This is a genomic window from Shewanella jiangmenensis, from assembly GCF_018596335.1.
GTDB classification, from domain to species: Bacteria; Pseudomonadota; Gammaproteobacteria; order Enterobacterales; family Shewanellaceae; genus Shewanella; species Shewanella jiangmenensis.
In genome coordinates this window covers 1-53,763 of the sequence record NZ_JAHEPS010000013.1, presented here as the reverse complement: position 1 = coordinate 53,763, position 53,763 = coordinate 1, and the positions used below count along the sequence as shown (strand labels likewise).

The window sequence follows — 53,763 nt, the reverse complement described above, 5'->3', positions numbered from 1 at the left end:
CTTGTGCTGCCGCTCGACTTGCATGTGTTAGGCCTGCCGCCAGCGTTCAATCTGAGCCATGATCAAACTCTTCAATTAAAGTTTTGGTCTCAATGAATTTCTGCTGTCATGCTCTGCATGAAAACTCCTTCATTGATAAAATCGTTTTGTCGACTTCATCAACCTGCGAGCATCCACACAGATTGCTTGATAAATTTTTAAAGAGCGGACCGTGTTTGGCGTTTGCCGTCGGTCGATGGAGGCGCATTATAGGGACTGGATCCGGAAGTGCAAGCACTTTTATTATCGCAACACGCCGAGTGGATAGATTTTAGCCATGACCGCGTTTTTTGCCAGTTTTATAGCCAAAGTTCATCAAAATACCGGCTCGTCGCTATAAAAAGAGCTAGTCAGCAGCTGACTTACCCCTTAAGAAAGCCGGGCACATCGGCGATGCTGTTCAGTACCACGGTCGCAAGCGCTTCGCCTTCACTGTCGACGACCTTACCGCTTCTGACCAGAATTTTTGTCGGAATGCCCGCAGCCTCGGCGGCGCGCATATCATCGGCCTTGTCACCCACCATCACGGATTTGGACAAATCGATTTTGAGGAACTTGGCGGCGGAGAGCATCATGCCCGGCTTGGGCTTACGGCATTCGCAGTCAGTTTTATATTCACCAATGCCTTTGTCCGGGTGGTGCGGGCAATAGTAGATGCCATCAAAATCCACGCCCTTGTCGGCGAAGTTCCAATCCATCCACTCGGTGAGTGTATGAAACTCATCCTCGGTGTACATGCCGCGGGCAATGCCGGATTGATTGGTGACCACCACCAGCTTGTAGCCCATGTTTTTCAGCGCAGCGCAGGCTTCAAACACACCTTCAATGTATTCAAAGTCGTCCACCTGATGTACGTATCCATGGTCTTTGTTGATCACGCCGTCTCTGTCGAGAAATACCGCTCGGTTCACTTAAATCACTCCGGAGTTGCAAGTGGCGCTATTATTCCACTCCTGCAACCGAAATGCACCGCCAACTTCCGCGCCTGAGATAAGTTTTCCGCTTGTTTTGGATATTGCATACAACTAACATGCAAGCCATCAATCTATATCGTATCTTGAAGCCGATACCACCCGAGGATGTTATGGTAAGCCCTGTTAATGATGTCGCTGCACTCTACTTCGCCCGCCGCAAAGCACTGCTCGACGCCCTGCCCGACGGCAGTTTGGTGGTCATGGCAGCCTACAGCCAAAAAGTGCGCAGTAAAAACATCAAATACCACTTCCGTCAGGACAACGACTTTTTGTACCTCACCGGCTTTGGCGAGCCAGATGCCTTTGCGCTGGTGTACCGAGAACACACTGATGACAGGCTCGTGCTGTTTTGCCGCCCTCGGGATAAAGATGCCGAAGTGAGCTTTGGCCGCCGCTCGGGCCCCGAAGGCGCTGTGGCTGACTATGGCGCAGATGCGGCCTTTACTATCGACGAGTTCGAACCAACGCTGCTTACGCTTTTAAAAGGCAAAACCCGGATTTATGTCAGTGACGAGCTAAATCGATTGCCCAACCTTTGGCAGCTCATTAACCGCGAACGCTTTCAAACGCCCTTTGATGTGCCCAAGGCCTATCGGCAACTTGCGACTCTGGCGTCCGTACTGCACCCGATGCGGGTGATAAAATCCGAAACTGAAATCAGCTTAATTCGCCATGCGGCGAATGCATCGGTCGCAGGCCACAAAGCGCTGATGCAGGCGGCCGCGCCCGGCATAAATGAAGCCGTGCTTGCCGCCACCTTTATGCTGGAGATTGCCAAGCACGGCTGCGTGGATGTGGGCTACCCCAATATAGTTGCTGCCGGCAACAATGCCTGCTGCCTGCATTACGAAGAAAACTGCTGTACGGTAAATGACGGCGAACTGGTACTCGTTGATGCGGGCGCCGAGTATTGTCATTACAGCGCCGACATTACCCGCACCTTTCCCGCTAATGGCAAATTCAGCCAGGCGCAGCGCCGCCTTCATGATCTGGTGCTGAGCGCGCTCGATGCCGCCATTGCCAAGGTAAAGCCCGGTACCCGCTGGAATGTGCTCTATGAAACCTGCATGGAAGTGATGGCCAAGGGGCTGATTGAACTAGGCCTGCTTCAAGGCTCGCTGGACGAGGTAATGAAGAGTGAAAGCTACAGACGCTTTACGGTGCACAAAACCGGCCATTGGCTTGGGATGGATGTGCACGATGTAGGGCCTTATCAGGATGACAGCGGCGATTGGCGCGCGCTTGAGCCCGGCATGGTGTTTACCATAGAGCCCGGCATTTATATTCCCGCCGATGCGATGGATGTAGCGGCGGAATATCGCGGCATCGGCATTCGAATTGAGGACGATATTCTGGTCACAACCAACGGCTGTGAAAACCTCTCAGCCGCCTGCCCCCGCAGCAGCGATGAAATTGAAGCCTTTATGACCCGAGGCACTAAGGCGGAATGAACTTCTGCCCGGAATTAAAAAGGCGACCTGTTGGTCGCCTTTAGCTGTTAGCTTTTAGCTTTTACCTGCCTCAATCAAAACGCTTCACACTGTAAGGGCGCATTTCAATAGCAGGGGTTTCTCCTGTCATCAGTTGCCCCATCAGCTCGGCAGTGGTTGCCGCCCAGGTAAGCCCGAGATGTTGATGCCCAAAACAGAGATACACTCCCTGGCTTTGGCTTTCACCCAGCACCGGCAGACTGTCGGGCATGGATGGCCTGAATCCCATCCAGCGCTCGCCATCGTCAACGGTTGCAGCGGCAAACACCTCAGGCAGCAACGCCTTGGCGTGGGGCAGCAAACAATCGGCGCGCGCCGGTGACATCGGCGCATCAAGGCCACCAAATTCCACTGTACCAGCCAAACGTGTGCCGCCGTCCATGGGAGTAATGATGAACTTGCGCTCGAACGATGCCACCGGCCGCTTAAGGCCACTTTGCTGCAGCATCATCAGATGATAACCGCGCTCGGTATCGAGCGGCACCTTGTGGCCCGCGCTTTGTGCCAAGGGCTTTGACCAGGCGCCGGCGCAAAGGAGAAGCTTATCAGCTTTAAGCTTTCTGCCATCGTCCAGCAACGCTGATGGCGCGCCGCCGCCCTGCAACTCTTTAACGCAGCCAAGCTCAATACTGCCACCCAGCCTGATGAGTGTGTCTGCCAGCGCATCACAAATGGCTTTGGGGCTCGGGGTATGGCCTACCTCGGTAAACCAGAGCGCAGCGGTAACCGCAGCCGTTAAGCTTGGCTCCAGCGCAAGGGCCTCATCGCCATTAAGCAGCTTTACCGCCACACCTGCATCGCGATAGGTGCGAAACTCAGCGTCAATCACCTGCTTGTCGCGGGTTTCAAATACCAGCAACGAGCCGTTTTCAACCAGCAGCTCCGGCCTGCCGCAAAAGGCAAGCAGCTCCCGTGTGGCAGCCATTGCGTTAAGATTCAGCGCCTTAATGGCAACGCCGTTACGCTCGCGGTTTTTACGACTCATATTGACCACAAAACGCAGAAACCAGGGCAGCGCCCTATGAAAATACGCCGGGCGAATACGAAATGGCCCCAAAGGGTCGAGCAGCATACCGGGCAGTTTTGGCAGTAAGGCAGGATCGGCAAGCGGAAACACCTGCTCGGTGGCAAAATGGCCCGCATTGCCAAAGGATGCACCTGCGGCCACGCCTTCCTTATCAATAACCGTGACCTTAATGCCGCGGCGGGCAAGCGCCACCGCACTGGCAAGCCCCACTACACCGGCGCCGACCACTATGACGCGCTGCCGAGCGGCTGCACCTGGCTGGAGTTGCAAAGCGTTATCTGTACTCATCCCACACCTCAGCGCAGCAAGAAGCCGGTTTGAAAAATATCGTCCGGATGGAGCAAAAATCGATGCTCACCGGTAATAAAGGCCCGGCCCGATACCCTTGGGATGACGGCGCTTTTACCGTAAAAATCGCTGCTGTCGATGGCTTCAACCATCATCTGTCCGCCCACGATGCTTTCAATCAACAAAGGCTGATTGAGTGATACGCCACCTTTTGCATAAAGCAGCGCAATCCTCCCCGCGACGCCGGTGCCGGTGGGCGAGCGGTCAACCTCGCCATCGGCAAAAATGCACACATGCCGTGAATGGGCGCCGGGCACCGACACCTTAGCGGACGTAAAAATGGTGCCATATAAAAAGCTTAAATCGGCTTCGAGCGGATGCCGGATAGCGAACTTAGCCATCACCGCCTGCTTTATCCACCTGCCCCAATCTATCAGCTGGCTGACATTTTCCGGCGAGCAGTCCAGCCCCAAAATATCCGCATCCACATAGGCGTAATAGGCGCCGCCAAAACCGATATCAAAGCTGACGGCACCTATGCCCGGCACCTCCACGGTTAAATCCAGCGCCTCAGCAAAGGACGGCACATTGATAAAACTGGCGCGGATTTTACCCTCGGCGTCACGCTCGGCGCGGGCGCGAATAAACCCCGCCGGCGCGTCTATACCAATTTCAGCCACACCTCCCGGCATGGGAATGGCACCGGTCTCACAGTACACGGTGGCAAGGGCCAGCACCGCATGGCCACACATGCTGGAATAGCCTTCGTTATGTAAAAACAGCACGCCAAAATCGGCGCCGGATGTCACAGGCTCGGTGATAAGCGCGCCATACATATCGGCATGGCCGCGGGGCTCAAACATCAAAAGCTTACGGTAATCATCCAGATGCGCCTGCAGATACTGGCGTTTTGCCAGCATGGAGTCACCGGGCACCGACGGATAACCCGAGGTGATAATCCGAAGTGGCTCCCCTTCGGTGTGAGCATCCAGGGTAGTGATTTGTCGGTAGGCCGCGCGCTGCTCATCGCCAAGCTTGGGCAGCGTTAAAGGGTGTCGCTGTTGTAGGGTTGCCATGGAGCGGTCATTCTCTTTTAATAATGTATGCAATATATAGTGACACTTATCTCTTATCCAAATAATCTGAGATCTGTGTTTTTTCGCCATTGCTTTATTGTATACAATATACTATAACTTATCTCAACCTTGACTGCAGGTTTTTGTGCACGGCGGCGCAGGTCCCGTGTCACAGCTCTGAGTCACAGCTGATCCAACATAAAGAAAACAAGACATATCTGAGGTTTGAACATGAAAGTTAACTGGCAAGGCGTGTATCCGGCAATTTCCACCCAATTCAACGACGATGGCTGCATCAATTTTGACTCCAACACCCGCATGCTGGAGCAGCTGATAGCAGACGGCATCGACGGCATCATTGCCCTTGGCACCATCGGCGAAAACGCTTCGTTGAGTGCCGATGAAAAGCGCGCCTTTCTCAAGCATACCGTCAGCGTGGTAAAAGGCCGGATCCCTGTGATTGCCGGCTGCACCGAAAACACCGCCCCGCTTGCGATGCAATATGTGAAAGACGTTGAAGCCATAGGCGTGGATGGCGTAATGCTGCTGCCAGCCGTGGTGTACCGTGGCACCAAACGTGAAGTGATCACCCATTACCAGATGGTGGCGCGCGCAACCCAGCTGCCAATCATGATTTACAACAACCCGGTCAGCTACGGCGTGGATATCGACCTTGAAATGACCGCCGTACTCGCGAAAGAGCCAAACATTGTCGCCATCAAAGAGTCCACCACCGACACCCGCCGCCTGACTGAGCTGCAAAGCCGCTTTGGCGACCGCTTTACCCTGTTCTGCGGTGTGGACGATATCGCCCTTGAATCCATTCTGCTTGGTGCCACCGGCTGGATCTCCGGCCTGACCAACGTGTTCCCCCGCGAGTCTGTGACCCTGTATAGGCTCGCACGCGCCGGTCGCATTGAAGAAGCCCGCGAAATCTACCGCTGGTTTATGCCGCTGCTGCGCCTCGATACTATTCCAACCCTGGTGCAGTGCATCAAGTTTGCCGAGCAGCTGGCTGGCCGTGGCAGCGAAAACGTGCGTATGCCGCGGATGACGCTTATCGATGACGAGCGCGCCTATGTTGAAAAAGTGGTCGGCGAAGCCATGGCGAAACGCCTGGATCTCAGCAAGTACAACTAACTCGCCCACACCTTAAGAACAAGAGCCAGAATAACAATATCAGTGGAGCTCAAAGGACATGATTAAAGGCACATTTTTCTGCGTTGATGCCCATACCTGCGGTAATCCTGTGCGGCTGGTCACCAGTGGCCACCCGCATCTTGCCGGCCGCACCATGAGTGAAAAACGCCAGGATTTTCTCGCCAACCACGACTGGATCCGCAAGGCATTGATGTTTGAGCCCCGCGGCCACGACATGATGTCGGGCTCTTTTCTCTACCCGCCCTGCTCTGACAATGCCGACGCCGCTATTTTGTTTATCGAGACCAGCGGCTGCCTGCCCATGTGCGGCCACGGCACCATAGGCACCATTACGGCAGCGATTGAAACCGGCCTTTTGAAGCCCAGAACCCCTGGCAAACTGGTGCTGGACGTACCGGCCGGTCAAATCGAGATTGATTATCAGCAAACCGGCGCCAAGGTCGATTGGGTACGCATTTATAACGTGCCTGCCTACCTTGCCCACAAAGACGCGATTCTTGATATCCCGGGCCTTGGCACCCTCAAGGTGGATGTGTCCTACGGCGGCAATTACTACGTGATTGTCGATCCGCAGGAAAACTTCCCCGGCCTTCGCCACTGGAGCGCCGCCGACATTCTGCGCTGGAGCCCGATTGTGCGTCAGGTCGCCCACGAAACCTTAAACTGCGTTCATCCCAACGATTCGACAGTGCGCGGCATAAGCCATGTGCTATGGACCGGCGATACCATCAGCGAAGGCTCCGATGGCGCCAATGCGGTGTTTTATGGTGATAAGGCAATCGATCGTTCACCCTGCGGCACCGGCACCAGTGCACGGCTTGCGCAGCTTTATGCCCGCGGCAAACTCAAGGTCGGCGACAGCTACACCCACGAAAGCATTATCGGCAGCCAGTTTATCGGCCGCATCGAGTCGGCCACCAAGGTCGGCGACTATGATGCTATCCGCCCGAGCATTCAGGGCTGGGCACGGGTGTTTGGCCAAAATGCCATTACAGTAGATGATGCCGACCCCTATGCGTATGGCTTTCAGGTGGTGTAAACGCCTTCAAAAACAAGGATAAACAATGACAACCAACCTTTGTGGCCTACACTTTTTCGGCCATCAATGGCAGGGTAAAGAAGCGGGCTTTGCCCGCGTTAACCCGCAAACCAACGAGCAGCTTCCCGAGCGCTTTGCCGAGGCAGACGCCGACGATGTCGATGCCGCCGCCCGTGCCGCGAGCGAGGCTTTCTGGGCCTATCAGCAAAAATCTGACGCCGAGCGCGCCGCGTTTCTTGATGCCATCGCATCCGAGCTTGAAAAGGATGCCGGGCAAATCGTGCCCATGGCCATGCTCGAATCCGGCTTGCCGGAAGCCCGCATTCGCGGCGAGCTTGGCCGAACCGCAGGCCAGTTAAGACTGTTTGCTACCGTCCTGAACGCGCCATACGATCCGCTTTTGATGGATGACGCCAATCCCGAGCGCACGCCACTGCCAAAGCCTGAGCTCAGGCTTGGCCAGTTGCCGCTCGGGGTTGTGGCGGTATTTGGCGCGTCCAACTTCCCGCTTGCCTTTTCAACCGGCGGCGGCGATACCGCCTCTGCCCTTGCCGCAGGCTGCACTGTTATCGTCAAAGGGCATCCTGCGCACCCGGGCACCAGCGAGCTGGTGAGCCGCGCGATTGCGCGCGCCATCGACCAGTGCGCTATGCCAAAGGGGCTGTTTTCGCTGTTGCAGGGCAAGGCGCCAGCCCTGTCTGTCGCACTGGTAGAGCATCCACTGGTTAAGGCGGTGGGCTTTACCGGCTCACTTAAAGTTGGCCGCATTCTGGCAGACCGCTGCGCCCTTCGCCCCGAGCCCATTCCATTTTATGGCGAGCTTGGCTCGGTGAATCCGCAGCTTATTTTGCCGGGCAAACTTGCACGGGACTTTGGCGAGCTTGCAAGTTTGCAGGTCAATTCGATGATGATGGGCCATGGCCAGTTTTGCACAAGTCCTGGGCTCATCATCACCCAAAAAGGCCCGGGGCTTGACGCCTACATTGCAGCCCTTGCCGAAAACGTAAGCGCCCAGCGCGCCGCGCCTATGCTGAGCGGCGGCATTTGCGCCGCCTTCAATCATGCAGTAGAAGCCATGCTGCCCGAGATGGAAATTATTGCCCAGGGTCAGGCCGCATCGGCCGCGCACCAAAGCAGGCCGCTCCTTGCCAAAATCAGCGCCGCCAACATCATGCAAAAGCCCGCGCTGCTTGAGGAAATCTTTGGCCCCTTCGCGCTGGTCGTGGTGTGCGACTCACAGGAGGAGCTTGTCGAGCTCATCAATGCCCTGCCGGGGCAACTCACGGCAAGTATTCATGGGCTGTTGGAGGAAGTAGAGGCCTATGCCGCGCTTATAAGCCGCCTCAGTTTTAAGGTGGGACGCATCATGTTTAATCAAATGCCCACCGGTGTTGAAGTGGCCCGCGCCATGAATCACGGCGGCCCCTATCCTGCCAGCACCGACAGCCGCTCGACCTCGGTTGGCACTGAAGCGATGAAACGCTTTGTGCGCCCCATCTGTTACCAAAATATGCCCGAGGTGCTGCTGCCTTCGGCACTCAGGTCTGACTCAAGCCGACTAAAGCGGTTTTAAACACCCGCGCTTTAGCAAGACTCTTGAGTAAAATGATAAAGGGAAACCCATGGTTTCCCTTTATTTATGCATTCTTTGGCGGTAATCTTAGCCGATAAAAATATATCGGTATCCAGTATAAAAATGAGTCGACACACGCCAATCGTTCATAAAACCCGTACTCAGGTTGTGGTAGAGGTTCTCAGGGAAAAGATCCTCTCCGGTGAAATTGCCGCCGGTGAGCCACTGCGCCAAAGCGCCCTGGCCGAGGAGCTGAACGTCAGCCGTATTCCGGTACGCGAAGCCCTGCTGCAACTCGAAGCCGAAGGTCTGGTGAAATTCGAGGCCCACAAGGGCGCCACTGCCACCGAGCTGTCGGCGGCGCAGGTGACCGAATTGTTCGAACTCAGAGCCCTGATTGAGACAGATCTGCTTGCAAAAGCCATCCCGAATCTGCAAGATGAGGACCTTATCCAGGCGGAAAAGGTACTGGAGCAACTGGAATCAGCCTTTAAACAGGAAGATGCCATTGGCAGCTGGGCCGAACTGAATACCAAGTTCCACACCACCTTGTACCAGGCCGCCAACCGTCCCCACACTCTGGAAGTGGTGCACGGCTTGAATACCAACTGTGACCGTTATATCCGCCTGCAGTTGCTGCTGACCGGAGGCATTCCCCGGGCTGAGCAGGATCACCGCGATTTGCTGAGTTACTGTAAGCAAAAGCAAACCGACAAGGCCGTAGCCCTGCTGCGCGAGCATATTCTGCACGCCGCCGGCGCCATTCGTGACCTGGTCGCCGAGCAGGTGAAATAATCAAGGACGACACGCTTTAGCCATAAGCTTTGTTGTCGAAATACAAGGCAGGCCTCGGGCTCTGCCTTTTTTGTTTGAGAGATTTATATGCAGTACGCCACCATTACCGGTTGGGGAAAATGCGTTCCTCCTGCCGTGCTGACCAACCACGATCTGGCCACCTTTATCGATACTTCCGATGAATGGATCAAACCCAGAACCGGCATCAGTCAGCGCCATGTCAGCCATGTTAATACCTCTGAGCTTGCCAGCGTCGCGGCCAAGCGTGCCCTCGCCGCTGCCGGGATCGACGGCAGTGAGCTGGACATGATCATTCTGGCCACCGCGAGCCCGGACACCCTGATCCCCAACATCGCCTCCACAGTGCAGGCCAATGTGGGTGCCCAGTGCGCCGCGTTTGATATCAACGCCGCCTGCTCAGGTTTCCTCTACGGTCTTGGCCTTGCCAGCTCGCAAATCAAAAGCGGTCAGTGCAAAAAAGTCCTGGTGGTGGGCGCCGAGCGCCTGACCTTCTATTTGGACTGGTCTCGCCGCGAAACTGCCGTCCTCTTTGGTGACGGCGCCGGCGCCGTAGTCGTAGAAGCAAGTGATATTCCAGGCGGCGTGCTCGGCTATGAGCTCAACAACGACCCGGACGGCCGGGATATCCTCAAAGCCGGTTTTGGTACCGCCATGGACAGATTCAGTGCCGAGTCTCTGGACTTTTACATCCAGTTTGATGGCCAGGAAATCTTCAAGCGCGCCATTAACGGCATGGGCAGACTGAGTGCCCAGGTGCTGGAAAAATGCGGTGTCGATAAAGACGATGTGGACTTGGTTATTCCCCATCAGGCCAACGAGCGCATTATTGATACCCTGGTGAGCAAAATGCGTATTCCAAAGGAAAAAGCCTTTGTGAACATTGCCAATTACGGCAACACCTCGGCGGCAACCATTCCTATCGCCATCTGCGATGCGCTGGAAAAAGGTCTGATTAAGCCTAACGATACCATTTTGTCCTGCGCCTTTGGTGCCGGCCTGACCTCGGCGGCGCTGCTGCTCAAATGGGGCGAGCGGGTAACGCCGGTAACAGTATCGGACGCTGAGCTGCCGCCATGCGACCAAACCGGTGTGGAGCTGGTGCGCCGCGCAGTCAATTACTTTTGCAAATAAACGGCCTTTGCAAATAAACGACTTCTGCAAATAAGCGATTGTAAAATTTAGCTTATTGAGAATTCTGCGAGGTTTAACCCGCTTCATGAAGCCACCTTAGGGTGGCTTTTTATTTAGCCAAAATTTGTTTAGCCGCGTTTTACCTTCCGTTTGGTTCAACGCGGCTTTCGGTTCAAATTAGCTTCCGATTCAAAGTGGCTTTCGGTTCAAATTAGCTTCCGATTCAAAGTGGCTTTTGGTTCAAAGCAGCTTGCGGTTTAAAGCGGCTTTCGGTGCAAAGTGCATCCGCTGCGAGCACTATGCATCCGGTGCAAAGCAGCGGCGCTCCCAGCGTGCTTCGTCCCAATAAAGGGCTTTGCCATAAAAGCGCGCCACCAGCTCGTTAAGCTCGCTGAAACCGCCCACTTCCCTGTCTTCGCCGGAAATACAGTACCAGACAAAGCGGTGACAATTGTTACCGAGCAAATCATAGTCCCGGTACTGAAACAGCGCATCTGCGCCGCGTTTTGCGGCATCCTCAACGGCAAGGCACTGGTGCCTTGCGTCAGCGGCCACAAAAATCTGGCTGCCGGTGCGGCCATGCAAAAAGCGGTTTGCCGACACGGCGCGAATAAGCCCTGAGCCATGCAGCTCGGCGATTTGGCCATCACCCAGATAAATGCCGGTGTGTTCAATCACCCCATACACATAGCAGCACATCAGCGCGCCGGGCTTGGGCACAGAGGTGCTGCCACCTGTCTGCCAGGTGCTTGGATGCAGCACGGCGGCGCGGCCTTTGTGCTCAAGCTCGGTGCGGCCAAGCAAACGCTCGCGCTGCAAATTACGCCGCGACTCCCGCGCATCGGCAAGGGCCAGAGCGCCCACGGCAACACCTCCAATCCACAACAAAGGTAACGGCATACAAAGCTCCCACACGATATGGCTTATTGGCAGATTAGACGCTGACTGTCTGAAAGCAGAATGAAAATCTGTAAAGGAGTGTGTGAAAGCGCCGCTTGTGGGCACTAAGCTGAGTTATCCTTCGGTAAATCGCGCTAAATCGCGCAAAATCGCGTTAAATCGCGGCTTTGATGCCCACATGGCGCAAAAACGTTAAGCAGCAATTCAAAAATCAGTCGCTCAGCATCGCCAGACTTGAAAGCGGCTGCTGCCAGGCGCCCATGGCAGCAAGCTGGGCCAGCAGCAGCTCAGCGCAGGCAAGCGCATCGGTGAGGGCATTGTGGGCGTGGTACACCGGCAGGCCATAACGCTCGCGGCAGGCGCCGAGGCGTAAACTGCCCTCTTTAATCACGTCCTGACAGCGAAGCAGCCGCGCCCGCTCAAGCTGCAGCGTATCGAGCGCCAGCAGCGGCGCGCTCTCCTTAAATACCTGCGCCATCCCTTGCCCGACAAACCGTAAATCCAGCGGCGCGTGGTGCGCCACCGCAATGTGGCCATGAAGCCGACTGATAAGCCAGCGCATCGCCTCATCAAGACTCATGGCATCCTTAAGCTCGCGGTCAGTAATGCCGTGAATGGCCGCGCTCTGGCCAACGCTGCCGGCAATCGCGACCCGCACCTCCTGCGCCTCAGAAAGCTTAATCATACCGCCCTGAAGCGGCGCAACGGCGATGGCAAGAATTTGATCTTCAAGCGGATTAAGGCCGGTCATTTCCATATCAATCGCGAGCAGCGGCACCTCAATCAAGGGCAGCGACAACAGCTTACGTTGGCTCACGAGCAGCTCGGCAAGGAGCGGCTCGTTAAGACGGCGGCTTTTCCACCAAAGCCGAGGACGGATAAGCGTTGAGGACACCATCAAAAGCTTCGCAAAAACTTAAGCCGCAAGCCGGACTGGGCGTCGTGCACCACTTTAAAGGCATCCCTCAGCTGATGGCGCACCAGGGACGATAACTGCTGTGGCTTTAAGTAATTGCTGACGCTTATTCCCTGCTCATGCTGCCGCCCCTGATTGGCCAAGCGCATATGGGCGATAAACTCCTGCGCATCAGCAAGATTAAGCGCATCTTTACGGCCAATGACCCCAAGCTCCATCAGCGCGCGAATGCGCTTGGCGGTATTGACCTCCTTGATCCCGGCGCTCAGCGCGTACACCCTGGCGATGTCATTAATCAGCGCATTGCCCTTGTGCTTAAGGTCGATACCCTTGACTTCGCTGCCATCGCGCTCCAATACAAACTTTCGGAAAAACCCGAGTGGCGGCGCTTCTTTGAGGCTGTTACCGGCCATACCGGCAAGGAAAATATCATTGTCTTTGGTGCCGGCGAGCACCTTATCCTGCAGCGCATCAAATAAGGTTTGCGGGCCGAACACCGGGCGCATATCAAAGAAGATGGACGCGTGCATCAAGGCTTTTGGCTCGGGGGATTTTACCCATTTATCAAACACCTGCTGCCACTTATCCAGACTCATGCGCCAGCTTGGGTTTTGCGCCATGATGTCGCCCGGGCAAAAGCGGTAGCCGCACTCATCAAGCCCACGGCACACGGCGTGACTGAGAGCATCAAAATAGCCGGCGGCGTGGTCATCGGGCTCATGGGCAAGCAGCAAGCCATTATCCTGATCTGAGCAGGCCGCCTGATCCTGCCGCCCCTGAGAGCCAAAGGCGAGCCAGCAAAAGGCCATCGGCGCTTCACCGAGGATTTGCTGATTGAGCACTATGAGCCTGCGGGTCAGTGCGTCTGTTACCGAAGTGAGCACCCGGCCGATTTCCTCGGCGCGGGCATCGGCGCTGATAAGGCTTTGCAAAAGCTCAGGAATTTTTTTGCTGACCCCAATCAAACTTGGGACATCGCGCTGGCGCTCAATTTCGCCAATCAGCATCAGAGGCTGCGAGCCCTGACTGCGCAAAATGTCTGTGCTGGAAATCACCCCCACAGGCTCATCGCCATCGAGCACCGGCAGGTGGTGAATATTGCGCTCGCTCATGGCGAGCATGGCTTCAAACACCAGCGCCGCGGCATGAATGGTCACCGGCTGACGGGTCATCGCCTGATGCACAGGCAAACGGCCATCAAGCCCCTCGGCAAGTACCCGATTGCGAAGATCTCTGTCGGTTAAAATGCCGCACAGCTTGCCGTTATCAGTCACCAGCAGCGACGATACCCGTGCGTCACGCATCATCCGTGCCGCCGTCTGAATACTGTCGTTACAGTCAATTTTTAGCGGCGAGCTTGCCATCACCGAGCTCACCCGACTGGTGGTGGTAAGCTCTTTGGCTTTGAAGCGCGCCTGATGCCGCAGCCGTTTGGCAAAAGCGCGGTTGAAAAAGCGGTCAAATTCGCGGCTCTGGCGACGAAGATAATTGAAGGTGTCGGGGTCCAGGTGATACACCAGGCCATCTTCAAGAATTGCGACCTTGTTGGTGGTGGCTTCGCCGCTTAAGAGCGATGGAAAACCAAAAAAGTCACCCTCGCCCAGACGGTCAAGCAGCTCGCCTTCGCCGTCCCGCACCTCAAAGGCGCCGCTGCGAACGATATAGAGCTGCGGATTGGCCGGGTCCAGCGGCACATGGCCCATGGCTTTGCTGTAGTAGCCAACGGATAATTTGCGGATACTCTCGCCAAGCTCGCTGCCGGACAGAGAATCAAAGGGCACCAGTTGGCTGAGAAACTGGTTTAGCGGCTCAATTTCACTGGCATCCATAAAAGCTCCATTTCCCCAAGGGGTTAACCATAAGCCCCCACTATAAAACGGTGGCGCTGAAAATCACTATACGACCATAGTAAAATCCAACAGCCGATGGCGTGGGCATAAAAACAAAAACGGCGCCGAAGCGCCGTTTTTACCTGATTGATGTTAGGTCAATCGTTCGAGCGATTATCAGTGATCCGAAGCTTCGCCGGCACCTTTAGGGAAGCGGATAGAGTCAACCATCGCTTCTACATGGGCAGGCACAGCGGCAGTCAGCTTGGCAACCAGCGCAGCAACTACGAAGTTCACAATCATACCAATCATACCGATACCTTCCGGAGAGATCCCGAACAGCCAGTTGGCTGGGATGTTGCCGGTTGGGTTAACAAACTTGAAGTACACGATGTAGCAAGTGGTGAAGGCAAGACCTGCCACCATACCGGCAATCGCGCCTTCTTTGTTCATCTTCTTGGAGAAGATCCCCATAACGATGGCAGGGAACAGTGACGATGCCGCCAGACCGAAGGCAAAGGCCACTACCGCCGCCACAAAGCCGGGTGGGTTAACGCCGAAGTAACCGGCAATTACGATACCCACGGCCGCCGCGATACGGGCATACAGCAGCTCCTGCTTGTCAGAAATGTTCGGCGCAAAGCCTTTCTTCATCAGGTCGTGAGAAACCGAGGTCGAGATAACCAGCAGCAGACCGGCAGAGGTTGACAGCGCGGCAGCCAGACCACCCGCAGCCACCAGCGCGATTACCCAGGCTGGCAGGTTGGCGATTTCAGGGGTAGCCAGTACGATGATGTCGTTGTCGATTTTCATCTCGTTAGGCGCAGCAGCGTCTTCAATCTTGCCTTTGCCGTAGTACATCAGGCCATCGGCGTTTTTGTCTTCCCACTTGATAAGACCGGTTTTTTCCCAGTTCTGAACCCAACCTGGTGCCTGCTCATGGGCAACACCCTTGCCGTCGGTGCCATTGATGGTTTCAATCATGTTTACGCGGGAGAAGGCTGCCAGTGCAGGTACAGTGGTGTACATGATGGCGATAAATACCAGCGCCCAGCCAGCGCTAGAGCGAGCATCTTTTACCCTTGGAACGGTAAAGAAGCGCACAATCACGTGTGGCAGACCGGCAGTACCGACCATCAGCGCAGCAGTAATGGCGAACACGTCAATCATGCTCTTGGAGCCGTCGGTGTAGGGCGCAAGACCAAGCTCAGTCGACAGACCATCGAGCTTATCCAGCAGATACACACCGGTACCGTTGCCAGCCGCATCAATCAGCTCAGCACCAAAACCAATCTGTGGTAGCACATGACCTGTCATCATCACCGACAGGAAAATCGCAGGCACCATGAAGGCGAAAATCAGCACGCAGTACTGGGCAACCTGAGTGTAGGTAATACCCTTCATACCGCCGAGTACGGCGTAGAAGAACACCACAGCCATACCTATGTATACGCCGGTGTCCACTTCCACTTCGAGGAAGCGGGAGAACACCACGCCCACGCCGCGCATCTGGCCGGCAATGTAGGTAAAGCAGATGAAGATGGCACAAACTACAGCCACAGTGCGGGCGGCCTGGGAGTAATAGCGCTCACCGATAAAGTCAGGCACGGTAAACTTGCCAAACTTACGCAGGTAGGGTGCCATACACAGCGCCAGCAGCACGTAGCCACCGGTCCAACCCATCAGGTACACAGAGCCGTCGTAACCGGCAAAGGAGATGATCCCCGCCAGTGAAATAAACGATGCAGCCGACATCCAGTCAGCGGCAGTCGCCATACCATTCATTACAGGGGGCACGCCGCCACCGGCGACGTAAAATTCTTTGGTTGAACCAGCTTTGGTCCAAATAGCGATACCGATATACAGGGCGAAAGAAAGCCCCACAATCAGGTATGTCAGAGTTTGAACATCCATCGCAGTGCTCCTCAGTCTTCGTGAACGTTATATTTTTTATCGAGTGCGTTCGCTTTCGCTGCGTAGATAAAAATCAGCGCCACGAATACGTACATGGAACCCTGCTGAGCAAACCAGAATCCCAGTTTGAAGCCCATAAAGGTGATTTGGTTAAGCACATCCACCAGCAGAATGCCAAAGCCGTAAGATACGACAAACCAGACTGCCAACAGGGTGATCACCAGGCGAAGATTTTCGCGCCAGTAACCCTGTGCCTTTTCGTTGCTTTCGAATGCCATTGTTGTGACTCCCCTGTGTTTTAATAATTAAGTTAAGTCAGGGTTAATCTAGCAAGGCGAAGTGTGACCTCAATCACGACCTTAGTCTAAGTTGCAATTGCGACCTACACCAATATAGCTTTAACTGTTTGTTTTTAATTCAATTAAGCCAAATACACAGCAAGTTGCTAAACCGTTTTTTTACCCGCTGTGCGACCTAGGTCTAACAAACAAAAACGCCCGGCAAGGCCGGGCGCGTTTAACTGCATAGATAATCAGAGCTTGGCGACAAACTTCACCAGCGCCGCCAGCTCCTCACTGCTGCGGCCCTGAATATTGAGCATGTATTTGCCGTTAACCAGAAGGCTTGGTACGCCGCTTATTCCTGATAACGCCGTTTGATTGTCATACCCCATCAGGGTAAAGCTGCGATCGGCGGAGGCCAGCGCCTTGTCAATGTCGGCTGCGGCTATGCCCTGCCCTTCAAAAAAGCGCTTTACGTCGGCTTCAGTTGCAAAGGGCGCAAGCTCCTGCACCTGTTTAAAAATCGCGCCATGGCTTTGCTCGGTCACTTTAAAGGTTTGCGCCAGATAATAAGCAAGCTGGCTTAATTGCCAGGCCGGACGCCCCGCGCCCACCGGCGTGCGCTCAAAACTGACGTCGCTGCCAAGCTGTTTAACCACGGGTGACAGCGTGTGCTCCATCCGGTAACAATGGGGACAGTTATAGGAGAAAAACTCCCGCACCACCGGTGTTTTGGCCTCAGGGAAACCCTCGACCTTGACGTAATCTTTCCCTTCGACAAAATCGGCCGCAAACAGGGCCGCAGACATCAGCAGCCCTGCGAGTAATGCTGAGCCCTTCAATATCAAGCGCATAGAAATGTCCTTCTCTCGGTTATTATTGTGTAAACCCACTGTCACTGTGGCCGCTGATGGCGATGATGCGGCCACTTTTTAGCTAAGCTAGTTATACCACCGGTTTGCCAGACCGGAGCCTCGCTTAAAAAAGCTTTCACGCCATGTACTATTCACTTAAAACGCCATTTACTTAAAAGCCATTCACTTAAAAGCATGCGCGTCCTGAAGCAGCGCCATCGGATCGCAATAGCGATACTCAAAACCATGAACACGGCAAATCAGGCTGCCATCGATGGTTTTGCCGCCTTTATTATCCTGAGCATCCGCTGCACTATCCGCTAAATCGTCCGCTACAAAATCGGGTAGCGGCAAACCGGCCAACCGTGCAGCCTCGGTATAAAATGTCTTTTTATCCGGATGGATGGGCGCGCAAAGGTTGTACACGGCTTCCACATCTGGGGCTGATATCAATAACTGCACCGCCGCTATGCAATCCGCCAGATGCACCAGGTTAACGGGCATATTTGCACCGCCAACGCAGGTTTTACCGGCAAAGAAGCGGCCGGGATGACGCCCGGGGCCAACAAGCCCGGCAAAACGCACCACTGTGGTATTGAGTCCGGCAAACAGCGTCTCGGCGCCAAGCAGCACAGCCGCCACAGGCGAGTGCACACAGGCGTCGCTTTCTGTCATGGTTTGCACCAGATCAGGATAAACGCCCGTGGTACTGATAAAGATAAGCCGCTTCGGGGCGGTTTTCATCGCAACAATCAAGCGTGACAGGCGCTCAAGGTAGCCGCTGTCACCGCGCCGAAGCCCCGGCGGCAGGTTTATCACCAGCACATCGGCATCAAGCAGCGCGGGCGACGCAGCGTCATCGGTGTCAAGGTCCAGCAAATAGGCCTCAATCCCGAGGGTGCTTAACATGGCCACCCCCTCAGGACTGCGCTTACAGCCCTTAACGGCATAACCCTGCCTTCGCAATTGCTGCGCCAGCGGCAAACCAAACCAACCACAACCAATTACACTGACCGACGGCAGCGTGTTAGTTAAAACAGCAGCACTGGATACTGAAGACATAAACCTTTGCAAAACCAGCCAATAGAAGTGGCATTCAGGATACGCAGGCTGGATGAAAACTCAAGTATCGCCTGAGCAAATCAGCGCGTAGGTACGAACAGACGGGAATGAAATAACGGGAGTGATGTGACGAGAGTGATATGACGAGAGTGATCTGACGGTGTCAAGTGCACTGCCGGCTTTCCCCTCGCCTTTCACCGGACGCTACACCGTCTAAGATGACAAACACGCTAAAAGGAGTGGCACATGCCAACTTCAGCAAACCAAAAGGAAGACACGCGCGACAAGGAGGCTGTGGTCGACAAAGAAGCCCCCGCACCAAGAAGAAACAGCAGAAGAAGCAGGGATCACCAGAACGAAGACACGCGGCAAACAGCCGTTATGCCTCAAGGGCAGCAAAGTAAAAATTGATTGGCGCCTCGGCCTGCAAGGTTCGCATCGCCGCCTCGGAAAGCTCTTCGACCTTAAGCACCCTGTCGATACTCACATCTTCATTGATAAGTAACCTAAGCCCGGCATCGCCGCCGGCACTGTTACAGGACCACACCTTGGGCTGCTTTACTTCACGGGTGGTCATCATCACCTTGCCCACAGAGCCATCGGACAATTGCACCAGGGTGCCTGGGGGATAAATGCCAAGCACCTTCACCAGGGTCGAAATCAGCATCTCGTCATGCTTACCGGCGCGATTTTTGAAGAGGTAACCCAGCGCCACCTGCGGTGAGGCGATGCTAAGGGCAGTCAGCTGAAACTCAAAGTCATTGGCAAGGGCAACAATTTGGGTGGTCAGCGGCATCTTTTTTGCGGTCAAACCATCAGGGAAACCCGTGCCATCAATAAACTCATGATGATGGCGCACTATGTGCAATACCGCCTCAGGAAAAAGCCCGCTGCGGGACAACATCTCATGGCCATAGTTGGGGTGCTGGTTGATAAAGTTCTGCTCCTGCGGTGTCAGCGCGCCGCGTTTACGGCGGATGTTATCAGGCACCTTGAGTTTGCCTATGTCGTGCAGCAGGGCGCCAAGGGCAATGTCGCGCATCTCTTTTTTCGGCAAATCCAGCACTTTGGCAATCATCAGCGACAGCACAGCAACGCTGATGCCATGTTGGGTAATGGATGGCCCCGCATCGCCACTGCTCACCAGCGCCAGATAGGCTTCTTCAAACTCAAACAGATGCTCCAGCATCTGCTCAACCAGGGTGGCTGACACGCGGTAGGCGCCCTCAGGATCGCTGCCAAGCTTGCTTACCAGAGTTCGTGCCTCATTGACACAGGTTAAAAAACGGCGCTGGCTGTTGCGGATAGCAACTCTTGCCTCAAAACGATGATCGCGCTCGTGCAGTTCTTCGCCGCCGTCGTCATCATCCTCGAGGGTAACTTCTTCTTTTGGTACATCGGCATCCAGCAGCTCAGCACCGGCCAGCACCAGCACGTGGCTCACCTTGAGGGCACGGATCATGTCGATTTGAGCCTGCTCTTTAAGCTCAATGCGATTGATGAGAAACGGGTGCTCAGTCCAGGACAGGGGTAACTTGACTGTCAGCCCCAACCTAAGCTCGGTCACCGGAATGGAGATGGGCTTATTCTTCGACAAACCGGGCCTCCGCGGCAGATATTGTTCTTTACATTGCTGACAACTGAAAATTACATACGCCAATGCCATGAAATAAAAGCGTAATTCTTCAATTGTCACAACGCAAATAATCTACTCAAACTTTTGTCTGGCCGATCGCAATTCCGCCAATTATTTTACAACACAGCCACAATGGATATTGCATACATTATTCAATGATGTGATAATGCCGCCGCTGTCACAGTTCTCTCACCCCGAGCTCTGTGGTGGTTTTTGTGTTGCTGTCAATTGTCCAAGGTTGCGGTAAGTTACTCAGCCAATGGAATATATTACGTTTGTTGGTCAGCAAAGCCTGGAAATTCCAACGCTTTGCCGATATTGGCGCTGCTTCGGCAGCGCTTTTTTTTGAGGATTTACTGCTGGATGATGGGTTTAGCCCAGTCTTTGAAATACAGCGAGAGGTGTTGTGACTTGGCAAGATAAAGGGCGAACCAGAATACCAGCACCGCATCCATGGCCGCAGTCCAGCTGAACAGATAATCGGTCGAGATAAGCCGGCTTATCAATAAGCCCGCCTCAACCAGAAGCAAAGGCCAAAGCAGCCACTTCATCCGGCTGAAACTGCCCCTTGCCCACTCGGGGCGCCTCTTACGCTCAAGCAGCACCAGAACGTAACACAGCACAGCTCCCACACCCGAAGCGAGCGCCAGCAAAAACGCTTCTTTTTGTGGATAAAACAGCCTCACCAGACCGGCTCGGTCGTTAAACTGGGTAAGTGATGCAATAAACACCAGCCAGCCCCGCCCCAAAAAGGCCAGCAGCAAGTATAAAAACAGCGGCGGACGGATATGGCCTTTATCATCGACCCAGCGAATATGTTCAAAGGTAAGCAATGTTTATCCCTGCGCGCAGCCCGATGCCGCGCCTGTGCATCCTGTTATCTTGTAAATGTGGGCGCAATGTCGCAGATTCAAGCGTGTGAGCAGAGATCCCCGCCTAAAGGCACAGTTTTAAGCATGAAGGCGCAGAGTGAAGCCGGAAGGCAAAGCGTGCAGCACAGGCGCAATCGCTGCGCAACATACTCAATCGGCGCGCAACATGCTCAAACGCTGGGCAAACAAAAGCCCGCTGGGGCGGGCTTTGCTGGTGCAGACTTTGTTGATGCAGGCTGTGCCGGGTTAAGGTGCTGATTAAAAAGCCTTAAAGACCTGTGAAAGTGCAGCATCAGCGCCAAACATCAGAGCCAAACATCAGAACCCAACATCTTCGCCAGGCATCAAGCCTACAGATTATGGCAAGGGCCGGTTTCTTTCCATCAGTCTGTCGACAATCGCAGCGACCGACATAGACGCGCCGTGGGCAAACTTATCGGCCAGCTTTTTCTTTTGCTGATAACGCACTTTTATGAGAGTACGCTCTGAGGCCGCCTTCAAAATCAAGTCGTCACTGGTGCTGATGTCATCAATCAGCCCAAGTGCCAGCGCCTGCTGCCCATACCAGTGCTCACCGGTGGCCACCTTGGATAAATCAAGCGCCGGGCGGTATTTGGCTACAAAAGCTTTAAACAGCTCATGGGTTTCCTCAAGCTCTTCACGAAACTTCTGCCGGCCTTCTTCGGTATTTTCACCAAAGAGTGTCAGGGTGCGTTTGAAATCACCGGCGGTGTGCTGCTCGTAATCGATATCATGTTTTTTAAGCAGGCGGTTGAAGTTTGGCAGCTGCGCCACTACCCCAATCGAGCCCACAATCGCGAACGGCGCGGCGTAGATGCGGTTGGCGACGCAGGCCATCATATAGCCGCCGCTGGCTGCGACTTTGTCGATACACACGGTCAGCGGAATATTGGCCTGACGCAGGCGGTCAAGCTGGCTTGATGCCAATCCGTAGCCGTGCACCATACCGCCGCCGCTTTCCACATTCACCAGCACATCATCACCGGGCTCGGCGACTGTCAGTACGGCGGTGATTTCTTCCCTGAGTGATGCCACTTCATGGGCATCGATGCTGCCTTTAAAATCAAGCACAAAGGTGCGCGGCTTGACACTGTCGTCATTCTCCTGCGCCTTTTCTTCGGCTTTTTTTGCCTTTTCGTAGGCTTTGAGCGCTTTTTTATCGAGCAGCTCATGCTTGAGGTGATCTTTAAGCTCGGCCAAATCGTCGGAGACATTGGTCAGCACCAGCTCGCCCTTCTCCCCTTTGGCCTTGGCCGCAAAGGTCACAATCAGCAGCAGCGCACCAACAGCCACCACCAGAGTCAGGGCCTTAGCCAGAAACAATCCGTACTCGTATAAAAATTCCAAAAGACGCTCCATCGGTAACACAGGCCCCATCGACAAGGCGAGGAGCAATCCAGACGCGAGGCACCGAGCTTCGCGTAAAATTGGCGCTATTCTAACAAGTTGTTCAATAAAACCAACAAAAAACCGGCCATAAAGGCCGGTTTCATCAGTCGTTTAGCGATTTATTCGCACGCTTTGAGCACGCTGGCATCGTTCACCAGAATGGTGGCTGAACCCGCGGCAGCCGACTTGGCAAATCCCGCTACCTGCCACTGCATTTCGGCGGTTGCTGCCGCCGCCATGCCGTCGGTGGCTTCGTTCTCGTCGGGGCTCACGATAGAGCTGTGATGGCCCTTGATAAAGCGAACCGCACCAGAGCCAGCCTGAGTCGCATCGCGGCACTCGAGGCCAAGGGTGGCAATCAAAGGCTCTGTACCCGACAGCGGGAAGCCATCGACACTGTTGGGCAGCACCTGATCCGGCAGGTTACCGTTACCATCACCAACCACTTCTATCAGATGCACCGGCAAACCGGTCGCCTTCAACATCGAAGCGTGGTTCACAGGGTCAATGGAATCAACACCGGTCTGAATGGCAAAGGCAAAGCTTGGAATAAAGGCGGCATAAACCTGCTGCACCAGCGCGGCATATTCAGGGCTGCCCGGGGCAAACCCGCCCACATTCGCCTTGTCGACCTGCGCCTTGAACTCAGGCGTGGCGGTAATGGTTTGGAACAGTACCGGGCCAAAGGTGGCTGAGCCTGCAAACGAACCGGCCAAACCGCCCGATGGCGCTACCAGCGAGGCTGCGGTAATGCCGTAGGCGTTAGGCAGACTTGCACCGCTCGCCGGATCGCGAAGACCGGTCGACGCGTAAGTAGCAAAGTTAGTGTTGACGATACCGCCAAGGCTCAGGCCCTGAGACGACACTTTACTGACATCAAACACCTGTGGCTGCTTGGCCGCCGCCATTGCCTCGTAAAAACCGGTCAGCGCGAGGCGCAGCGCCAGATGATCCACCACCGCCTGACGGAAGTTATCCCGCACCGACAGTGAGCTTGCGATATTCACAAACGCCAGTGGGTTGCCGTTTTTGAATGCATCCGGCTTGCCGATGGCATCGCCAAAGGATGGGTCGCTGGCGGACACTTCATAAATGCCGTCTTTGTTAGCGTCAAAACCGCGTGCGCCGTGCAGTGGCATATCGATGGCGATGGTGGCCACTCCGACACCGGCGTAGCTGCCAGCGTAGGCGAGCGCCATTTCTTTACCGCCGCCAAGGCCGTGCATGGCAATGTTCACCGGCCAGCCGTTGGTTGGGGGCACAAAGGTTTGGCCCTGAGCCTCGGTAAAGGCTTTGAGCTTTGCCACATCCGGAATGGTGATAAGCACAGGCACGGTTTCATAGGTCTTGGGTGCCGGAATAGGGTTGAACTTGGTGACGTGGCGGGTTTTGTCCGCGGCTGTGCCGTCATCGAGTTTAAACTGTTTACCCGCCAGCAGCGCCGGATTGGCAAGTGCCGCAGCCGGATCGGTAATGCCCTGGGCAACCGCCTGTGCGCCATAGTTTTGCTGGCTCAGGGTACCGGCCTGCAGCGCAAGCAGCACAGACACAGGGCTGTCGCCAAGGGCAGTCCAGCGGCCGTTAATCTTGGGCTTCATGTCGGCGGTCAAACAGCCATTGGAAGAGCAATCACCGTAAATGGGCAGTTTGAGGGTGGTGGTGTAGACATCAGCAAGATTACCGAGCACATAGGCAATACCCATGTCAGGGGTCAGTCCTGCCATCTGCGATACTGTCATGCCGGTTGGCGTTGGCGCTGCGAAACCTGGCTTGAAGGCAGGGTTACTGGCCATCAGCAGTTTTAAGGTTTCGTAGGCAGGATTTACCGACTGAGTGGTAAAAATGGCAGAGTAGCTGATGCTTGCTTTATCAACGCCCTTTGAATCGAGCGCATTTTCATAGCTGTTGACCAGCGCCTGCAAGCCGCGCTGGGCCTCGGTGCCAAGCGGATGAGTCGTGATATCCATCTTAACCGATGCATAGGTTGAAGAAGCTGCCACCGGGCGGCCTTCAGAGTCTTCAATCCGATTGGTGGTGGCATACAGGTAAGAAGTACCGGCTTTGAGCGGTTTCAGCGGCACTATGACTATCTTGTTGCCGACAGCCTTGCTGACAAAATCGACCCCAAACTGAAGTTCATCGCCAATCTTACAGGCCGAAACCGAGGGTTTGGCTTTACATTCCGCATCGGACGACAGCGCGCCGCCAACAGTGGCTTCAAACACGCGCACGGCACCAGGCTGCATCACAGAAGCTTCATTGAGGGTAAGCTTATTGCCACTGTGGTCGGACGACGGCGCAAAATCAATGGAGATAGGCTGGGTAGTTGACCAACCGTCGAGGGCGCCCAAGGCGTATTGCGGATTGGTGTAGTCGCCGCCCTGCTCGCCCGGAATGTTCAGGGTGCCATCGAGGGTGCCACTGAACAGCAGATCGTTTGGAAGCGGAACCAGGCCTTTAGCCGGGTCAAACACCAAATGAGATTCAGGGATCAACGGCTCAATATTTTCCTTGAGCTCATTAACACTGTCCTCACCGCCGCAGCCAGAGAGTCCCAAGGCAGACGCGATTGCCATACCCAGAATGAGTCTTTTCATCTTTTTTCCCCAAATCTTGTTGTAATAATTTTGTTTTCACCAAGAAATTGGTCACAATAGCCGATATTGCGAAGCCAACCGGACCTATGGTTGTCCGTAACTCGTTTCAACTTAACGCAAAAATATTGAGTTCGCTACATTTTTGTCACACATAATCATGGCGCGTAACCACAATATACAGTCAATTGTTTGAAACAGTTGTTTGACTCAAGAAATCCCCCAATATTGACGGGACGTTGCGCCAAGAGGAAGTTCAAATCCATGTTGGAATATCAAGTTGCACCCGATGCCCTGAAAGGCAAAACAATTCTGGTTACCGGTGCCGGTGACGGTATCGGCCGCGTTGCGGCGCTCGCTTACGCTGCCCATGGCGCCACTGTCATTTTGCTTGGCAGAACGGTTAAAAAGCTGGAAGCCGTTTATGATGAAATCGAAGCCGCCGGTTACCCAACTCCGGCCATAGTGCCACTCGATATGAAAGGTGCCAGCGAGCAAAACTACCGCGACATGGCCGAAACCATCGAAGAGCAATTTGGCCAGCTTGATGGCGTACTGCACAACGCCAGCGTGCTCGGGGTGCTTGGCCCGTTTGAACATATCGATTTGGCCTCACTCGAAGAAGTGATGAAGGTCAACGTGACCGCCCAGGCCATCATGACCAAGCATCTGCTCAAGGTGCTGCGTAAAGCGCCGCTGGCGTCAGTGGTGTTTACCTCTAGTGGCGTTGGCCGCACCGGCCGTGCCTACTGGGGCCCCTACTCCTTCTCCAAGTTTGCCACCGAAGGCATGATGCAGGTGCTCGCCCACGAGTGCGACGGTACCAATGTGCGCGCCAACAGTATCAACCCCGGTGCCACACGCACCAAGATGCGCGCCAATGCGTATCCGGGTGAAGATCCGCAAACCCTGAAAACCGCCGAAGAGCTGATGCCGCTCTATGTTTATCTGATGGCCGATGCCAGTAAAGATAGTAACGGCCAGGCGTTCAGCGCCCAATAAGCCGCTTTATCAAGGCCCGCCGATGCGGGCCTTGTTCTCACCACTTAACACCATAAAAAGACTCAAGACCATGACCACTCCCTACCCTATCGGCACGCCGGGTACGCCCTGGACTGACAGCGAAAAAACCGCCTGGTTCCAGGCCCAAACCGTGAAACGCAGCTACCGTGAAGAAGTGTTAAGCCGCATTCTGCCCCTTGGCGAGCGCTTTACTCTTGAGCGCTATGGCGCGCTGTCGATTGCTCCGGATGAGTTTCCGCTCTATGCGGTAAAAAACCAGTGGCAAGACGGGCTGCCACTCGCGCTGGTGACCGGCGGCGTGCACGGCTACGAAACCAGTGGCGTGCAGGGTGCGCTCGATTTTTTGCATCATCACGCCGATGACTACGCTGGCAAGGTCAATCTGCTGATAGCCCCCTGTATCAGCCCCTGGGCGTATGAAATCATTAACCGCTGGAACCCAAAAGCGGTAGACCCTAACCGCTCCTTCGTGCCTGACAGCCCATCGGAAGAATCGGCCGCGCTGCTTGCGCTGGTTGCACCTGTTAAAGACAAGGTGCTGATGCACATCGACCTGCACGAAACCACCGACAGCGACGAAAGTGAATTCCGCCCGGCGCTGGCTGCCCGCGACGGCAAAGCCTACGAGCCAGACATCATCCCCGATGGTTTTTATTTGGTAGGCGACAGCGAAAACCCGCAGGAAGGCTTTCAAAAAGCCATTATTGACGCGGTTGAAAAAGTGACCCATATAGCGCCGCCGGATGACAAGGGCAATATCATAGGCTCGCTTGTGGTGCAGCACGGGGTGATTAACTATCCGGTGAAGGCGCTGGGCCTGTGCGCAGGGATCACCAATGCCCGCTTTACCACCACCACCGAGGTGTATCCCGACAGCCCCAAGGCAACCGCCGAAGAATGTAATGCCGCGCAGGTGGCCGCCATTCGCGCTGCGCTGGACTATATGCTGGCGCATCAATAAGCAGCACATGGTTAACGGTAAAAAAGCAAAACGGCAGCCCAGGCTGCCGTTTTTGTTACTCAGTCATTTCACAGATAGCGACAGGCGCTCACTTATACTGACACCCTATTCAAGCTTTAGCCTTGCGAAATAAATTGCGGTTTTGCCCTCGTGGCTAGAGTAGTAACTTATCTTAAGCTCCTCTGAAGGACCATCCATCACCACTCCGGCGTAACTGGTATCACCGCCGGAAGGCAGCGCCAGATGCTCGGCCACATGGCCTGTGGTTTCACAAATTTCCACCAGCGAGGTACGCACCCGCTCGTTGTAGAGGCGCACAATGGCAAGCAGGCGCCCGCGCCAACGAAACGCCACCGGGCCGCCGATGCGGCAATCAAGCTCAAGCCAGGACCAGTCAGTATAAGGCGCAGAAGACTTGCCAAGGAGTGCGTTTTTACGCTCATCCCACACAGGATCGCGCCGAAGCAGGCAGGTAAATTCGCCGTTTTCAATGCACAGGCCTGACTCGTTAACGTAACCTTCACTGCTTAAGGGCGCCACCAGCGCCTTAAAATCCGTGCCGTACAGCATGTCGGAGGAAGGCGCGGCGTGATACAGACGCACATCGCCATCGGCGCCGGGGCGATAAGCCACGCCATAAACCCCGCCATCGATTTCAATCACCCGCCACAGCCAGTAGCCGATATCGGCGCACTCCTCTGCTTCCGACCATGCCATCGCATCAAGCGAGCGCCACATAAGTGAGCGAAGCGGCTTGCCTTTTACCGCAAGGGCGCCAAAGAGATAAAGCCTGCCCTTAAAGACCAGCAGCCGTGCATCCCTAAGGTCGCCATCCGGATGGGTGATAAGTGAAATCGATTGCCAGCTATCGCCGCTATCTACCGACCTCAGCACCCTGAGCGCGCCATCCGGCGACACATGCTCGCTCGCTTCCCGAAAGGCGCAGTAAAGAGCGCCATTAAACTCAATCAGATCGGTAAAGGCATTATGGTCGGCCCTATCCCAAATCTTAACCGCAGCAAGGAGTTCCATCGGTTACCCTTGTCTCTTGTCCATGATTGCCTTTGGTATAACACAGATAAACGGCAAACACAGGCGCATAAAACACAAAAGGCCGCAAATGCGGCCTTTTGACAAGGGTACGGCAGCTATCAGCTGCGGGTACGGGTCGGCTTTGGACGCTTGGACGCAGGCTTGGCGGTTGCAGAAGCTGACGCCACGGCGCCCTTGCTCTTACGCACGGCACGGCGGATTTTGGCGCTGCGCACCTGAGTAGCGCGGGCCAAGCTGTGCTTGTCGGCACCGATCATGGAGCGGGTTTCAGGATCGAGCCCGGCCAGATGACGCAGGTAGTTCACCTGTTCAATCGGCAGCTCCATCCAGCCACCACGGGGCAAGGTCTTGGGCAGTTCAATCATGCCGTAACGCACGCGGATAAGGCGGCTTACCTGCACTTCCTGGGATTCCCAAAGACGGCGCACCTCACGGTTACGACCTTCACGCAGGCCCACATGCCACCACTGGTTCTGGCCTTCGCCGCCGGCGGCCTTGATGTAATCGAACTGAGCCGGACCATCTTCGAGCATCACGCCGGTGCGCAGCTTCTGGATGGTGAACTCAGAAATTTCACCAAAGGTACGCACCGCGTACTCACGCTCCACTTCGTTTGAAGGGTGCATCAGGCGGTTGGCAAGCTCACCGTCTGAGGTAAACAGCAGCAAACCCGAGGTGTTGATGTCCAGACGGCCCACGGCAACCCAGCGCGCATCACGCAGCTTGGGCAGACGGTCGAACACGGTTGGGCGGCCTTCGGGATCTTTGCGCGAGCAAATTTCGCCCTCGGGCTTATGATAAGCCAGCACCCGACAGATAATGTCTTCGGCAGACTTGATGGACACCTGACGGCCATCGATACGCACTTTGGCATCGGCGTCGACCCGGTCTCCGAGGTTGGCGATTTCGCCGTTGATACTCACTCGTCCTGCAGCAATCCATGCCTCCATCTCACGACGGGAGCCATGGCCTGCACGGGCCAAGACTTTCTGCAATTTTTCACTCATGAGTTAATTCTTCCTGCGGCTGTGGCAATTCAGTTTGCTTGCCAAACAGCGCATCCAATGACTCAAGATCAGCCAGCTCCGGTAAAGATGACAGACTGTCCAAGCCAAAATAGGCCAAAAATTCTGTAGTAGTGGCGTAAAGCGCCGGTCGTCCCGGTACCTCTTTGTGCCCTACCACTCTGATCCAGCGACGATCAGATAACGTTTTGAGGATATGGCTGCCAAGCGCCACGCCCCGTACCTGCTCTATGTCCCCCCGGGTGACCGGTTGGCGGTAAGCTATCACCGCCAGGGTTTCCAGCGTTGCCCGTGAATACTTGGGCGCCTTTTCCTGCCACAGGGTTTGCAGGTAAGGGTTCAGGGATTCCTGGGTTTGAAAGCGGTAACCGCCCGCCACCTTAACCAGATTGACACCCCGTTCCTGATAATCGACTATCAGCTCGGCAACGGCGCTGCTTATCCGCTCCCGTGACACGGCAAAAGGAGCAAGCACTCCTTCCCGTAAGGCTTTAATCGTTAAAGGCTTTTGCTGAACAAACAGGCAAGCCTCTATCAATTGTTTGAGCTGTATATTATTAATCTGTGCCATCAGGCTGCCTTGACATAAATGCCGCTGAGAGGCTCGGCCTGGTACAGCTCCACCAGACTTTCTTTCACCAGTTCCATCAGCGCAAGAAAACTCACCACCACCCCGGCGCGGCCTTCATCGATGTGAAACAGCCTGCCAAAGGGCGTAAATTGTTCATGGTTCAGCAGAGCCAAAATCTGGCTCATCCGCTCCCGGGTCGAGAGCGCTTCTTTTTTCACCTGATGATGTTCAAAGGCAGACGCCCGCTTAAGCACCTCGGCAAAGGCCAGCGCGAGCTCTTTAAGCGACACATCCGGCGGAATAATTTCAGGCCTAAGCCCCGGCGATGGTGCTGCACGGGCCTGATGCACATCACGCTCAAGCCGCGGCAAATCATCGAGTTTAAAGGCCGCCTCGCGAATGGCCTCGTAGGCCTTAAGCTGGCGAATAAGCCGGACTCTGGGGTCTTCCTCTTCTTCATCTTCCACCGCCATTTTCGGCAGCAGCAAACGGGATTTGATTTCCGCCAACGTTGCCGCCATCACCAGATAGTCGGCGGCAAGCTCGATGCGCGCATCGGTCAAAAGCTTAATGTATTCAAGGTACTGCGCCGCGATTGTCGTCAGCGGCAGCTCCACCACATCCAATTTTTGCTTACGGATAAGGTACAATAGCAAATCGAGCGGGCCTTCAAAGGCCTCCAGAAACACCTCAAGCGCCTCGGGCGGAATAAAGAGATCTGCCGGCAGCTCACTGACCGGCTCACCGCGAACCACGGCAAGCGGCAAACTTTGCTGTATGCCCTGCATTTATCCCCCCAACGCCGCTGCGCTGCCGGTTTGCGGCCAGTCGAACACAACCCGTCACAAACTCGAAAGCGCGCGATTATACCCGAATTCGGTCGCCCTTGAAAGGCAAGCACTTAACCAATCGACAGCACAAAAAGCACTTATCAGACAAACGGACTGATATCGCCCGCGCCCTCACGCACCACTTCAATGCTGTCTTCCGACATATCCACCACAGTGGTCGGACTCTCGGCAAGGTAGCCGCCGTGCAAAATGGCGTCCACCTGATGCTCAAGCGCATCGCGGATGGCCTCAGGATCTGACTCGGCAAACTCGGCGCCCGGCATCACCAGACTGGTCGACATCAAAGGCTCACCGAGGGCTTCGAGCAGCGCGAGCGCTATCACGTTGTCCGGCACGCGTATGCCGATGGTTTTCTTTTTATCGTTCTGCAAGCGGCGCGGCACTTCCTTGGTGGCCTTGAAAATAAAGGTATAAGGCCCGGGCGTGCAGTGCTTAACCAGCCTGAACGCCTGATTCTCGACCCGCGCATAGGTGGCGATTTCCGACAGATCGCGGCACATCAGCGAGAAGTGATGGTCCTGCTCCATCTGGCGAATGCGCACGATACGCTCCATGGCATTTTTATCGCCAATCAGACAGCCAAGGGCATAGCCGGAATCGGTGGGATACACAATCACGCCACCGGATTTAAGGATATTGACCGCCTGATCTATCAGGCGTTTTTGAGGATTAACCTCATGCACATAAAAGAACTGACTCACACTCGTGTCCCCCACGACTCAGTTTGCCACACCCAGGTGATACCGGGCGGCCGATATAAATTTTTGCCAAGTTCAATAAAACTGCCGGGAAAATGAAAATCGCTGCCAAGGCAACCGGCAAGGCCATTCTGATGGGACAGCGCCACCAGATTGGCGCGGTCTTCCAGCGTTTGCTGGCCAAGCACCACTTCCATGGCATCGCCGCCCGCTTCTTTAAACTCCCGCACCAGTTTTTTAAGCCACTTGGCTGAGAGCTTATAGCCGCTTGGATGCGCAAGCACCGCCACGCCGCCGGCTGCATGAATAATCTCAATGGCACTGGCCATATCGCCCCAATTATTGGGCACATAGCCGGTTTTATTGCGTGCAAGATAACGCTTGAACACCGATGCCATGTCTTTGGCAACGCCGCGTTCCACCAAAACCCGCGCATAGTGGCCGCGACTCACCGCCGCCGTGCCGGCAAGCTCACGGGCCCGCTCGTAGGTGCCTTCAATACCGGCCTTGGCGAGGCGCTCGCCGATTTCACGGGCGCGGGTGTCGCGCAGCGCACGCTGATTGGCAAGAAACTCAAGCAGCGGCACATGCTTACGGTCAAGATTCAAGCCGACAATATGGATATCGAAGCTGTGCCAGCGGGTGGATATTTCCGCGCCATCGATAAGGCTCAGTGGCGATGCGGCCGCACTATTGGCAAGGTGCGCCTCATCGAGACCATCGACCGTGTCATGATCGGTAATGGCAAGCATATCGACGCCGCAATCTATGGCGCGCCGGACCAAATCAGCCGGGCTCAGATGCCCGTCAGAGGCGGTGGAGTGACAGTGCAAATCCACCAGAAAATTTTCATCGTTCATTAGGTTATTGTACTTGAAACTATTACCAAAAGCGCCGAAAACTTTTGCCGGAGTCCATCGCGCCGCATCGCCGTCCTGGATGCGGTAAAAGCTCATGCAGGATCACTTCAGACCAAAGCCGCATAAATTATGATAAATATTCAATTGACATTAGCTCGTCGCTGCGGTTTTCTATAGCCCATAAGTCAGCTCAACGATAAGAAATTCACATGCAAACACGCCATGCTTCAATCATCATCTGGTGGTGGCACTTCCCGACTTCGCGGGTGGTGTGAAGCTTCGTGCTCGTTTGACTGAGACAAGATTCAACAAAAAGGCCCGCACAATGCGGGCCTTTTTGCATCTGGCCCGGGGACTTAGCGGCAACGATTACACCAAAAGGACATTCGGATGACTCAACCAGCTCTTGATGCCATCGCCAGAGGAACGCTGATAAAGCAGCCTCTGCCCTATCACGATGACCCATTGGCGCTTTATCAGGGCGTATGCCAGGATGCGCCGCATACTTTGCTGCTCGAATCGGCAGAAATCGACAGTAAGGAAAACCTGAAAAGCATCATCATGACCCACGCAGCGCTGCGAATTGCAGCCAAGGGTTACACGCTTGAGTTTTCAGCGCTCGATGGCAACGGCCATGCGCTGCTACCCGCTATCGCTGCGTATTTTAAGGTGGATGTGCAAGAAGCGGATGAAGACGGTAATCCCCCAGACAGCAGCAAGCTTGAGGTGGTGCTTCCGCGCGAAACCGGCCTTCTGGATGAAGATGCGCGACTTAAGTCCACCTCTCCACTCGATGGCCTGCGGGCGCTTATCCGCCATATCGATGTGGGCAGCGCCCCGGGCTTTGATGACTTATTTTTGGGCGGCGTACTGGCGTACGATTTGATTGATACTGTCGAGCCGCTGCCAAAGGCCCGCGAAGGCGCCAACAGCTGCCCCGATTACCTCTTCTACCTTGCCGACACCCTGATTTTGGTTGACCACAAGGCTAAAACCGCCGAGCTGGTATTGAGTGAGTTCCATGCCCTGGCTGCTAACGGCACAGAGCAAAGCGCCAACGGCTCTGAGCAAAACGCAAGTGGATCAGCGAATAAAGCCAGTGGCGGTATGCAGGCAGAGCTTAAGCGCCGCGCTGCGGTAATCGAAGCCATCGCCAAACGCCCAAGTGCACCCAAGCCGCTTAAAGGCGTATCCCTTGATGCCAAAGCCAGCGTCAGTGATGAAGACTTCAAAGCATCGGTGGTGGCCCTTAAAGAGCACATCATCGCCGGTGATATCTTTCAGGTGGTGCCATCAAGAAGCTTCAGCCTGCCTTGCCCGAATTCGTTAGGTGCCTACCGCGCCCTTCGCAAAACCAACCCCAGCCCCTACATGTTCTATTTCAGGAGCGGCGATTTCACCCTGTTTGGCGCCTCGCCTGAAAGTGCACTTAAGTACGATGCCAGCAGCAATCAGGTCGAGATTTACCCCATCGCCGGTACCCGCAAGCGCGGTAAAGATGCAAATGGCAACATAGATCACGACCTCGATGGCCGTATTGAGCTGGAACTGAGGCTCGATAAGAAAGAGCTGTCTGAGCACCTGATGCTGGTCGACCTTGCCCGTAACGACATCGCCCGCATCAGCCAAAGCGGCACCCGTAAAGTGGCCGAGCTTTTGAAAGTCGACCGCTACAGCCATGTGATGCATCTGGTCAGCCGCGTCACCGGTCAGCTTCGCAGCGATCTCGATGCCCTGCACGCCTATCAGGCCTGCATGAACATGGGCACCTTAACTGGTGCGCCCAAGGTGCGCGCCTCACAGCTTATCCGTGAAACCGAGCACATTCGCCGCGGCAGCTACGGCGGCGCCGTGGGCTACCTGTCCGGCACCGGCGATATGGACACCTGTATCGTTATCCGCTCGGCCTTTGTGAAAGATGGCGTCGCCCACATTCAGGCAGGCGCCGGTGTGGTGTACGACTCAGATCCCCAGGCCGAAGCCGATGAAACCAGACAAAAAGCACAGGCAGTGATCTCTGCCATCAAAATGGGAGGTGGCCTGTGAAACTCTATCTTTTGGATAACTTCGACTCCTTCACCTACAACCTGGTGGATCAGTTCCGCTCCCAGGGCTTTGAAGTGCTTATCTACCGTAATGACGTGGATCCCAAGCTGCTGGCCGACAAGATGTTTGCTGAAGAGAAGTGCGCGCTGGTGCTCTCCCCGGGGCCGGGCGCGCCACACGAAGCAGGCTGCATGATGGCACTGATTAACCTCACCGCCGGTAAACTGCCCATCCTCGGCATTTGCCTAGGCCATCAGGCGCTGGTTGAACATTACGGCGGCAAAGTTGAGCGTGCCCCAAGCGTGGTACACGGCAAGGCAAGCCCCACCGAGCACGACGGCAGCGGCATTTTTGCAGGCCTGCCATCACCCTTGCCCGTTGCCCGCTACCACAGTCTGGTCGCAACGAAAGTACCCGACTGTTTGAAGGTCATCGCCACCACTGAATCCATGCCGATGGCGATTTTGCATGAAGAGCACAAGGCGCTCGGCTTCCAGTTTCACCCGGAGTCAATCCTGACCACCCTTGGCAGCACGCTTTTGGTGCAAAGCCTTGAGTACCTCACCGGCTGCACCCTCAAAACGGAGGCCGCTCGATGAATGAATCGATTAAAGCGCTGCTGGATAAGGCTTATTTGGGCGAAAAGCTTGGCCGCGATGAAGCCGCCAGCGTATTTTCGGCGCTGGTAAAAGGTGAGCTTGATGAAATCACCATCGCCGCGCTGCTGATTGCGCTCAAAGTACGGGGCGAAACCATAGACGAGATCTGCGGCGCCGCCGATGCGCTGCGTGATGCCGCAAATCACTTCCCGCGCCCAGCCCTTGAAGGCCCGGTGCTCGATATCGTCGGTACCGGCGGCGATGGCTTTAACACCATCAATATTTCCACTACCGCCACCTTTGTCGCCGCAGCGGCCGGCGCCAATGTGGCCAAACATGGTAACCGCAGCGTATCGAGTAAATCCGGTTCATCCGATTTGCTCGGTGAGCTTGGCATCAAGCTCACCATGGCACCGCAAACCGCCGCCAATTGCTTAAAAGAACTGGGAATTTGCTTCCTGTTCGCCCCCCATTACCACGGCGGCGTAAAATACGCCGTGCCTGTGCGTCAGGCACTCAAAACCCGTACCCTGTTCAATGTGCTGGGGCCGCTTATCAACCCAAGCCGCCCCGATGCCATGCTGCTTGGCGTTTACAGTGAATCGCTGGTGCGCCCCATTGCCGAGGCGCTCTCTGCCCTTGGGGTGAGACGCGCCATGGTGGTTCATGGCTCAGGGCTTGATGAAGTGGCGCTGCACGGCGACACCCTGGTGTGCGAACTTAATAACGGCACGCTTAACGACTACCGCTTAAGCCCCGAGGACTTTGGCCTTGCGCGCATCGAGGTTTCAGCGCTCGAGGGCGGCGACCCCAAAGAAAACGCCGCGATCACCAGCGCCATATTGAAAGGCGACGGCAAAAGCGCCCACCGTGACGCCGTGGCACTGAACGCAGGCTGCGCACTTTATGTGGCAGGTCTTGCCGATACGCCGCAGGCCGGATTCAAACTTGCCATTGACACACTCGCCTCCGGCAAGGCATATGAGAAGCTTGTTGGCCTTGCGGCCATGAGCCAGCAGGACAAGGCATAAGGATTTAAGATAGATGAGCAACGTGTTAACCCGGATTATCGACACCAAATATGCCCATATCGAAGCGCTCAAACTGCGCTTTCCCGAGGCAAGCCTTATGCCCAAAGTCTCAGACCGCAGCCTGTATCAGGCCCTCGCGGCGCCCGAGGCCGGTTTTATTCTGGAGTGTAAAAAGGCAAGCCCCTCCAAAGGGCTTATCCGCGCCGACTTCAACCCTGTGGCCATCGCGTCTGTGTACAGCCGCTACGCCGCCGCGGTATCTGTGCTGACCGACGAGCAATTCTTTCAGGGCGATATGGACTATATCCCCCAAGTGCGCGCAGCAATCAGCCAGCCGGTGCTGTGCAAAGACTTCTTTATCGCGCCCTATCAGGTGAAGCTTGCCGCCCATCAGGGCGCTGATGCGATTTTGCTGATGCTGAGTGTGCTTGACGATGACGATTACCGTGCCCTCGCCGCCGAGGCCGCCAAGTACCAGCTCGATACCCTCACCGAAGTGAGCAACGAAGAAGAGCTTAAGCGCGCCATCGCCCTTAAAGCGCCAATCATCGGCATCAATAACCGCAATCTGCGGGATTTGAGCACCGACCTTGCCACCACCGAAGAGCTGGCGCCGCACATTCCGGCCGATACCCTGGTGGTGAGCGAGTCCGGGATCTACACCCATGCGCAGGTTAAGCGCCTCGCGCCCATGGTGCAGGGCTTTTTGGTGGGCAGTTCACTGATGGCCGAAAAGGATTTGGATTTGGCCTGTCGCAGGCTTATTTTCGGTGAAAACAAGGTGTGTGGTCTTACCCGCATCGAAGACATTGAAGCCGCCGCCAAAGCCGGTGCTGTGTATGGCGGGCTCATTTTTGCGCCCAAGTCGCCGCGGTGTGTCAGCGACGATACCGCCCGCGCCTTAAGCCTTGCCAATCAAGTTGCCCCGCAGCCACTGGCGCTGGTTGGGGTGTTTGTGGATGAGCCTATCGAACGCATAGCCGCCCTCGCAAGCGACCTTAAGCTTGCTGCAGTGCAGCTGCACGGCAGCGAAGATGAAACCTTTATCGATGCGCTTAAAGCCAAACTTGCGGACGGCGTCGCGGTATGGAAAGCCATTGCGGTACAAAACGATGTGGCAGACGAAATTCCCGCCAATGCCGACCGTTTGGTGTACGACAGCAAAAATGCCGAGGGTTTTGGCGGAACCGGCAGCCGCTTTAACTGGCACCTTAAACTTGCCGGTAAAGAGCGCGCCATGCTCGCAGGCGGCCTGGACGCCGACAATGCAGAAGCCGCCGCCACACAGGGCTTTTTAGGGCTTGATTTTAACTCAGGGCTTGAAACCGCCCCGGGCGTTAAGTCCGCCGAGCTGATAGCCAGGGCCTTTGCCGCGCTCAGACGCTACTGACCGCCCAGTCAGCCCCATTGCCGCCCCGACACGTCGGGGCCAGAACAGAATTGTTAAGATTGACACTTTGGAGAACAAGATGAGCGAGCTTAAACTCGACCCCTACTTCGGCGAATACGGCGGCATGTATGTGCCACAAATCCTGATCCCGGCACTTAAACAGCTGGAAACCGCCTTTGTTGAGGCCCAGCAAGACCCTGAGTTTTTAAAAGAATACCATGACCTTTTGAAAAACTATGCGGGTCGCCCAACGGCATTGACCTTAACCCGTAACCTCTCGCCCAATCCTAAGGTAAAGATTTACTTAAAGCGTGAAGATTTGCTCCACGGCGGCGCCCACAAAACCAACCAGGTGCTGGGTCAGGCTCTGCTGGCCAAACGCATGGGCAAGAAAGAAATCATCGCCGAGACCGGCGCCGGTCAGCACGGCGTGGCCACCGCACTCGCCTGTGCCCTCCTCGGGCTTAAGTGCAAAGTCTACATGGGTGCCAAAGACGTAGCCCGCCAAAGCCCCAACGTATTCCGTATGCGTTTGATGGGCGCCGAAGTCATTCCGGTTACCTCAGGCTCTGCCACCCTCAAGGATGCCTGTAACGAAGCCATGCGAGACTGGTCCGGCAGCTACGAAAAAGCGCACTATCTGCTTGGTACAGCAGCAGGGCCGCACCCCTTCCCAACGATTGTGCGTGAGTTCCAGCGCATGATTGGCGCCGAGACCAAGGCGCAGATGCTCGAAAAAGAAGGCCGTCTGCCGGATGCGGTGATTGCCTGTGTCGGCGGCGGCTCCAATGCCATTGGCATGTTTGCCGACTTTATCGACGAGCCATCGGTGAAGCTGATTGGGGTAGAGCCTGCCGGTAAAGGCATTGATACCCATATGCACGGCGCGCCGCTCAAGCACGGCAAGACCGGTATCTTCTTCGGTATGAAGGCACCTTTAATGCAGGACAAACACGGCCAGATTGAAGAGTCTTACTCGATTTCTGCGGGTCTGGATTTCCCATCGGTTGGCCCGCAGCATGCGTACCTCAATGCGATTGGCCGCGCCACTTATGAGTCGGCCACCGACGATGAGGCGCTGGATGCCTTCCAGCTGCTTGCCCGCAGTGAAGGTATTATTCCGGCGCTGGAATCTGCCCATGCGCTGGCCTACGCCCTGCGGCTCGCCAAAGAGGCCACCGATGAGCAAATCATCGTGGTGAATCTTTCAGGCCGCGGCGATAAAGACATCTTCACCGTTTCCGACATTTTAAACGGCAAGGCCATCGCATAAGGAGTACTGCCATGAACCGATATTCAAACGCCTTTGCACGCCTCACTGCCGAAAAGCGCGGCGCCTTTGTGCCCTTCGTGACCCTGGGCGACCCCGGCATTGAAGCAAGCCTTGCCATTATCGATGCCCTGGTCGAGGGCGGCGCCGATTGTCTGGAGCTGGGTTTCCCCTTCTCAGATCCCCTCGCCGACGGTCCGGTGATTCAGGGTGCCAATATCCGCGCATTGGAAGCCGGCACCACCCCGGATGATTGCTTTCGGATGATTACCCATATCCGCGCCCGCTATCCGGAGCTGCCAATTGGCCTTTTGCTGTATGCCAATCTGGTGTATGCCAATGGTATCGAAGCCTTTTACCGGCGCGCCAAGTCGGCTGGTGTCGACTCAGTGTTGATTGCCGATGTACCTGTTGAAGAGTCAGCGCCCTTTGTGGCCGCTGCCAAGGCTGAGGAGATCGCGCCGATTTTTATCGCGCCGCCCAACGCAGACCGCGACAGCCTGAAGCAAGTGGCAAGCATGGGTGAAGGTTATACCTATCTTTTGTCCCGCGCTGGCGTGACCGGAGCCGATAACCGCGCGGGCCTGCCGCTGGACTCAATCCTGAGTGCGCTAAAGGAATTCAACGCGCCGCCGCCGCTGCTGGGTTTTGGTATTGCCGAGCCATCGCAGGTACGTGAAGCCATTGCCGCAGGCGCCGCAGGTGCCATCTCCGGCTCAGCCGTGGTTAAGCGCATCGAAGCCATGAAGGATGATATTCCCGCGCTTTGCGCCGAGCTTAAAGCCTTCGCCGCCGCGATGAAGGCCGCAACCTAAGCGTTCAGATTAAAAACCGAGTAATTCACATGCTGGCGCTGCGTTTATCCAACAGCGCCAATTACCGATAAAAGCGGGCTTGGCCCGCTTTTTTATTTGCCCTGTCGTTAGCTTCTTAGTTTCCTTTGCTTCAGCGGTTCTTTTGTTTCGGCGGTTCCTTTGCCTCTGCATTTCATTTGCTTCAGCATTTTGCGTTTCGCTTTGCCTGAGACTTCGCTTTGCCTTAGACAAAGGGCGGAAAACCACAGTGTATGATGCCAGCGGGTTGACTCGGAGCCAGTCCTTCAATAAAACTTAACCCTACCAGAGACATTCGGCGCGGCGACTCAAAAGGCAGTGCCGAAACAGCAGCTAAGGAGTGGCCTATGGCCAAGGCATTGCTGGTAATTGATGTACAAACCCTGCTTTTTGAAGGTGATAAGCCCCCCTTTGACGCCGATGGCATTATTCAGCGCATCAACGCACTGAGCCACAGCGCCCGCGAAAATGCCTGTCCGGTAATCTTTATTCAGCATGAACAGCCAGGTACGCCGATAGCGCGCGATACCAAAGGCTGGGAGCTGGTAAGCCGCCTGGTGCAGGATGAAAACGATTACGTGGTGGCCAAAACCACCCCTGACAGCTTTTTAGGGACTGGACTTAAGGCACTGTTGGATGAGCTCGATGTAGAGAGCCTGGCGATTTGCGGTTACGCCAGTGAGTTTTGTGTCGATACCACGGTGCGCCGCGCGCTTGCCCTTGGCTATCCTGTTGAGCTGATTGACGATGCTCACACCACTGCTGACAAAAGCCATCTTGCGGCAAAAGACATCATAGCCCACGAAAACGCCACCCTGTGCGCCATCAAAAGCTTCGGGGTTACCGCACAGCCGGTGAAGGCGCTGGAGTGGTTGCCGAAAAGCTAAGTCGTAAACGAAATGCCAAATAGAAAGCCAAGCTTTTAATAAGAGGCCAAACTTTTAATGAAGGCGTTTAGTGTGAGTTCGAGGGCGGCACAGGCTCAGCGGTTTGCGCTTTAGTCTGAGCGTCGGCTTCAGAATGCGCCTCAGACGATGCTGAGGCGTTGTTTTTTGCTGCGGGTGCTGCAGGCGCTGTGAGCGGCAACATGTCTGTACCCTTCAGCACAGCTTCCGGCTCCGGGACCTTTTCGGCTTCGGTTACTGCTGTTTCTGCTGTTGTCGCTTTTTCATCAGCTTGCTGCACGGCAGGAGCCACCATAATCGCAGGCTGGAGCTCAGCCAGCGTGTCGGTCTGAGCGTTTCCGCGCTGAGCGTCATTGGCTTGCTCTGCATCACTCTCGGTCTCAGTCTCAGCCCCCTCAGCTTCAGCGGCAGCAGCTTCAACACCGATTGGCTCAACAACATCAGACTCAGCACCGGCATAACTTCCTTCTGGCTGACTTGCTGAAGCAGGTTTTGCGTTCATCCAGGCGCTCAGCGCCAGCGCCTGATCGTCAGTCAGAATTCCGTTATGCCCTGCAATCACCCCATCTGCCACCGCCAAGACCCACACCGCCTGACGGTTGGCATCATCGCAGCTTTGTACCGTTTTACGGGCGTGCAGCCTTGCGCGAATTTTCCAGCCAGCCCCTTCGAGTACCCGCATACAGCCGGGTTTGGCGTCATGCTCCTGCAAAGACTGCGGGATCCGCACCGCTTTGCTGCAGTCGCGCCCCGGGCACGGGTCCACATCGTGGGTAATGGCCCAGGAGTTGCCAACCGCGCGCTCGCCATCCTTTATCCAATTGAACGCCTCGCGCACCGCAAAATCGGTTTTCGATTGAAGAACGAGAATTGATGGGCCAAAACCTTCAGGGCTCAACCACTTATCGAGAGGCTGGTACTCTTTGGCCGAGGCGGCGGGATTCAAAAGTACGGTGAGGTGGCTTTCGCCGCGACCGCTCGCCAGGTTATCCAGCACCGCCTGCTTTCGGCCGTGCAGTGCAATCATGCCGCCAAGGCTGTGGCCTACCAGGACGTAACGTCCGAGTATGCCCTGCTGATGCAGTCCATCCAATGCACCCAGCAGGTTTCTGACGCCATTTTCGCCCACCCGCCGCGCCACCAGCTTGCTGGTGAGAATAGTTGGAAAATCCAGTGCTTCGACCTGACTGTCCGGGTCGTCCGAGCCATCAAGCCAGAAAGGGTCATACTGATCGCCCCGCCAGCCGATATAGAGCCCGACCAGACCGGGTTTATCCTTGGCCATTTGCTGATGAAAGCGTTTGAAGGCAACGAAATTGTCATCGGTGGGGGCGGCATTGTGGTGCCAGCCATGGATAAAGATAAGCAGCTCAGCGCCCGGAGTGCGTGCAAGGCGCGCCTTGAGCGCGTCGTATTGCCCCGGCAGATGCATCTCGCCGTCATCATTGAATTCAATCACATGGAAGTCAGACTGGCTTAATTCAGCGCTGACCTGATGGTAAGGCATATCCGGAATGCGGGTAGACCAAATCGACAACGCCAGAATAAGCAGCAATGCGATCTTAAAGAGAGCTATACCTTTCAACCACTTAAGCAAAACAACCTTCCGAACAGCCTGTAACCCCTCGCGGGCGGGCGGCTATTATATGCCCAAGTTCGATGCATCACCAGCGGCCAATCGCCATACCCAGCGCCCGCCACCCGTGCTACACTCGCAAACCTACAAGGTTTACGCGAGCCTGCTCGCCGGTTTAATTCACCAACGATAATGACGCCATGAAACAACTGCTTGATTTTCTTCCCCTGCTGGTCTTCTTCGCCGTTTACAAATTTGTTGATATTTATGCCGCCACCGGCGCTTTGATTGTCGCGACCATGATCCAGCTCGCGCTGACCTATGCCCTTTACCGCAAGGTCGAAAAAATGCACCTGATCACCTTTGGTCTGGTGGCGGTGTTTGGCGGCGCAACCCTGTTTTTCCATGACGATGCCTTTATCAAATGGAAAGTCACCATAGTGTATGCCCTGTTTGCGGTAGCACTGATTGCCGGACAGCTGCTGAACAAACCCATCCTTAAGGCGATGCTTGGCAAAGAAATGCAGGTTGACGACCGGATTTGGGCACATCTGACCTGGTACTGGGTGGCCTTTTTTGTCGCCTGCGGCCTTATCAATATTTACATCGCCTTCAGCCTGTCCCAGGAAACCTGGGTGAATTTCAAGGTGTTTGGCCTCACCGCTGCCACCCTGATAAACACAGTGCTGACCGTGCTTTATCTTTATAAACATCTTCCCGAAGACCAAAAGAAGGACCTCTGACCATGTGGTATATGATTTCCGCCCAGGACGTACCGAACAGCCTGGAAAAACGCCTTGCCGCCCGTCCGGATCACCTGGCCCGTTTGCAGGCCCTGAGTGATGAAGGCCGTTTGATGCTCGCCGGACCACATCCAGCCATCGACAGCGACAATCCGGGCGAAGCAGGTTTTACAGGCTCACTGGTGGTCGCCGAGTTCGAATCGCTGGAACAGGCAAAAGCCTGGGCTGATGCAGACCCCTACATCAAGGCCGGCGTCTATGAAAAAGTCATCGTAAAACCCTTTAAGCGAGTGCTGCCTTAATGAAGGTCATATCGTTTAACATCAATGGCCTGCGCTCTCGCCTGCACCAACTGCAGGCGCTGATTGACACCCAGCAGCCGGATATCATCGGCCTGCAGGAAACCAAGGTGCATGACGAGGCATTTCCGCTCGCCGATGTTGAAGCCATGGGCTACAAGGTGTTTTACCACGGCGGCAAGGCGCACTACGGCGTGGCGCTGCTGTGTAAACAGGCACCGGAAGCGGTTGAAAAAGGCTACCCCTGGGATGATGAAGATGCCCAGCGGCGGATGATTATTGGTAAGTTCCGCCAGCCAAACGGCAGATTGCTGACCGTGATGAACGGCTACTTTCCCCAGGGCGAGAGCCGTGACCATGAAACCAAGTTTCCCGCCAAGCGTAAATTTTATGCCGATTTGCAGCGTCTGCTGACCGAGTCCTACAGCAAGGATGACGACATCATCGTCATGGGCGACATCAATATTTCGCCGCAGGATCTCGATATCGGCATCGGGCCGGATAACGCCAAACGCTGGCTTAAAACCGGTAAATGCAGTTTCCTGCCGGAAGAGCGCGAATGGCTTAAAACCCTGAAAGGCTGGGGCTTTGATGACAGTTTCCGGGTGCTGCACCCTGAAAAAGAAGGCACCTATTCCTGGTTTGATTACCGCAGCAAAGGCTTTGACGATAACCGCGGCCTGCGTATCGATGTGATCCTGACCACCAAATCCCTGACCGAGCGCCTCAAAGCTGCCGGGGTCGATTACGACATCCGCGCCATGGAAAAGCCATCAGATCACGCCCCGGTATGGAGCGAGTTTGCCTAAGCGGTCTGCCTGACAGGCTTTTGTTATCTGAAAGGCACTGTTATCTGACTGGCCTTCTGAACTGGCAGTCCATGTTAAAAGACAAGCCGGCACATTGAAAACCGCTTCGATTGCAGCAAAAAAGCGCCTTTAAGGCGCTTTTCTATTTGCATTCATCTGCTTATAAACCATGCATCAGTGATGCTGAAGCCACATGGGTTAGCAGTCAGGTACAGTAAAAGTCAGGTCAGGTGCGGTACTGGCCAAGGATATTGCCAAGTGCGTCCGATGCCCGAGCAAGCTCGCCGGACAACTCCAGCGCATTGTGGGCATTGTCGCTGATGGTGCCGGACTGATTGCGAATTTCACCGAGCTGCGCTGCAATTTCGCGACACGCAACGCTTTGCTCTTCGGCCGACGCCGCAATATGGCTTGCCATATCAAAAACTTCATTGATGGAATTGGCCATCTGCGCCACGTCCTGCCCAACCTGGGAGACGGCGCTCTGCCCTTGCTCGGCGCGGCTGACTATCTCACCTGTTATCCCGGAAAGTGCCCGGGTGCCGGTTTGCAGGCTTTCGATCATGGTCTGAATTTCCACTGTCGCCTGCTGGGTTCGTCCGGCAAGAGTGCGAACCTCATCGGCCACCACCGCAAACCCACGCCCCTGCTCACCGGCGCGGGCCGCTTCAATGGCGGCATTGAGCGCAAGCAGGTTAGTTTGCTCCGAAATGCTGTTAATCACAGTCACGACAGCGCTGATCTCCGTAGCCTCTCGGGACAGAGATTCCACCGAGCCGGAGGCATCACCAATTTTGGCGGACAGATCCGCGATGCCGGCAACGGTGGCGCTTATTCGTTTCTGACTGTCCTGCACTGCGCCGGCGTTTTGCCGGGTTTGACTGGACGTGGACGATGCGTTGGCCGACACCTCTTCGATAGCCGAGGTCATTTGCGACATGGCAACTGATACGGAATCCAGAAACTGGTGCTGCTTACGGGCCAAATCATCACTGCTTTGCGCCTGAGATGAAAACACGCCGGAGGCCTTTTTTAAGGTGTCGGCGTTGCTTCGAATAGCGCTGACCATGTCGCTCATATTATCGGCGCAGCGATCGATTTCGCGGGCAATCAGACTGAAATCATCGGTGCCGAAAAAATTAAGCCGCTGGGTAAGGTCGCCATCAGCCAGCCGCTTGATGGCCATATACATGTCCCACAGGCCGCCGCCAAGGGAGGTGGAAATCCAGTAACTTAGCTGAAAAAGCGGTAACAAGCCGATAGCAGCCCACCACAACATCATTCTTGCATCGGCGCGGGTACTGGCTTCATCTGCCGCCACATTGGCACTGAGATACCAGTTGGTGCCGCCGATATTGGCAGCGGCTGTGACTCTGTCGCCCTCTCGCCCCGCACTGCCAGTCGGCGACAGACCATGGCGCGCGGCAAACTCACCCAGTGAGTCGCTGCCAAAGGTGCCGTTATTCGCGACCTCAGCGAGGGCCTGCGCCCTTGCTTCCACCCGCGCGGCACTGGCCGCTTCAAGGGTTGCAAGCTGCAAACGGTAGTTACCAATAGCAACGGCGGACGTGATGGCGGCCACCATGGAGCACACCAGCCAGAACTTGCCATTGAGGCTGAACTTAATCAAAAAAGCATCTATTTTTCTGAACGTTATTTGCTTCATTACGCCTATCTCCATCACGGTCGTGCGCGTGTGTAACAAGCCGCCCGCGCCAGCGGTATTGAACGGTGTCCGACGTTGAAGTTACTTCGACTCTTCGGCCGAGGTGAACGGCAGCATCCGGGCGAACAGGTCGCCAAGCCGGCTCATGCCAAACCCCATCACAGCCCCCAGCATCAGTGGCAACCAGGCGGATGCGACATCGCCATTGAGGGCAAACACCACACAGCAGCCAATAAAGGCGGCCGGAATAAACGCCAGCAAACGCTGCGCGGCCTGCAGGCACATGGCGGCAGTGACAAGACCGGTCAGAACCGCGCTGCCAGCGCCGCCGAGCAAGTCTGTGCCAAAAAATACCACCCATGCCCAGAACACCCCGGACAGGGTCGCCGCCCAGGTTGCCAATACCCCCTTGATGGAATGCTCCCCAAGTGCGGAATACGCGCTGCAACCCAGAAACCCGGCCCAGGTACTAAGCGCAAAACTGTCTGAGCCCCACACCCAAACACCGGCCAATAACCCTGCCGACAACGCCACTGGCAGTCGTTCAACCATAATAAACCCCGTCTTTTAATGTAATTGGGTAACAATAATTGAAACGGGATTACAAAACACTGACAAAGGCCAAATAGTCAGGCGATTTTCACCGCCTGACACGGGGCATTAAAAGCGAAACTCGGCGGCCTGCTCACTCATCTTGCTTGCTTTGGAGTCGAGTTGGGTACAGGTTTGCTCCAGGCTGTCGATAATGCTTTTTACCATCATGGAGGAGTCGCGAATGACCATCAGGCTGTTGGCAATGTCACGGGACACCAGCGACTGCTCTTCGGTGGAGGTCGCAACCTGAGTGTTAACGCCGTGAATGGCCGCGGTACTTGAGCGAATATCCTCAAACACTTCAACAATATGCTTAAGTTCATCGCCGGCTTTTTGCATCATGCCGGCGGCCTGGGTCACCGAGTTATTGACCTGACTGGTGCGGCTTTGCAGGCTCGCAACTATATCGTCAATTTCCTTGGTGGACTCTTGGGTGCGCTGGGCAAGTGAGCGAACCTCATCGGCGACCACCGCAAATCCCCGTCCCTGCTCACCCGCGCGGGCAGCTTCGATGGCAGCGTTGAGCGCCAGCAGGTTAGTTTGCTCGGCAATGGCCTTGATAACACTGAGCACATTGCTGACCTGAGAGCTTTCATTAACCAGATGCTGCATGGCGCCCTGGGTGTTGCCAAACTCCTGCTCCAGCACGCCCATGGCGCGCATGGCGTTATGCACTGTATCCTGCCCCTGAGTGACGTGATTTTCGTTTTCGGCGGCGCGGCTCTCTGCATCCTGCGTATTTTCACTGACATGGCTTAAGGTGGCGGTCATCTCCTCCATAGCACTGGCGCTGGTATCGAGCTCTTTGGCCACCGAGTCGGAGTTTTCCCGTGAAGCATTCACCGCCTGACGGGTTTGGCGGGTCAGCTCAACAACCTCGCGGGCGATTTGATCGGTACTCTTGAGTGAATCGGCAAGCGCAGAAATAAAGCTATTGATTTGCCTTGCGATATCGCCGATTTCGCCTTCAGCCGCTACCGTGATCCGCTGGCTTAAATCCTTGGCCCGCTGAATGTCATTCAGCTCGCGGCTAGTTCGGCTCAGCGGGTTAACGATATTGCTTTTCACCGACCAGAAGCCGAGCGCTGCCACAGCCAGCACCAGCAGCAACGCCAGTTGCGACCACGTCAGCGCCGAGTGAAGCTCACTCAGCCGGGTATCAAATTCAACGCCGGTACGTTCATCAAGCTCGGTAAAAAATTTATCGATGGGGGCCATGATTTTGGCCTTTTCGGCGTGGTACTTATCGCTGTGCAGCAGCTCACGGGCAAGCTTAAGATCGGGGTCACCCTGCTTGGTGTATTTCTGGGTCGAAGGGTCAAGGAAAAGCCCCTTAACGGCATTCATCGCCTCCACTTCAAGGTCAACCAGCGCATCCGAGTTACGCTGTGCCTCATCCAGAAAGGCGAATTCATCTGCGGTAAACCCAAGCTCCTGCATCATGGCTTTAATTGCCTGCATTTTGCCGTCGGGCTTTGGCTTGTCGCCGTAATTAAGCACCAGATCCCAATAAATTTGATGGTATTTTTCAGGTCTTGGCTTTTCACCGTTACGGATAGCCAGAATGTCCAGATACATACGCTCGTACTTTTCATCGCCGGTGAGCGCATAGGTCCGGGCAAGGCGGGTCAAATCATCGGAGCTTTGCCGCAGTTCATCGGCAAGCTGGTAAGAAAGGTAACGTACTTTGGCGGCATTATTCAGGGTATCAATCCTGTCACCCACCATATAGGTCAGCACACCTGTGACCAAGGCGGTCACCCCAATTGCACCAAACACCAGGCTCATCATTTTTTTTGCGTTCATAACTTCCCCGGAAAGCAGACCAATTCACCTTCCTAAGTGTAGAAGCTATGACAAGAAATGAGCCGAATTTCTGACCGTTAGTGATAACAATTGCATGAAGGCGCCGACAACGGGCGATGCGGCGCCGTCAATTCATGCATTCAATCGAGCAGCTGATCGGCCACAAAGGGATTGTGGGCACGCTCTTCTGCAAAGGTCGACATAGTGCCGTGGCCGGGGATAAAGGCAACATCGTTACCAAGTGGCCAGAGCTTTTGGGTGATGGAATGGATAAGGGCGCTGTGGTTTGAGCCCGGAAAATCGGTGCGGCCGATGGAGCCGCGAAACAGCACGTCCCCGACCAGGGCAAGCTTGGCTTCGCGATTAAAAAGCACAATATGGCCGGGAGTGTGTCCGGGGCAGTGGATAACCTCAAGGCTGCAGTCACCCACACTGACGGTTTCGCCTTCTTCAAGGTAACGGGCCGGTTCAAAGGCATCGCAATGGGCAAAGCCGAAATTCTGGCTCTGACGCGGCAGGTTCTCCAGCCAGAAGCTGTCGTCCGAGTGTGGGCCTTCAATGGCAACCCCGGTTTCATCGGCGAGTTTAGCCGCGGCGCCGACGTGGTCAATATGGCCATGGGTCAGCAGAATCTTATCGAGGGTTACCCCGAGCTGTTCGATTGCAGCGTAAATCCGCTCAAGGTTTCCACCCGGGTCGACCACAGCCGCCTTGAGTGTGGTTTCGCACCAGAGCAAGGTGCAATTTTGCTGAAACGGCGTCACCGGAATGATCTGGTATTTCATCATCGCATTCTCTGTGTTGGCTTTGTCGCTAGATTAAGGGATAGCCCAATTGTGTGCCAGATTTATCCGGCGCAAATTGATCTTGATGATGCTTTTACGCACTCGGCCTCTTTTTGCACTCTTTTCTTTTGTATACAATCGGCAAAAATTCCACAGGTCTAACAGAGTATGACGACTCACTATTCATTGCCACATATGCAGGTTACCAAGCTCGAGTTTGATCTGCCGCTCGATTATCACCAAGCAGATGGGGAAAGGATCCGGGTGTTTGCCCGCGCCCTTGAGCGCAGCGACAAACAAGGCCGCGAACTGCCATGGCTGGTGTATTTTCAAGGGGGCCCCGGGTTTGCGGCCCAGCGCCCGGTAAGCCACTCAGGCTGGATTAAACGCGCGCTGGAAGAATACCGGGTGCTGCTGCTCGACCAGCGTGGCACAGGCCTGTCAAGCCCCATCAACTGGCAAAGCCTCGCGCACCTGTCACCTGTTGAGCAAGCTGCGTATCTGAGTCACTTTCGCGCCGATAACATAGTGCGCGACGCCGAAGCTATCCGCGCCGAGCTCTCAGCCGATAAACCCTGGACTATCCTTGGACAAAGCTTCGGCGGCTTTTGCGTGCTCCATTACCTGAGCGTTGCCGCCGCGGGCCTCAAAGAAGCCTATATCACCGGCGGGATCCCGCCGCTTGGCCGCAGCGCCGATGAGGTATATCAGGCAACCTTCAAGCGGGTTGTTCAAAAAAACCAGGAATTCTACCAGCGATTTACTGATGCCGAAGCCCTGGTTTCAAGGCTGCGCGACTATCTTAAAGACCACGAGGTGATGCTGCCGGGCAACATTCGCCTTAGCGTAGAAATGTTGCAGCTACTCGGTATTCATCTCGGGATGGAAGACGGACCGGAAGCCGTGTACTACCTTCTCGAGCAGGCGCTGCAAACCACACACTCCGGCTGCAAAATCAATCCGCTTTTTATCGAGCGCTTTACACAGATGCTTGATTACAATACCAATCCACTCTTTGCGGTGCTGCACGAGGCCATTTATTGCGAGCAGCAGGCATCACAATGGGCCGCGGAACGGGTAAGAAGCACCCTGCCTGAGTTTGCACCGGAAGCGGAAAAGCTTCTGTTTACCGGTGAGATGATTTTCCCGTGGATGTTTGATTGCTTTTCAAACCTTCAGCCACTTAAGGCCTGTGCAGAGCTGCTGGCGGCCAAGTCCGACTGGCCTAGGCTGTACGACGCTGCTGCTCTGTCACAAAATCAGGTGCCCGTGGCCGCCGCCGTTTATACCGGGGATATGTTTGTTGAAATGGCCTACAGCCTCGAAACCGCCGCCAAGATAAGAGGGATTAAGACCTGGGTTACCTCTGAGTACGAACACAACGGCATTCGCATGGATGGCGAGCGAATTTTCGATAAACTCATCGCCCTCAATCGCGGAGACTGCCTAAGGTAGCGCCAGACCGATAACGTTATGGCATGAACACCAAAGTTAGGGCGTGAACGTCAGGTGTCAGGCCAAACACCCAAGCGACAAGCCCAATTTCGCAGACAATTTCGACAACAACTGCGTAACACAAACAAAATCGGAGTGATTTCAGCCTTGGTTAAGTCAGGCTTGGCACACTGAGCTCAGTTCCTCCTCTATTGAGCGTTTGTGTTAACCAATTTGGTTATCGCTTTCCTGTAGAGTAAGCCAAATTTTGGCTTACTCTTTTTTTTGCCTGATACTCAAGCTGGCATCAGTAATCTGCTTTTTGTTAATTCCGGTGCCTGCGGCCTCGTTTATTTAGCTTAACAGTGATGTCTGCAGCCCGATGCGTGAATGACCAGTTCCCTGAATGCCAGTGCTCTGAATCCAAGTGCTCTGGTTTTGTGGGCTCTGCCCACCAAAGCTCGGAACTTCCGAATTTGCTGCAGAACTCTCTATACCGGAACTCTCTATACCAGAACTCTATATACCGGAACGTTGGATAGTACGGCTTTAAGATACAAGGCTTTGAGATACACTGATTTAGCTCCCCTGACTGTGAAGCACTGAGTTTGGCTTCTGACAATCATGACGCCAGATGTCAGATGTCAGATGTCAGATGTCAGATGTCAGATGTCAGATGTCAGATGTCAGATGTCAGCAGCCTGTAGGCCACAAACAATTGTTTCATCACGCCAATTCTCAATGAGGAACCCGCAGATGGAAATTCGTCACCCTGAATCACTGAGCGCCGAAGTTTTAGTTGGCATAGTTAACGAAAAACTGCGTCTGAACTGCAAAGACAAGGCCGCGCTGCTTTATGACCTCGGCATGGATGAACCGGCGCTGGATGCCAAACTGCACAGTTTCATCTACGATGCCAAATGCAATCAGTACCGAAGTAAGTAGCACCACCCGTAAGCACAGTAGTTAACGGCGTCACAGTTAAAGCAGTGAAGTCGATAACAGCACCGAAGCTAATATTAAGTGCTGCAGCTCAAACGGCAGCTATGGCGACACGGCAGGCCTTGCTTTAACGGCGATTCTTTTACGGCTTCGCGTCGATAGTTTTACGGCTTCACGTCGATAGTTTTACGGCGTCGCGTCGATAGTTTTGCGGCTTCGCGTCGATGTGGAGCCCGGCTTGCCGCCGCCATAGCCGTTCCTGCGGCTATTTCCCTGACTATTTCCTTCGCTGCTTGCCATGTTATTTGCGTCGCTACTTGCCCCACTATTTTTGTAGCCATTTCGCTTGGCGGCGCCGGTTTTACGGCCTTTGCGGTACGCTGTACTTTTCGCGCCGCGCCTGAATGTCTTGCCCGGCGCTTTTGCGCCTTTTACCACGGCGGCTATGCCACTTAGCGCCATTGGCAAGGTGGCGGCAGCCATTTGGATAAGGCCATGCAGCTCGGCGATAAGCGGCTGCATAAAGCCCTGGTAAGAGAGCTGCTTTTGGCAAATATCATTCAATTGCCGCTCCCAGAGCGCCGTCATATCGGCGGTGGTTGCAACCTCGGGCAAGCTTGCAATCAAGCCCCGCCCCGCAGGGGTTGAGACGATATTTTTGCCCTGGCGCGATAAAAAGCCCCGTTTGAACAGCAGTTCGATAATCCCGGCTCGGGTCGCTTCGGTGCCAAGGCCATCGGTATCTTTAAGAATTTTTTTAATGTCGGGCGAGCTTACATAACGGGCAATGCCTGTCATGGCAGCAAGCAAGGTCGCGTCATTGAAAGGTTTGGGCGGCTGGGTTTGCCTCGCAATGAGTTCACCATGGCTGCAATCGGCCTCATCACCTTTTTTAAGCGAAGGCAAAGGCGCTTTTTGTACCCCGTCAGTATCGTCACTGCCGTCGTCCCCTCTGCCTTGCTGGCCAGCGGCTTGTCTGTTGTTCTCGCCGCCATCTGCACTGGTCTTCTGATACAAAGCGCGCCAACCAGCACGCTTTTCGACTGACGATTTGGCAATAAATACCCCGCCTTCGATGCAGAGGTTTATCTCGCTGTCAGCAAGCAGCCGATGGGGATAAAACTGCGCCAGATATTGTCTGGCAATGTGCTGATAAAGCTGACGTTCCTTCACGCTTAAGGCACCAAGCGCGGCGCGTTTGGCGGTTGGCACTATGGCGTGATGAGCATCGACTTTGCTGTCATCCCAGGCCTTGGACACAAGCGCCAGATTGGGCGCATCACAGCCCTCTACCAACTCCGGGGCATTCGCCAACACGGCGCCCACCACGTCGCCTGCCAACGCCAGCTGCTCTTTGGGCAGGTGACGGCTGTCGGAGCGCGGATAAGTGATAAGCTTATGGCGCTCGTACAGGCTCTGTGCCGTATCCAGCACCTCCTTGGCACTCAAGCCAAAACGCCTGGCGCAATCGATTTGCAGCGCCGACAGACTATATGGCAGCGGCGGCGCCTGTTTTTTCTCTTTATGACTTACATCGGTGACGGTGGCGACCTTACCGGTAATACGGCTAACCACAGTCTCTGCAAGGCGGCGCGACAACACTCTGCCCTCTTCATCCATATAAGGCTGACAGGCTTGGCTTGGCTGCCACTTGGCACAAAAAGGCTCGCCTTTGGCGGTGATGATATGGGCCAGCACCTCAAAATGATCTTTTGGAACAAACGCCTCGATGTCGGCGTCGCGCCGCACCACCAGACCAAGCAGCGGCGTTTGCACCCGGCCGACCGACAGCACGCCCTGGTAGCCAACCTTACGCCCCTGCAGCGTGTAAGCCCGGGTCATGTTAAGGCCATAAAGCCAATCGGCGCGGCTTCGTGCCAGCGCCGAGGTGGCCAGCGGCACAAACTCTTTGTTGCTTCGAAGCAGCCCAAGCGCACGGCGCACGGCATCAGGGTTCAAATCGGAAATAAGCAGGCGCTGGGTAGTGGCAAGCTTTGCTGCACTGACCTTAGCGTGAGATAACACCTCATCGACCAGAAGCTGCCCTTCCCGATCAGGATCGCCAGCATGCACCAAAGCGCTTGCCTGCTTTATCAGGCGCTTTACCACCGCGAGCTGACTTTTGGCAGAGCTTCGCGGGCTAAGTTGCCACTCGGTCGGGATAATGGGCAGATGTTCCAGTTGCCACTGTTTGTATTCAGGTGAATAGGCATCCGGCTCGGCCTGCTCCAATAGGTGGCCTATGCACCAGGTCACGCAATCACCATTCCCAAGCTCAATAAACCCGTCCCCTTTTTTATGGGGTTTGGGCAACACATCGGCGATGGCGCGGCCAAGGCTGGGTTTTTCGGCAATGTAGAGGATCATGGCGAATCACTGTATGAATTTACAGTAAATGTAGCGAACTTTGCCGACGGGCGCAAATCGATTCGTCTGCTGTGGCTATCGCCGTTGCAGCGTTCCTATAAAAAAACCATCACACTTGCCACGACCGAACCCGCCCTCTGTGTAAATTTTGTTGAGAACAATTCTCAACAATATCAAAATATCAGCCTGTTTGTCCATCTCTGCGTAGCTTTACGAAATCGGCAGTCTGCCGTGACATAACTGCAGCGCCATGCCAGCGCAGCATGCCAGCGCGGCTGAAGTGGACACTGCCGCGTTTCGCGCAGAGTAGGGTTAATACCGAGGTACACCATGAAGTCACAACGAACCCTTATCTCCCATCAATGGCTGGTTTGCTCGGCCGTGTTAATGCTTGGCACCATGCTGGCATTGCCGGCGCGCTATTGGCCACTGGTATTGTTGCCGCTGGTTTGTATCGGCAAGCAGTGCTGGCATGCTCGCTCGCCCGGCAAACGCACCCTAAGCGCTATTTTTGTACTGTGGCTTGGCTGCTTCAGTGCTGCGATGTGGATGTAAAAGCAAGAGCGAAAAGCCGCTGAAGGGGCCCGCAGAGACAAAGCAAGAAGGCCTGAATAAGATGTAATAGCTCAGACCTGATCTGACAGTTACCCGATTTTGGGGTGCCGTTGTCAGATTAGATTTGGGCTAAATTCTTTTCAGCCCAAACCCGTTTTCCATCAATTAATGTAGCCATCGGTGTGCGAC

The 53,763-nt window shown here is 55.2% G+C and carries 47 protein-coding genes and 1 rRNA gene; 21 read left to right on the top strand and 27 right to left on the bottom strand.

Going from position 1 to position 53,763, the window contains the following annotated elements; all coding sequences use genetic code 11:
* Together KJI95_RS18530 and gmhB are read right to left on the bottom strand one after the other, a co-directional pair.
* Window positions 1–78, bottom strand: a 16S ribosomal RNA gene (locus KJI95_RS18530); the annotation flags it as partial.
* Window positions 79–401: 323 nt separating this feature from the next.
* On the bottom strand, window positions 402–950 hold the full coding sequence (gene gmhB, locus KJI95_RS18525; RefSeq protein WP_214508692.1) for a D-glycero-beta-D-manno-heptose 1,7-bisphosphate 7-phosphatase: 549 nt from the start codon (window positions 948–950) through the stop codon (window positions 402–404).
* A gap of 173 nt (window positions 951–1,123) precedes the next feature.
* Here gmhB and KJI95_RS18520 point away from each other — a divergent pair, with 173 nt between their 5' ends.
* On the top strand, window positions 1,124–2,464 hold the full coding sequence (locus KJI95_RS18520) for an aminopeptidase P N-terminal domain-containing protein (RefSeq protein WP_214508691.1): 1,341 nt from the start codon (window positions 1,124–1,126) through the stop codon (window positions 2,462–2,464).
* Window positions 2,465–2,534: 70 nt separating this feature from the next.
* On the opposite strand, the gene KJI95_RS18515 is transcribed toward KJI95_RS18520, so the two are convergent.
* Together KJI95_RS18515 and KJI95_RS18510 are read right to left on the bottom strand one after the other, a co-directional pair.
* Window positions 2,535–3,818, bottom strand: a complete 1,284-nt coding sequence (locus KJI95_RS18515; RefSeq protein WP_214508690.1) for an NAD(P)/FAD-dependent oxidoreductase — start codon at window positions 3,816–3,818, stop codon at window positions 2,535–2,537.
* Window positions 3,819–3,826: 8 nt separating this feature from the next.
* Window positions 3,827–4,894 carry a proline racemase family protein gene (locus KJI95_RS18510; protein ID WP_214508689.1) on the bottom strand — a complete coding sequence of 356 codons (1,068 nt, stop codon included), beginning with the start codon at window positions 4,892–4,894 and terminating at the stop codon, window positions 3,827–3,829.
* A gap of 231 nt (window positions 4,895–5,125) precedes the next feature.
* On the opposite strand from KJI95_RS18510, the gene dapA reads away from it, so the two are divergent.
* The 5 genes from dapA (at window position 5,126) to KJI95_RS18485 (ending at window position 10,614) form a co-directional block, all read left to right on the top strand.
* Window positions 5,126–6,034: a 4-hydroxy-tetrahydrodipicolinate synthase gene (gene dapA, locus KJI95_RS18505; protein ID WP_214508688.1), complete on the top strand. Its 909-nt coding sequence runs from the start codon at window positions 5,126–5,128 to the stop codon at window positions 6,032–6,034.
* Between the two features lie 58 nt (window positions 6,035–6,092).
* A complete protein-coding gene (locus KJI95_RS18500) occupies window positions 6,093–7,094 on the top strand; it encodes a 4-hydroxyproline epimerase (RefSeq protein ID WP_214508687.1) in 1,002 nt (333 codons plus the stop codon).
* Between the two features lie 25 nt (window positions 7,095–7,119).
* Window positions 7,120–8,667, top strand: coding sequence for an aldehyde dehydrogenase (NADP(+)) (locus KJI95_RS18495; protein ID WP_214508686.1), 1,548 nt, complete (start codon window positions 7,120–7,122; stop codon window positions 8,665–8,667).
* A 123-nt stretch (window positions 8,668–8,790) separates the two neighbouring features.
* Complete coding sequence (locus KJI95_RS18490; protein ID WP_214508685.1) at window positions 8,791–9,462, top strand: GntR family transcriptional regulator; 672 nt, start codon at window positions 8,791–8,793, stop codon at window positions 9,460–9,462.
* 87 nt (window positions 9,463–9,549) lie between these two features.
* Window positions 9,550–10,614, top strand: a complete 1,065-nt coding sequence (locus KJI95_RS18485; RefSeq protein WP_214508684.1) for a ketoacyl-ACP synthase III — start codon at window positions 9,550–9,552, stop codon at window positions 10,612–10,614.
* 297 nt (window positions 10,615–10,911) lie between these two features.
* Here KJI95_RS18485 and KJI95_RS18480 read toward each other — a convergent pair whose 3' ends face one another.
* From KJI95_RS18480 to KJI95_RS18430, 11 genes are all read right to left on the bottom strand, one after another.
* Window positions 10,912–11,514 (bottom strand): lecithin retinol acyltransferase family protein, encoded by a 603-nt coding sequence (locus tag KJI95_RS18480; protein ID WP_214508683.1) that lies wholly within the window; start codon window positions 11,512–11,514, stop codon window positions 10,912–10,914.
* Window positions 11,515–11,725: 211 nt separating this feature from the next.
* Window positions 11,726–12,412, bottom strand: a complete 687-nt coding sequence (locus KJI95_RS18475) for a 3'-5' exonuclease (RefSeq protein WP_214508682.1) — start codon at window positions 12,410–12,412, stop codon at window positions 11,726–11,728.
* Window positions 12,412–14,259: a DUF294 nucleotidyltransferase-like domain-containing protein gene (locus tag KJI95_RS18470; protein WP_214508681.1), complete on the bottom strand. Its 1,848-nt coding sequence runs from the start codon at window positions 14,257–14,259 to the stop codon at window positions 12,412–12,414. Before KJI95_RS18470 ends, KJI95_RS18475 begins: the two co-directional genes overlap by 1 nt.
* Before the next feature lie 177 nt (window positions 14,260–14,436).
* Entirely contained in the window at window positions 14,437–16,173 is a 1,737-nt protein-coding gene (locus KJI95_RS18465) for a sodium:solute symporter family protein (RefSeq protein ID WP_214508680.1), read from the bottom strand.
* An 11-nt stretch (window positions 16,174–16,184) separates the two neighbouring features.
* Window positions 16,185–16,451: a DUF4212 domain-containing protein gene (locus tag KJI95_RS18460; RefSeq protein ID WP_214508679.1), complete on the bottom strand. Its 267-nt coding sequence runs from the start codon at window positions 16,449–16,451 to the stop codon at window positions 16,185–16,187.
* A gap of 254 nt (window positions 16,452–16,705) precedes the next feature.
* Window positions 16,706–17,308: a thiol:disulfide interchange protein DsbA/DsbL gene (locus KJI95_RS18455; protein ID WP_250885953.1), complete on the bottom strand. Its 603-nt coding sequence runs from the start codon at window positions 17,306–17,308 to the stop codon at window positions 16,706–16,708.
* Between the two features lie 183 nt (window positions 17,309–17,491).
* Window positions 17,492–18,370 (bottom strand): SDR family oxidoreductase, encoded by an 879-nt coding sequence (locus KJI95_RS18450; RefSeq protein WP_349356758.1) that lies wholly within the window; start codon window positions 18,368–18,370, stop codon window positions 17,492–17,494.
* Window positions 18,371–18,749: 379 nt separating this feature from the next.
* The gene (locus KJI95_RS18445) at window positions 18,750–19,967 is read right to left on the bottom strand and encodes an HD-GYP domain-containing protein (protein ID WP_250885951.1); all 1,218 of its coding nucleotides are present in this window, start codon (window positions 19,965–19,967) and stop codon (window positions 18,750–18,752) included.
* A gap of 392 nt (window positions 19,968–20,359) precedes the next feature.
* Complete coding sequence (locus tag KJI95_RS18440) at window positions 20,360–20,839, bottom strand: DUF2919 domain-containing protein (RefSeq protein WP_214508677.1); 480 nt, start codon at window positions 20,837–20,839, stop codon at window positions 20,360–20,362.
* Between the two features lie 396 nt (window positions 20,840–21,235).
* Window positions 21,236–22,246 (bottom strand): protease SohB, encoded by a 1,011-nt coding sequence (gene sohB / locus KJI95_RS18435; protein WP_214508676.1) that lies wholly within the window; start codon window positions 22,244–22,246, stop codon window positions 21,236–21,238.
* A gap of 161 nt (window positions 22,247–22,407) precedes the next feature.
* A complete protein-coding gene (locus tag KJI95_RS18430; RefSeq protein ID WP_214508675.1) occupies window positions 22,408–24,885 on the bottom strand; it encodes a VolA/Pla-1 family phospholipase in 2,478 nt (825 codons plus the stop codon).
* A gap of 261 nt (window positions 24,886–25,146) precedes the next feature.
* On the opposite strand from KJI95_RS18430, the gene KJI95_RS18425 reads away from it, so the two are divergent.
* Together KJI95_RS18425 and KJI95_RS18420 are read left to right on the top strand one after the other, a co-directional pair.
* Window positions 25,147–25,884: a YciK family oxidoreductase gene (locus KJI95_RS18425; RefSeq protein ID WP_214508674.1), complete on the top strand. Its 738-nt coding sequence runs from the start codon at window positions 25,147–25,149 to the stop codon at window positions 25,882–25,884.
* 70 nt (window positions 25,885–25,954) lie between these two features.
* A complete protein-coding gene (locus tag KJI95_RS18420) occupies window positions 25,955–26,866 on the top strand; it encodes a M14 family metallopeptidase (RefSeq protein WP_214508673.1) in 912 nt (303 codons plus the stop codon).
* A 105-nt stretch (window positions 26,867–26,971) separates the two neighbouring features.
* Here the strand turns inward: KJI95_RS18420 and KJI95_RS18415 are convergent, their stop codons facing one another.
* The 6 genes from KJI95_RS18415 to rnm form a co-directional block, all read right to left on the bottom strand.
* Window positions 26,972–27,898, bottom strand: coding sequence for an exo-alpha-sialidase (locus KJI95_RS18415; RefSeq protein ID WP_214508672.1), 927 nt, complete (start codon window positions 27,896–27,898; stop codon window positions 26,972–26,974).
* A 119-nt stretch (window positions 27,899–28,017) separates the two neighbouring features.
* Window positions 28,018–28,926 carry a 23S rRNA pseudouridine(2605) synthase RluB gene (rluB, locus tag KJI95_RS18410; protein WP_214508671.1) on the bottom strand — a complete coding sequence of 303 codons (909 nt, stop codon included), beginning with the start codon at window positions 28,924–28,926 and terminating at the stop codon, window positions 28,018–28,020.
* Window positions 28,919–29,515 carry an SMC-Scp complex subunit ScpB gene (scpB, locus tag KJI95_RS18405; RefSeq protein ID WP_214508670.1) on the bottom strand — a complete coding sequence of 199 codons (597 nt, stop codon included), beginning with the start codon at window positions 29,513–29,515 and terminating at the stop codon, window positions 28,919–28,921. The genes rluB and scpB overlap by 8 nt, the downstream gene beginning before the upstream one ends.
* The gene (locus tag KJI95_RS18400) at window positions 29,515–30,303 is read right to left on the bottom strand and encodes a segregation and condensation protein A (protein ID WP_214508669.1); all 789 of its coding nucleotides are present in this window, start codon (window positions 30,301–30,303) and stop codon (window positions 29,515–29,517) included. The genes scpB and KJI95_RS18400 overlap by 1 nt, the downstream gene beginning before the upstream one ends.
* 143 nt (window positions 30,304–30,446) lie before the next feature.
* Window positions 30,447–31,067: an L-threonylcarbamoyladenylate synthase gene (locus KJI95_RS18395; protein WP_214508668.1), complete on the bottom strand. Its 621-nt coding sequence runs from the start codon at window positions 31,065–31,067 to the stop codon at window positions 30,447–30,449.
* Window positions 31,064–31,924 carry an RNase RNM gene (gene rnm, locus KJI95_RS18390; RefSeq protein WP_214508667.1) on the bottom strand — a complete coding sequence of 287 codons (861 nt, stop codon included), beginning with the start codon at window positions 31,922–31,924 and terminating at the stop codon, window positions 31,064–31,066. The genes KJI95_RS18395 and rnm overlap by 4 nt, the downstream gene beginning before the upstream one ends.
* Window positions 31,925–32,314: 390 nt before the next feature.
* On the opposite strand from rnm, the gene KJI95_RS18385 reads away from it, so the two are divergent.
* The 7 genes from KJI95_RS18385 to KJI95_RS18355 all read left to right on the top strand — a co-directional run bounded on the left by KJI95_RS18385 (window position 32,315) and on the right by KJI95_RS18355 (window position 39,980).
* The gene (locus tag KJI95_RS18385) at window positions 32,315–33,970 is read left to right on the top strand and encodes an anthranilate synthase component 1 (RefSeq protein WP_214508666.1); all 1,656 of its coding nucleotides are present in this window, start codon (window positions 32,315–32,317) and stop codon (window positions 33,968–33,970) included.
* The gene (locus KJI95_RS18380; protein WP_214508665.1) at window positions 33,967–34,569 is read left to right on the top strand and encodes an aminodeoxychorismate/anthranilate synthase component II; all 603 of its coding nucleotides are present in this window, start codon (window positions 33,967–33,969) and stop codon (window positions 34,567–34,569) included. The genes KJI95_RS18385 and KJI95_RS18380 overlap by 4 nt, the downstream gene beginning before the upstream one ends.
* Window positions 34,566–35,600: an anthranilate phosphoribosyltransferase gene (trpD, locus tag KJI95_RS18375; RefSeq protein ID WP_214508664.1), complete on the top strand. Its 1,035-nt coding sequence runs from the start codon at window positions 34,566–34,568 to the stop codon at window positions 35,598–35,600. Before KJI95_RS18380 ends, trpD begins: the two co-directional genes overlap by 4 nt.
* A 13-nt stretch (window positions 35,601–35,613) precedes the next feature.
* Entirely contained in the window at window positions 35,614–36,990 is a 1,377-nt protein-coding gene (trpCF, locus tag KJI95_RS18370) for a bifunctional indole-3-glycerol-phosphate synthase TrpC/phosphoribosylanthranilate isomerase TrpF (RefSeq protein ID WP_214508663.1), read from the top strand.
* Between the two features lie 79 nt (window positions 36,991–37,069).
* On the top strand, window positions 37,070–38,263 hold the full coding sequence (trpB, locus tag KJI95_RS18365; protein ID WP_214508662.1) for a tryptophan synthase subunit beta: 1,194 nt from the start codon (window positions 37,070–37,072) through the stop codon (window positions 38,261–38,263).
* An 11-nt stretch (window positions 38,264–38,274) separates the two neighbouring features.
* Window positions 38,275–39,075, top strand: coding sequence for a tryptophan synthase subunit alpha (trpA, locus tag KJI95_RS18360; protein WP_214508661.1), 801 nt, complete (start codon window positions 38,275–38,277; stop codon window positions 39,073–39,075).
* 365 nt (window positions 39,076–39,440) lie between these two features.
* On the top strand, window positions 39,441–39,980 hold the full coding sequence (locus KJI95_RS18355; protein WP_214508660.1) for a cysteine hydrolase family protein: 540 nt from the start codon (window positions 39,441–39,443) through the stop codon (window positions 39,978–39,980).
* 67 nt (window positions 39,981–40,047) lie between these two features.
* Here KJI95_RS18355 and KJI95_RS18350 read toward each other — a convergent pair whose 3' ends face one another.
* Window positions 40,048–41,595: a hydrolase gene (locus KJI95_RS18350; protein WP_214508659.1), complete on the bottom strand. Its 1,548-nt coding sequence runs from the start codon at window positions 41,593–41,595 to the stop codon at window positions 40,048–40,050.
* Window positions 41,596–41,774: 179 nt separating this feature from the next.
* Here KJI95_RS18350 and KJI95_RS18345 point away from each other — a divergent pair, with 179 nt between their 5' ends.
* From KJI95_RS18345 to xthA, 3 genes are read left to right on the top strand one after another with little or no spacing between them, the layout of a single operon-like run.
* Window positions 41,775–42,317, top strand: coding sequence for a septation protein A (locus KJI95_RS18345; protein WP_214508658.1), 543 nt, complete (start codon window positions 41,775–41,777; stop codon window positions 42,315–42,317).
* A 2-nt stretch (window positions 42,318–42,319) separates the two neighbouring features.
* Window positions 42,320–42,619, top strand: coding sequence for a YciI family protein (locus KJI95_RS18340; RefSeq protein WP_214508657.1), 300 nt, complete (start codon window positions 42,320–42,322; stop codon window positions 42,617–42,619).
* Window positions 42,619–43,425 carry an exodeoxyribonuclease III gene (gene xthA, locus KJI95_RS18335; protein WP_214508656.1) on the top strand — a complete coding sequence of 269 codons (807 nt, stop codon included), beginning with the start codon at window positions 42,619–42,621 and terminating at the stop codon, window positions 43,423–43,425. The genes KJI95_RS18340 and xthA overlap by 1 nt, the downstream gene beginning before the upstream one ends.
* Before the next feature lie 226 nt (window positions 43,426–43,651).
* Here xthA and KJI95_RS18330 read toward each other — a convergent pair whose 3' ends face one another.
* From KJI95_RS18330 to KJI95_RS18315, 4 genes are all read right to left on the bottom strand, one after another.
* On the bottom strand, window positions 43,652–45,091 hold the full coding sequence (locus KJI95_RS18330) for a methyl-accepting chemotaxis protein (RefSeq protein ID WP_214508655.1): 1,440 nt from the start codon (window positions 45,089–45,091) through the stop codon (window positions 43,652–43,654).
* 81 nt (window positions 45,092–45,172) lie between these two features.
* On the bottom strand, window positions 45,173–45,643 hold the full coding sequence (locus tag KJI95_RS18325; RefSeq protein WP_214508654.1) for a DUF1097 domain-containing protein: 471 nt from the start codon (window positions 45,641–45,643) through the stop codon (window positions 45,173–45,175).
* A gap of 108 nt (window positions 45,644–45,751) precedes the next feature.
* A complete protein-coding gene (locus tag KJI95_RS18320) occupies window positions 45,752–47,491 on the bottom strand; it encodes a methyl-accepting chemotaxis protein (RefSeq protein WP_214508653.1) in 1,740 nt (579 codons plus the stop codon).
* Between the two features lie 140 nt (window positions 47,492–47,631).
* A complete protein-coding gene (locus KJI95_RS18315) occupies window positions 47,632–48,276 on the bottom strand; it encodes an MBL fold metallo-hydrolase (protein ID WP_214508693.1) in 645 nt (214 codons plus the stop codon).
* A 168-nt stretch (window positions 48,277–48,444) separates the two neighbouring features.
* Here KJI95_RS18315 and KJI95_RS18310 point away from each other — a divergent pair, with 168 nt between their 5' ends.
* Both KJI95_RS18310 and KJI95_RS18305 read left to right on the top strand, forming a co-directional pair.
* Window positions 48,445–49,731, top strand: a complete 1,287-nt coding sequence (locus KJI95_RS18310; RefSeq protein WP_214508652.1) for an alpha/beta fold hydrolase — start codon at window positions 48,445–48,447, stop codon at window positions 49,729–49,731.
* Between the two features lie 735 nt (window positions 49,732–50,466).
* Window positions 50,467–50,655: a DUF4250 family protein gene (locus KJI95_RS18305; protein WP_214508651.1), complete on the top strand. Its 189-nt coding sequence runs from the start codon at window positions 50,467–50,469 to the stop codon at window positions 50,653–50,655.
* 183 nt (window positions 50,656–50,838) lie between these two features.
* On the opposite strand, the gene KJI95_RS18300 is transcribed toward KJI95_RS18305, so the two are convergent.
* On the bottom strand, window positions 50,839–53,019 hold the full coding sequence (locus tag KJI95_RS18300; protein WP_214508650.1) for a DNA topoisomerase III: 2,181 nt from the start codon (window positions 53,017–53,019) through the stop codon (window positions 50,839–50,841).
* Window positions 53,020–53,349: 330 nt separating this feature from the next.
* Here KJI95_RS18300 and KJI95_RS18295 point away from each other — a divergent pair, with 330 nt between their 5' ends.
* Window positions 53,350–53,574 carry a hypothetical protein gene (locus tag KJI95_RS18295; RefSeq protein WP_214508649.1) on the top strand — a complete coding sequence of 75 codons (225 nt, stop codon included), beginning with the start codon at window positions 53,350–53,352 and terminating at the stop codon, window positions 53,572–53,574.
* Window positions 53,575–53,763: the final 189 nt, after the last annotated feature.

What these genes read in the sequence shown, in the direction of transcription:
- KJI95_RS18520 (WP_214508691.1), top strand. Translation starts at nt 1,124, where the DNA reads ATGGTAAGCCCTGTTAATGATGTCGCTGCACTCTACTTCGCCCGCCGC.
- KJI95_RS18515 (WP_214508690.1), bottom strand. Translation starts at nt 3,818, where the DNA reads ATGAGTACAGATAACGCTTTGCAACTCCAGCCAGGTGCAGCCGCTCGG.
- KJI95_RS18510 (WP_214508689.1), bottom strand. Translation starts at nt 4,894, where the DNA reads ATGGCAACCCTACAACAGCGACACCCTTTAACGCTGCCCAAGCTTGGC.
- dapA (WP_214508688.1), top strand. Translation starts at nt 5,126, where the DNA reads ATGAAAGTTAACTGGCAAGGCGTGTATCCGGCAATTTCCACCCAATTC.
- KJI95_RS18500 (WP_214508687.1), top strand. Translation starts at nt 6,093, where the DNA reads ATGATTAAAGGCACATTTTTCTGCGTTGATGCCCATACCTGCGGTAAT.
- KJI95_RS18495 (WP_214508686.1), top strand. Translation starts at nt 7,120, where the DNA reads ATGACAACCAACCTTTGTGGCCTACACTTTTTCGGCCATCAATGGCAG.
- KJI95_RS18490 (WP_214508685.1), top strand. Translation starts at nt 8,791, where the DNA reads ATGAGTCGACACACGCCAATCGTTCATAAAACCCGTACTCAGGTTGTG.
- KJI95_RS18485 (WP_214508684.1), top strand. Translation starts at nt 9,550, where the DNA reads ATGCAGTACGCCACCATTACCGGTTGGGGAAAATGCGTTCCTCCTGCC.
- KJI95_RS18480 (WP_214508683.1), bottom strand. Translation starts at nt 11,514, where the DNA reads ATGCCGTTACCTTTGTTGTGGATTGGAGGTGTTGCCGTGGGCGCTCTG.
- KJI95_RS18475 (WP_214508682.1), bottom strand. Translation starts at nt 12,412, where the DNA reads ATGGTGTCCTCAACGCTTATCCGTCCTCGGCTTTGGTGGAAAAGCCGC.
- KJI95_RS18470 (WP_214508681.1), bottom strand. Translation starts at nt 14,259, where the DNA reads ATGGATGCCAGTGAAATTGAGCCGCTAAACCAGTTTCTCAGCCAACTG.
- KJI95_RS18465 (WP_214508680.1), bottom strand. Translation starts at nt 16,173, where the DNA reads ATGGATGTTCAAACTCTGACATACCTGATTGTGGGGCTTTCTTTCGCC.
- KJI95_RS18460 (WP_214508679.1), bottom strand. Translation starts at nt 16,451, where the DNA reads ATGGCATTCGAAAGCAACGAAAAGGCACAGGGTTACTGGCGCGAAAAT.
- KJI95_RS18455 (WP_250885953.1), bottom strand. Translation starts at nt 17,308, where the DNA reads ATGCGCTTGATATTGAAGGGCTCAGCATTACTCGCAGGGCTGCTGATG.
- KJI95_RS18450 (WP_349356758.1), bottom strand. Translation starts at nt 18,370, where the DNA reads ATGTCTTCAGTATCCAGTGCTGCTGTTTTAACTAACACGCTGCCGTCG.
- KJI95_RS18430 (WP_214508675.1), bottom strand. Translation starts at nt 24,885, where the DNA reads ATGAAAAGACTCATTCTGGGTATGGCAATCGCGTCTGCCTTGGGACTC.
- KJI95_RS18425 (WP_214508674.1), top strand. Translation starts at nt 25,147, where the DNA reads ATGTTGGAATATCAAGTTGCACCCGATGCCCTGAAAGGCAAAACAATT.
- KJI95_RS18420 (WP_214508673.1), top strand. Translation starts at nt 25,955, where the DNA reads ATGACCACTCCCTACCCTATCGGCACGCCGGGTACGCCCTGGACTGAC.
- KJI95_RS18415 (WP_214508672.1), bottom strand. Translation starts at nt 27,898, where the DNA reads ATGGAACTCCTTGCTGCGGTTAAGATTTGGGATAGGGCCGACCATAAT.
- rluB (WP_214508671.1), bottom strand. Translation starts at nt 28,926, where the DNA reads ATGAGTGAAAAATTGCAGAAAGTCTTGGCCCGTGCAGGCCATGGCTCC.
- scpB (WP_214508670.1), bottom strand. Translation starts at nt 29,515, where the DNA reads ATGGCACAGATTAATAATATACAGCTCAAACAATTGATAGAGGCTTGC.
- KJI95_RS18400 (WP_214508669.1), bottom strand. Translation starts at nt 30,303, where the DNA reads ATGCAGGGCATACAGCAAAGTTTGCCGCTTGCCGTGGTTCGCGGTGAG.
- rnm (WP_214508667.1), bottom strand. Translation starts at nt 31,924, where the DNA reads ATGAACGATGAAAATTTTCTGGTGGATTTGCACTGTCACTCCACCGCC.
- KJI95_RS18385 (WP_214508666.1), top strand. Translation starts at nt 32,315, where the DNA reads ATGACTCAACCAGCTCTTGATGCCATCGCCAGAGGAACGCTGATAAAG.
- trpD (WP_214508664.1), top strand. Translation starts at nt 34,566, where the DNA reads ATGAATGAATCGATTAAAGCGCTGCTGGATAAGGCTTATTTGGGCGAA.
- trpCF (WP_214508663.1), top strand. Translation starts at nt 35,614, where the DNA reads ATGAGCAACGTGTTAACCCGGATTATCGACACCAAATATGCCCATATC.
- trpB (WP_214508662.1), top strand. Translation starts at nt 37,070, where the DNA reads ATGAGCGAGCTTAAACTCGACCCCTACTTCGGCGAATACGGCGGCATG.
- trpA (WP_214508661.1), top strand. Translation starts at nt 38,275, where the DNA reads ATGAACCGATATTCAAACGCCTTTGCACGCCTCACTGCCGAAAAGCGC.
- KJI95_RS18355 (WP_214508660.1), top strand. Translation starts at nt 39,441, where the DNA reads ATGGCCAAGGCATTGCTGGTAATTGATGTACAAACCCTGCTTTTTGAA.
- KJI95_RS18345 (WP_214508658.1), top strand. Translation starts at nt 41,775, where the DNA reads ATGAAACAACTGCTTGATTTTCTTCCCCTGCTGGTCTTCTTCGCCGTT.
- KJI95_RS18340 (WP_214508657.1), top strand. Translation starts at nt 42,320, where the DNA reads ATGTGGTATATGATTTCCGCCCAGGACGTACCGAACAGCCTGGAAAAA.
- xthA (WP_214508656.1), top strand. Translation starts at nt 42,619, where the DNA reads ATGAAGGTCATATCGTTTAACATCAATGGCCTGCGCTCTCGCCTGCAC.
- KJI95_RS18330 (WP_214508655.1), bottom strand. Translation starts at nt 45,091, where the DNA reads ATGAAGCAAATAACGTTCAGAAAAATAGATGCTTTTTTGATTAAGTTC.
- KJI95_RS18325 (WP_214508654.1), bottom strand. Translation starts at nt 45,643, where the DNA reads ATGGTTGAACGACTGCCAGTGGCGTTGTCGGCAGGGTTATTGGCCGGT.
- KJI95_RS18320 (WP_214508653.1), bottom strand. Translation starts at nt 47,491, where the DNA reads ATGAACGCAAAAAAAATGATGAGCCTGGTGTTTGGTGCAATTGGGGTG.
- KJI95_RS18315 (WP_214508693.1), bottom strand. Translation starts at nt 48,276, where the DNA reads ATGAAATACCAGATCATTCCGGTGACGCCGTTTCAGCAAAATTGCACC.
- KJI95_RS18310 (WP_214508652.1), top strand. Translation starts at nt 48,445, where the DNA reads ATGACGACTCACTATTCATTGCCACATATGCAGGTTACCAAGCTCGAG.
- KJI95_RS18305 (WP_214508651.1), top strand. Translation starts at nt 50,467, where the DNA reads ATGGAAATTCGTCACCCTGAATCACTGAGCGCCGAAGTTTTAGTTGGC.
- KJI95_RS18300 (WP_214508650.1), bottom strand. Translation starts at nt 53,019, where the DNA reads ATGATCCTCTACATTGCCGAAAAACCCAGCCTTGGCCGCGCCATCGCC.
- KJI95_RS18295 (WP_214508649.1), top strand. Translation starts at nt 53,350, where the DNA reads ATGAAGTCACAACGAACCCTTATCTCCCATCAATGGCTGGTTTGCTCG.